The 53913-nt window shown below is 61.0% G+C and carries 63 protein-coding genes, 1 tRNA gene and 1 pseudogene (1 of these 65 only partly in view); 37 read left to right on the top strand and 28 right to left on the bottom strand.

Features of this window, described 5'->3' with window-relative positions; all coding sequences use genetic code 11:
• A protein-coding gene (locus FGW20_RS00315) for a hypothetical protein (protein WP_367617906.1) crosses the window boundary here: on the top strand, positions 1-426 show its 3' portion. The gene continues 18 nt to the left of window position 1, outside the view; only the last 426 of its 444 coding nucleotides appear in the window; its start codon lies beyond the left edge, outside the window; the stop codon is at positions 424-426.
• On the opposite strand, the gene proS is transcribed toward FGW20_RS00315, so the two are convergent.
• From proS to FGW20_RS00300, 3 genes are read right to left on the bottom strand one after another with little or no spacing between them, the layout of a single operon-like run.
• A complete protein-coding gene (gene proS / locus FGW20_RS00310; protein WP_301676116.1) occupies positions 427-1860 on the bottom strand; it encodes a proline--tRNA ligase in 1434 nt (477 codons plus the stop codon). It abuts the gene before it with no gap.
• A 35-nt stretch (positions 1861-1895) separates the two neighbouring features.
• Positions 1896-2462 carry a stage II sporulation protein M gene (locus FGW20_RS00305; protein WP_301676115.1) on the bottom strand — a complete coding sequence of 189 codons (567 nt, stop codon included), beginning with the start codon at positions 2460-2462 and terminating at the stop codon, positions 1896-1898.
• Entirely contained in the window at positions 2455-3300 is an 846-nt protein-coding gene (locus FGW20_RS00300; protein ID WP_301676114.1) for a DUF63 family protein, read from the bottom strand. Before FGW20_RS00300 ends, FGW20_RS00305 begins: the two co-directional genes overlap by 8 nt.
• An 11-nt stretch (positions 3301-3311) precedes the next feature.
• Here FGW20_RS00300 and FGW20_RS00295 point away from each other — a divergent pair, with 11 nt between their 5' ends.
• Positions 3312-4394: an NAD(P)-dependent glycerol-1-phosphate dehydrogenase gene (locus FGW20_RS00295; protein WP_301676113.1), complete on the top strand. Its 1083-nt coding sequence runs from the start codon at positions 3312-3314 to the stop codon at positions 4392-4394.
• 6 nt (positions 4395-4400) lie between these two features.
• Positions 4401-4853 carry a UPF0179 family protein gene (locus tag FGW20_RS00290; protein ID WP_301676112.1) on the top strand — a complete coding sequence of 151 codons (453 nt, stop codon included), beginning with the start codon at positions 4401-4403 and terminating at the stop codon, positions 4851-4853.
• Between the two features lie 273 nt (positions 4854-5126).
• Here FGW20_RS00290 and FGW20_RS00285 read toward each other — a convergent pair whose 3' ends face one another.
• The gene (locus FGW20_RS00285; protein ID WP_301676111.1) at positions 5127-5990 is read right to left on the bottom strand and encodes an ADP-ribosylglycohydrolase family protein; all 864 of its coding nucleotides are present in this window, start codon (positions 5988-5990) and stop codon (positions 5127-5129) included.
• 76 nt (positions 5991-6066) lie between these two features.
• On the opposite strand from FGW20_RS00285, the gene FGW20_RS00280 reads away from it, so the two are divergent.
• Genes FGW20_RS00280 through FGW20_RS00240 form a run of 9 tightly spaced genes read left to right on the top strand, consistent with a single transcriptional unit; the run spans position 6067 to position 11904 of the window.
• Positions 6067-6333, top strand: coding sequence for a UPF0058 family protein (locus FGW20_RS00280; protein WP_221057171.1), 267 nt, complete (start codon positions 6067-6069; stop codon positions 6331-6333).
• Positions 6334-6336: 3 nt separating this feature from the next.
• Positions 6337-7911, top strand: a complete 1575-nt coding sequence (locus FGW20_RS00275; RefSeq protein WP_301676110.1) for a tRNA uridine(34) 5-carboxymethylaminomethyl modification radical SAM/GNAT enzyme Elp3 — start codon at positions 6337-6339, stop codon at positions 7909-7911.
• Positions 7908-9023, top strand: a complete 1116-nt coding sequence (priS, locus tag FGW20_RS00270; protein WP_301676109.1) for a DNA primase catalytic subunit PriS — start codon at positions 7908-7910, stop codon at positions 9021-9023. The genes FGW20_RS00275 and priS overlap by 4 nt, the downstream gene beginning before the upstream one ends.
• Before the next feature lie 3 nt (positions 9024-9026).
• On the top strand, positions 9027-9704 hold the full coding sequence (locus FGW20_RS00265) for a hypothetical protein (protein WP_301676108.1): 678 nt from the start codon (positions 9027-9029) through the stop codon (positions 9702-9704).
• Between the two features lie 37 nt (positions 9705-9741).
• Positions 9742-10020 (top strand): 50S ribosomal protein L44e, encoded by a 279-nt coding sequence (locus FGW20_RS00260; protein WP_301676107.1) that lies wholly within the window; start codon positions 9742-9744, stop codon positions 10018-10020.
• A gap of 6 nt (positions 10021-10026) precedes the next feature.
• Entirely contained in the window at positions 10027-10215 is a 189-nt protein-coding gene (locus FGW20_RS00255; protein ID WP_048181895.1) for a 30S ribosomal protein S27e, read from the top strand.
• A gap of 7 nt (positions 10216-10222) precedes the next feature.
• Entirely contained in the window at positions 10223-11002 is a 780-nt protein-coding gene (locus FGW20_RS00250) for a translation initiation factor IF-2 subunit alpha (protein ID WP_301676106.1), read from the top strand.
• Positions 11003-11008: 6 nt separating this feature from the next.
• Entirely contained in the window at positions 11009-11176 is a 168-nt protein-coding gene (locus FGW20_RS00245) for an RNA-protein complex protein Nop10 (RefSeq protein WP_301676105.1), read from the top strand.
• The gene (locus FGW20_RS00240; RefSeq protein WP_301676104.1) at positions 11158-11904 is read left to right on the top strand and encodes a proteasome assembly chaperone family protein; all 747 of its coding nucleotides are present in this window, start codon (positions 11158-11160) and stop codon (positions 11902-11904) included. The genes FGW20_RS00245 and FGW20_RS00240 overlap by 19 nt, the downstream gene beginning before the upstream one ends.
• A gap of 118 nt (positions 11905-12022) precedes the next feature.
• Here FGW20_RS00240 and FGW20_RS00235 read toward each other — a convergent pair whose 3' ends face one another.
• Entirely contained in the window at positions 12023-13435 is a 1413-nt protein-coding gene (locus FGW20_RS00235) for an ATP-binding protein (RefSeq protein WP_301676103.1), read from the bottom strand.
• A 113-nt stretch (positions 13436-13548) separates the two neighbouring features.
• Here FGW20_RS00235 and FGW20_RS00230 point away from each other — a divergent pair, with 113 nt between their 5' ends.
• The gene (locus FGW20_RS00230) at positions 13549-14001 is read left to right on the top strand and encodes an RDD family protein (RefSeq protein WP_301676102.1); all 453 of its coding nucleotides are present in this window, start codon (positions 13549-13551) and stop codon (positions 13999-14001) included.
• Positions 14002-14021: 20 nt separating this feature from the next.
• On the opposite strand, the gene FGW20_RS00225 is transcribed toward FGW20_RS00230, so the two are convergent.
• Positions 14022-14435, bottom strand: coding sequence for a helix-turn-helix domain-containing protein (locus FGW20_RS00225; RefSeq protein ID WP_048112226.1), 414 nt, complete (start codon positions 14433-14435; stop codon positions 14022-14024).
• Positions 14436-14572: 137 nt separating this feature from the next.
• On the opposite strand from FGW20_RS00225, the gene groES reads away from it, so the two are divergent.
• Together groES and groL are read left to right on the top strand one after the other, a co-directional pair.
• The gene (gene groES / locus FGW20_RS00220; RefSeq protein ID WP_048112228.1) at positions 14573-14845 is read left to right on the top strand and encodes a co-chaperone GroES; all 273 of its coding nucleotides are present in this window, start codon (positions 14573-14575) and stop codon (positions 14843-14845) included.
• Positions 14846-14857: 12 nt separating this feature from the next.
• Complete coding sequence (gene groL, locus FGW20_RS00215) at positions 14858-16471, top strand: chaperonin GroEL (protein ID WP_301676101.1); 1614 nt, start codon at positions 14858-14860, stop codon at positions 16469-16471.
• Positions 16472-16556: 85 nt separating this feature from the next.
• Here the strand turns inward: groL and FGW20_RS00210 are convergent, their stop codons facing one another.
• Positions 16557-16979 carry a rhodanese-like domain-containing protein gene (locus tag FGW20_RS00210; protein ID WP_301676100.1) on the bottom strand — a complete coding sequence of 141 codons (423 nt, stop codon included), beginning with the start codon at positions 16977-16979 and terminating at the stop codon, positions 16557-16559.
• 63 nt (positions 16980-17042) lie between these two features.
• Positions 17043-17762, bottom strand: a complete 720-nt coding sequence (locus tag FGW20_RS00205; RefSeq protein WP_301676099.1) for an ATP-binding cassette domain-containing protein — start codon at positions 17760-17762, stop codon at positions 17043-17045.
• Between the two features lie 418 nt (positions 17763-18180).
• On the opposite strand from FGW20_RS00205, the gene FGW20_RS00200 reads away from it, so the two are divergent.
• On the top strand, positions 18181-18891 hold the full coding sequence (locus tag FGW20_RS00200; RefSeq protein WP_301676098.1) for a DUF1614 domain-containing protein: 711 nt from the start codon (positions 18181-18183) through the stop codon (positions 18889-18891).
• Positions 18892-19236: 345 nt separating this feature from the next.
• On the opposite strand, the gene asnB is transcribed toward FGW20_RS00200, so the two are convergent.
• Genes asnB through FGW20_RS00150 form a run of 10 tightly spaced genes read right to left on the bottom strand, consistent with a single transcriptional unit; the run spans position 19237 to position 29239 of the window.
• Positions 19237-21045 (bottom strand): asparagine synthase (glutamine-hydrolyzing), encoded by a 1809-nt coding sequence (gene asnB, locus FGW20_RS00195; RefSeq protein ID WP_301676097.1) that lies wholly within the window; start codon positions 21043-21045, stop codon positions 19237-19239.
• Positions 21046-21066: 21 nt separating this feature from the next.
• A complete protein-coding gene (locus FGW20_RS00190; protein ID WP_301676096.1) occupies positions 21067-21513 on the bottom strand; it encodes a carboxymuconolactone decarboxylase family protein in 447 nt (148 codons plus the stop codon).
• A 5-nt stretch (positions 21514-21518) separates the two neighbouring features.
• A complete protein-coding gene (locus FGW20_RS00185; RefSeq protein WP_301676095.1) occupies positions 21519-22460 on the bottom strand; it encodes a methanogenesis marker 7 protein in 942 nt (313 codons plus the stop codon).
• Positions 22457-23041 (bottom strand): methanogenesis marker 17 protein, encoded by a 585-nt coding sequence (locus FGW20_RS00180; protein ID WP_301676094.1) that lies wholly within the window; start codon positions 23039-23041, stop codon positions 22457-22459. The genes FGW20_RS00185 and FGW20_RS00180 overlap by 4 nt, the downstream gene beginning before the upstream one ends.
• Positions 23042-24280: a methanogenesis marker 15 protein gene (locus FGW20_RS00175; RefSeq protein ID WP_301676093.1), complete on the bottom strand. Its 1239-nt coding sequence runs from the start codon at positions 24278-24280 to the stop codon at positions 23042-23044. It abuts the gene before it with no gap.
• Complete coding sequence (locus tag FGW20_RS00170; protein ID WP_301676092.1) at positions 24277-24732, bottom strand: methanogenesis marker 5 protein; 456 nt, start codon at positions 24730-24732, stop codon at positions 24277-24279. Before FGW20_RS00170 ends, FGW20_RS00175 begins: the two co-directional genes overlap by 4 nt.
• Before the next feature lie 5 nt (positions 24733-24737).
• Positions 24738-25199, bottom strand: coding sequence for a methanogenesis marker 6 protein (locus FGW20_RS00165; RefSeq protein WP_301676091.1), 462 nt, complete (start codon positions 25197-25199; stop codon positions 24738-24740).
• The gene (gene mmp3, locus FGW20_RS00160; RefSeq protein ID WP_301676090.1) at positions 25199-26725 is read right to left on the bottom strand and encodes a methyl-coenzyme M reductase-associated protein Mmp3; all 1527 of its coding nucleotides are present in this window, start codon (positions 26723-26725) and stop codon (positions 25199-25201) included. Before mmp3 ends, FGW20_RS00165 begins: the two co-directional genes overlap by 1 nt.
• Positions 26726-26735: 10 nt before the next feature.
• Positions 26736-28349, bottom strand: a complete 1614-nt coding sequence (gene atwA / locus FGW20_RS00155) for a methyl coenzyme M reductase system, component A2 (protein WP_301676089.1) — start codon at positions 28347-28349, stop codon at positions 26736-26738.
• A 47-nt stretch (positions 28350-28396) separates the two neighbouring features.
• Positions 28397-29239 (bottom strand): HAD family hydrolase, encoded by an 843-nt coding sequence (locus tag FGW20_RS00150; protein ID WP_301676088.1) that lies wholly within the window; start codon positions 29237-29239, stop codon positions 28397-28399.
• 54 nt (positions 29240-29293) lie between these two features.
• On the opposite strand from FGW20_RS00150, the gene FGW20_RS00145 reads away from it, so the two are divergent.
• The 3 genes from FGW20_RS00145 to FGW20_RS00135 all read left to right on the top strand — a co-directional run bounded on the left by FGW20_RS00145 (position 29294) and on the right by FGW20_RS00135 (position 30842).
• Positions 29294-30223, top strand: a complete 930-nt coding sequence (locus tag FGW20_RS00145) for a ribose 1,5-bisphosphate isomerase (protein ID WP_301676087.1) — start codon at positions 29294-29296, stop codon at positions 30221-30223.
• Positions 30224-30339: 116 nt separating this feature from the next.
• Positions 30340-30573 carry a DUF7557 family protein gene (locus FGW20_RS00140; protein WP_301676085.1) on the top strand — a complete coding sequence of 78 codons (234 nt, stop codon included), beginning with the start codon at positions 30340-30342 and terminating at the stop codon, positions 30571-30573.
• Entirely contained in the window at positions 30570-30842 is a 273-nt protein-coding gene (locus FGW20_RS00135) for a type II toxin-antitoxin system RelE family toxin (RefSeq protein ID WP_301676084.1), read from the top strand. The genes FGW20_RS00140 and FGW20_RS00135 overlap by 4 nt, the downstream gene beginning before the upstream one ends.
• 371 nt (positions 30843-31213) lie before the next feature.
• Here FGW20_RS00135 and FGW20_RS00130 read toward each other — a convergent pair whose 3' ends face one another.
• Both FGW20_RS00130 and FGW20_RS00125 read right to left on the bottom strand, forming a co-directional pair.
• Positions 31214-31921, bottom strand: a complete 708-nt coding sequence (locus FGW20_RS00130) for a winged helix-turn-helix transcriptional regulator (protein ID WP_301676083.1) — start codon at positions 31919-31921, stop codon at positions 31214-31216.
• Positions 31922-31952: 31 nt separating this feature from the next.
• The gene (locus tag FGW20_RS00125; protein ID WP_301676082.1) at positions 31953-32447 is read right to left on the bottom strand and encodes a hypothetical protein; all 495 of its coding nucleotides are present in this window, start codon (positions 32445-32447) and stop codon (positions 31953-31955) included.
• A gap of 811 nt (positions 32448-33258) precedes the next feature.
• On the opposite strand from FGW20_RS00125, the gene FGW20_RS00120 reads away from it, so the two are divergent.
• The 4 genes from FGW20_RS00120 (at position 33259) to FGW20_RS00105 (ending at position 37230) form a co-directional block, all read left to right on the top strand.
• Positions 33259-33720: a hypothetical protein gene (locus FGW20_RS00120; protein ID WP_301676081.1), complete on the top strand. Its 462-nt coding sequence runs from the start codon at positions 33259-33261 to the stop codon at positions 33718-33720.
• Positions 33721-33732: 12 nt separating this feature from the next.
• Positions 33733-35286: a M28 family metallopeptidase gene (locus tag FGW20_RS00115; RefSeq protein WP_301676080.1), complete on the top strand. Its 1554-nt coding sequence runs from the start codon at positions 33733-33735 to the stop codon at positions 35284-35286.
• A 26-nt stretch (positions 35287-35312) separates the two neighbouring features.
• Complete coding sequence (locus FGW20_RS00110) at positions 35313-36377, top strand: ABC transporter permease (protein ID WP_048114887.1); 1065 nt, start codon at positions 35313-35315, stop codon at positions 36375-36377.
• Between the two features lie 340 nt (positions 36378-36717).
• Positions 36718-37230, top strand: coding sequence for a hypothetical protein (locus FGW20_RS00105; RefSeq protein WP_301676079.1), 513 nt, complete (start codon positions 36718-36720; stop codon positions 37228-37230).
• On the opposite strand, the gene FGW20_RS13310 is transcribed toward FGW20_RS00105, so the two are convergent.
• A complete protein-coding gene (locus tag FGW20_RS13310) occupies positions 37205-37618 on the bottom strand; it encodes an IS5 family transposase (RefSeq protein ID WP_367617909.1) in 414 nt (137 codons plus the stop codon). The two genes, FGW20_RS00105 and FGW20_RS13310, sit on opposite strands and share 26 nt — an antisense overlap.
• Positions 37619-37638: 20 nt before the next feature.
• On the bottom strand, positions 37639-37998 hold the full coding sequence (locus tag FGW20_RS00100; protein ID WP_301676078.1) for a transposase: 360 nt from the start codon (positions 37996-37998) through the stop codon (positions 37639-37641).
• 70 nt (positions 37999-38068) lie between these two features.
• Here FGW20_RS00100 and FGW20_RS00095 point away from each other — a divergent pair, with 70 nt between their 5' ends.
• A complete protein-coding gene (locus tag FGW20_RS00095; protein ID WP_301676077.1) occupies positions 38069-38596 on the top strand; it encodes a DUF4367 domain-containing protein in 528 nt (175 codons plus the stop codon).
• A 168-nt stretch (positions 38597-38764) separates the two neighbouring features.
• Positions 38765-39085: a hypothetical protein gene (locus FGW20_RS00090; protein WP_301676076.1), complete on the top strand. Its 321-nt coding sequence runs from the start codon at positions 38765-38767 to the stop codon at positions 39083-39085.
• A gap of 389 nt (positions 39086-39474) precedes the next feature.
• On the opposite strand, the gene FGW20_RS00085 is transcribed toward FGW20_RS00090, so the two are convergent.
• From FGW20_RS00085 to FGW20_RS00070, 4 genes are read right to left on the bottom strand one after another with little or no spacing between them, the layout of a single operon-like run.
• Positions 39475-40203, bottom strand: coding sequence for an MBL fold metallo-hydrolase (locus tag FGW20_RS00085; protein ID WP_301676075.1), 729 nt, complete (start codon positions 40201-40203; stop codon positions 39475-39477).
• Position 40204: 1 nt separating this feature from the next.
• Positions 40205-41491, bottom strand: a complete 1287-nt coding sequence (locus FGW20_RS00080) for an ATP-binding protein (protein WP_301676074.1) — start codon at positions 41489-41491, stop codon at positions 40205-40207.
• A gap of 44 nt (positions 41492-41535) precedes the next feature.
• Positions 41536-42417, bottom strand: a complete 882-nt coding sequence (gene map, locus FGW20_RS00075; protein WP_301676073.1) for a type II methionyl aminopeptidase — start codon at positions 42415-42417, stop codon at positions 41536-41538.
• Positions 42414-43544 (bottom strand): M24 family metallopeptidase, encoded by a 1131-nt coding sequence (locus tag FGW20_RS00070; RefSeq protein WP_301676072.1) that lies wholly within the window; start codon positions 43542-43544, stop codon positions 42414-42416. The genes map and FGW20_RS00070 overlap by 4 nt, the downstream gene beginning before the upstream one ends.
• A gap of 59 nt (positions 43545-43603) precedes the next feature.
• Between FGW20_RS00070 and FGW20_RS00065 the strand changes: the two genes are divergently transcribed.
• From FGW20_RS00065 to FGW20_RS00055, 3 genes are all read left to right on the top strand, one after another.
• Entirely contained in the window at positions 43604-43837 is a 234-nt protein-coding gene (locus tag FGW20_RS00065) for a hypothetical protein (protein WP_301676071.1), read from the top strand.
• A gap of 31 nt (positions 43838-43868) precedes the next feature.
• On the top strand, positions 43869-44168 hold the full coding sequence (locus FGW20_RS00060) for a hypothetical protein (protein ID WP_301676319.1): 300 nt from the start codon (positions 43869-43871) through the stop codon (positions 44166-44168).
• A 39-nt stretch (positions 44169-44207) separates the two neighbouring features.
• Positions 44208-44280, top strand: a tRNA-Asn gene (locus FGW20_RS00055).
• A 221-nt stretch (positions 44281-44501) separates the two neighbouring features.
• On the opposite strand, the gene FGW20_RS00050 is transcribed toward FGW20_RS00055, so the two are convergent.
• The gene (locus FGW20_RS00050) at positions 44502-44687 is read right to left on the bottom strand and encodes a hypothetical protein (protein ID WP_301676070.1); all 186 of its coding nucleotides are present in this window, start codon (positions 44685-44687) and stop codon (positions 44502-44504) included.
• A gap of 185 nt (positions 44688-44872) precedes the next feature.
• Positions 44873-47413, bottom strand: a complete 2541-nt coding sequence (locus tag FGW20_RS00045) for a PAS domain S-box protein (RefSeq protein WP_496197190.1) — start codon at positions 47411-47413, stop codon at positions 44873-44875.
• 491 nt (positions 47414-47904) lie between these two features.
• Here FGW20_RS00045 and kaiC point away from each other — a divergent pair, with 491 nt between their 5' ends.
• The 9 genes and pseudogenes from kaiC to FGW20_RS00005 all read left to right on the top strand — a co-directional run bounded on the left by kaiC (position 47905) and on the right by FGW20_RS00005 (position 53064).
• A complete protein-coding gene (gene kaiC, locus FGW20_RS00040) occupies positions 47905-49659 on the top strand; it encodes a circadian clock protein KaiC (RefSeq protein WP_301676069.1) in 1755 nt (584 codons plus the stop codon).
• On the top strand, positions 49656-49967 hold the full coding sequence (locus FGW20_RS00035; RefSeq protein ID WP_301676068.1) for a circadian clock KaiB family protein: 312 nt from the start codon (positions 49656-49658) through the stop codon (positions 49965-49967). The genes kaiC and FGW20_RS00035 overlap by 4 nt, the downstream gene beginning before the upstream one ends.
• A gap of 6 nt (positions 49968-49973) precedes the next feature.
• Positions 49974-50330 (top strand): circadian clock KaiB family protein, encoded by a 357-nt coding sequence (locus tag FGW20_RS00030; RefSeq protein ID WP_301676067.1) that lies wholly within the window; start codon positions 49974-49976, stop codon positions 50328-50330.
• 22 nt (positions 50331-50352) lie between these two features.
• Positions 50353-51597 (top strand): annotated as a pseudogene (locus FGW20_RS00025) (PAS domain-containing sensor histidine kinase); the annotation flags it as partial.
• A gap of 4 nt (positions 51598-51601) precedes the next feature.
• Positions 51602-51856 carry an epoxide hydrolase N-terminal domain-containing protein gene (locus FGW20_RS13305; protein ID WP_367617905.1) on the top strand — a complete coding sequence of 85 codons (255 nt, stop codon included), beginning with the start codon at positions 51602-51604 and terminating at the stop codon, positions 51854-51856.
• A gap of 40 nt (positions 51857-51896) precedes the next feature.
• Complete coding sequence (locus FGW20_RS00020; protein ID WP_301676065.1) at positions 51897-52043, top strand: hypothetical protein; 147 nt, start codon at positions 51897-51899, stop codon at positions 52041-52043.
• 55 nt (positions 52044-52098) lie between these two features.
• Positions 52099-52365 carry a hypothetical protein gene (locus FGW20_RS00015; protein WP_301676064.1) on the top strand — a complete coding sequence of 89 codons (267 nt, stop codon included), beginning with the start codon at positions 52099-52101 and terminating at the stop codon, positions 52363-52365.
• Complete coding sequence (locus FGW20_RS00010) at positions 52362-52505, top strand: hypothetical protein (RefSeq protein ID WP_301676063.1); 144 nt, start codon at positions 52362-52364, stop codon at positions 52503-52505. The genes FGW20_RS00015 and FGW20_RS00010 overlap by 4 nt, the downstream gene beginning before the upstream one ends.
• A 49-nt stretch (positions 52506-52554) precedes the next feature.
• Positions 52555-53064: a pyridoxamine 5'-phosphate oxidase family protein gene (locus FGW20_RS00005; protein ID WP_301676062.1), complete on the top strand. Its 510-nt coding sequence runs from the start codon at positions 52555-52557 to the stop codon at positions 53062-53064.
• Positions 53065-53913: the final 849 nt, after the last annotated feature.

The raw sequence follows: 53913 nt of genomic DNA, 5'->3' as shown, positions 1-53913 counted from the left end.
ACCTGCCCCAGCTGCCATGAAGAGGTCTACCTGGACGAACTCGTGGGTGGGCGCTGCCCCCTCTGCGGGTATTCCCTCGATGAAGACGACGGAACATGCAGCGAATATGAGGAGACTATAGAGCGCTCCGACCTCGGGTGGATGATCTTCCAATTTTATGTCTTCAAACGGTTCTGCAGCAAAGGAGCAAACCCGCTCCAGGTCATGCAGATCCTCTCGCGGTACGAGGAGCTCACCCAGTGCAATCCCGCCGACGCGGAGAAGATGCAGTTCTCTCTGGAAGTTCCGATGAACCGCTGGGAACGGCTTCTCCCGAAGAGATGCAAAACATGCGGGAGACTATTCTTCCTGGGCGGAAAAGCAACGATATCGGGAGACCTTGCGTCCCCCGAACACGTAAAAACGTATACCTGCCCGTCCTGCTGATCAGTAGGTCCGGGCAACCAGGGCGGATCTGCCTTCGCCGCCACAGACGACGCACGGCCCGTCCGAGACGGCGATCAGGTCCGATCGGATATCGGACCCGATGATGCTCGCATCCACCGCCGCCTCAATCTTTTCTGCGCACTCCTGTGACCCGCACCAGTGAACGACCGCAACCCCGCTCTTCACCGCTTCGGCGGTCTCCTCGAGCGTCGCGACAGCGGTTATCCGTGCGGCCATCGCCTGCCGCGCCGCCTGCGAGAGATCCTCCCCGAACGTACTAAGGACGGAGGTGATCCCTTCGACGACGCCCCGGCGGTCGAGCGTGGTCTTTTTGCCTGTCCGGGTTACGGCGACGACCGTATTCGCATCGACGTCCCGCGGCCCGACCTCGACCCGGAGCGGCACGCCGCGCATCTCCCAGTGGTAGTACTTCGCGCCCGGACGCATATCCCGCGCATCGAGTTTCACGGCGAACCCGGCGTCACGGAGCTCCGATTCAAGCGCCGTGGCCGACGCGAGCACCTCGTCACGTCGCTTCCCGACGATGATCGGCACGACGACGATCTCGATCGGCGCAACCGCCGGCGGCAGCACGAGCCCCTTATCGTCGCCGTGGACGCTGACGACGGCCGCAATCGACCGTTCGGAGATGCCGTAGCAGGTCTGGTAGCCATACTGCTGCTCGCCGTTCGCGTCCTCGTAGGTGATGGCATAGGTGCGGGAGAAGTGGTCGCCGAGCATGTGCACCGTTCCTATCTGGAGCGTTTTGCCATCAGGCATGATGGTGTCGACCGCGATGGTGTAGTCGGCGCCCGGGAACTTGTCCCAGTCCGGGCGGCGCGAGAGGATCACCGGGACGCGGAGCGTGTCGTAGAACTCCTTATAGAGGCCGAGCGCGACCTCAACCTGCGCCGCCGCCTCCTCCCACGACGCGTGCACGGTATGCGCCTCCTTAAACGACGTGATCTCCCGGAGACGGATGAGCGGGCGGGTATGTTTCGTCTCGTAGCGGAACGTATTGACGACCTGGTAGAGTTTCAAGGGCAGATCCGTATGCGACCGGATCCAGAGAGCGTACATCGGGTAGATGGCGGTCTCGCTCGTCGGCCTGAGGGCCAGCGGGACGTCGAGCTCGTTCCTGCCGCCGTGGGTGACCCAGTAGACCTCGTCCTCGAAACCCTTGATGTGCTCGGCCTCCTTCATGAACTCGGTCTTCGGGATGAGGAGCGGAAACATCGTCTCAGCGTGGTCGCGGTCCATCAGGTCCCGGAGTATCCCGTATGCACGCTTCCGGATGCCGAACCCGTGGGGATACCAGACGTACAGTCCCTTGACCGGGTAGCGGACGTCCATGATCTCGGCTCGCCAGAGAATCTCGTTATACCACTCAGAAAAACTCTCTTTCCGGGGAAGTGCTCCTGTATCTTCTTCCATCCGTCTCGTACCTCAAAAACTATCGATCTGCCTCGTTAAGCGATCATACTTAGGATTGCCGGCGTAATAAATGCCTCTACGACCGCGGCGACCGCGAGGAGCGGGACAACCACCCGGAGAAAGATCCGGGCGAGAGGCCCGGCTTCTGCGGCGGCATCTCCCGTGCCGTGCCATTCGTCGACGAGCTCCCGCCCGAGGAGGAGACCGAGCCCCCCAGCGATGAGGAAAGCGGGGATCTCGAAGATGCCGTGGGGGACGAGCGCCGTTGCAATGAAGAGCATGCCCTGCTGCTGCCGCATGAGTTCGGTCAACGCACCGATCAGGAGTCCGTTGACCGAGAGGATCAGCATCGTGACCAGGCCGAGCGAGGCCCCCCCGAGGAAGAGGAGGAGACAGGCGGCCAGGTTGTTCAGGAAGAGTTTGCCCGCAAGGACGGGCGGGGAGTCGGAGAGGAGCTGGCCCACCACCTGCTCGCTGAAGAGGGACATGGCCTGTGCTCCCAAACCCGGGTCGCGAGCCACGACAAAGACACCGATGCCGATCGAGACGGCGAAGAGGACGGCCGCGAAGACCGTGGACCTGGCGAGCGATGTCTCAGACATAGAGCACCATCCGTACCAGGCTCCGTATTCCCGGCGCCATGCCGACGACGATCATGGCGAGCAGGATGAGGTGCCAGAGGCCGGGGCTTCCTTCGCGCCGGTACATCTCGAGGACGTAGACGGCGGGGACGATCACCGCGAACTTCAGGAGGAACATCGAGAAGGCGGTTCCGGTCGCATCGATCAGGGCCGCACCCACGACGTGCTGTTCGACATAGCCGACGGGATGGATGTCGATCCCGTAACTCGTGGCGCTCGCGTCCAGCATGTGGCCAAAGATGAGGAGTTTGTAGAGCGTGTTCGAGGCGTAATCCCACTTCAGCACGTAAACGAGGAACGCCCAGAGGGCGAGCGACGAGACGGCCGTAAGGGCGAGGATGAGGCCGAAGACGTCGAGCGCGATCGTCGTCTCGGTGAGGCCGAACCAGGCGAGCGCTGAAGCGGCAACAATGCAGGCAACGACTCCTGCGCCCCCGTAGATACGGCTGTAGCGGGCGACGAGACCGGCGTTCTCCGCAAGTTTCCCGGCAAAGAGAGCGACACCTGCGATCGCAAAGATCGTGAAGAAGATCAGGGGCGTAATCAGGAGGAACCGGAAGTCGGAGGTGATCATCCCGGTATCCTCGACGACCCGGAGAAGCCCTCCCAGGACGACGAACGGTAGGGTGGCAATCACCAGATCGCCGTCGACGGCAATCCCGTATCGCCGGAGCCCCCGGTAGACAAGATAGACCGCTGCGATGAGGATCAGGGCATAGGTCAACGTATCGACGAGCGTATACGCCTCGCCGTAACGAATGGGATCTATGTAATATTTGTAGAGGAACTCCCTAATCATTGTTGATCTAAATGAGCGCAGACCGCATAAACCTACTCAGAACCAAGGTCTTCGACAAGTCGAAATGGATGCAGCTCCCCCGTGATGTCGTCATCGGTCACGATGTCATCGAGCAGATCCCGACTGTCTGCGAAGACCTTGCCCTCGGCGACTCTGTGCTCATCGTATCAGGAGACCGGACACGGGATGTCGCCGGGAAGAGGGTCGAGGCTCTCCTTTCCGGTTCCTACGAGATCGCGACGTTTGCTGCGGGCGAAGACGATCCTCTCGAGACGATCAGAAAAGCCGAAGAAGCGGTGGCAGAGGCCGGGTTCGTCATCGGCGTCGGCGGAGGCCGGGTCATCGACGTCGCGAAGATCGCCTCTTACAACACCGACCGCCACTTCATCAGCATCCCCACCGCCGCATCGCACGACGGGATCGTCTCATCGCGTGCCTCGGTGCCGACCGCCGACGGAAACGTCTCGCTCGCGGCCGAACCACCCATCGCCGTCGTCGCAGACACCGCCGTCATCGCGTCGGCGCCTCACCGGCTGCTGGCGTCCGGGTGTGCAGACATCATCGCAAACTACACCGCAATCCGCGACTGGGAACTCTCTCACCGTCTCCGGGGCGAGCCGCTCTCGGAGTACGCGCTGACGCTCTCCCGGATGACCGCTGAGATCCTTTTTAAGAACGCCGACCTCATCAAACCCCACTCCGAGGAGAGTGCCTGGCTCGTGACGAAAGCGCTGGTTTCTTCAGGCGTCGCGATGAGTATCGCGGGATCATCACGGCCCGGGAGCGGCGGCGAGCACAAGTTCTCCCACGCGCTGGAGATACTCGCACCGGGAAAGGGGCTCCACGGGGAGAAGTGCGGGATCGGGGCGATCATCACGATGTACCTCCACGGCGGGGACTGGGAGGGAATCCGTGACTCGCTCAAGAAGATCGGCGCACCGACAACCCCTGCCGGGATCGGGGTCGACGACGAGACGGCCGTTGCGGCGCTCCTCGCCGCGAGGACGATCCGGCCGGAACGGTTCACCATCCTGGATATGGGATTGACCGAGGAGTCGGCGCAGGACCTCGTGAAGATGCTCTACCGGGAGTGAGGCAAGATGGTGAAAGGGAAGACAAAGGTAACGCTGATTGGGGCGAAACTCGCAAAGCCGGGACTTGATTTCGTCTACGAAGGCAACTCGTGTCCGGAGTGCGAGAGCTGCAAGGTCCGCAAGGTCTGCCATAACCTGCAGCCGGGGAAGCGGTACCGTGTCGCCACCGTCCGTGCAAACACCCGGCACGACTGCCCGGTTCACCACGAAGCGGTGGTCGCGGTCGACGTCGTGGAAGCACCCATCGTCGCACTCATCAGCGCCGACATGGCGATAGCGAACTCGAGGATCAGCTACGAGTTCTCCTGCCCGAAAATCGAGTGCCGGAGTTACCGGCTCTGCCGTCCCGACGGGATCATCGAGGGGGCGAAGTACGTCGTCAGGGAGGTTCTCGGCAACGCCCCCGACATCTGCGAACGGGGCCGGGCACTGAAATTGGTGGAACTGCGGCCGGTGTGAGGCCGCTGCGGCGAGCCGTCCTCCTGCACAGCACTCTCACGAAAAGGGCGACCCTGCGCACCTGGCGGTGCTCATGCTCCTGCCATTCTGGCAGTCGCACTTCGCGGCTTCGCGCTCTTCGCGTGAGACTGTATTACTATCAACAATCAATATCGCACGCGAAGCCGCGAAGAACGCGAAGTTCGGCATAATTACCTGTAACTCTCCTTCGAAGCCTGATGGCTTCTCATGCTCGCTCCGCTTGCACCTCGCGTGAGGCCGTACCGCTATCCTTTATGGGCGGCTCATCGCCCAGAGCCGCCGGGCGAGGTCAAGGAGTTCCTCCCGGTCCTGGAGCGCGGCGAGCCACGATGGGGGGATCGCCTCGCATCCGTACCGTGCCCCGGCGAGCCCGCCGACGATCGCGCCGACGGTATCGGCATCGCCCCCGAGGTTGACCGCCGTGACCACCGCATCCCGAAAGGACGGGGCGTCCATGAAGACCCTGACGGCGCAGTGAGTGCAGAGGACGGCGTCGAGCGATGGTTCCGGCGGATGCGCCCGGTAATCCTCGAGGAGTCCACGGAGTTCGGGATCCTCGCAGGCGGCAAGCGCCCGGCCGAAAGCTACGAGAGCCTCTTCTCCCCGGCAGATCCCGCTGACCATCCGGTTGACGAACGCCGAGGCTTCACCAGCGACAGGATCGAAGTGCGTCACGCGGGATGCGGCGAGGCTCGCTTCGCGCACCACCGCGGGCGGGTAGAAGATCCCGACCGGGATACCGCGCATAACACTCCCGTTACTCCGGCTCCCGCCCCGCGCCTCGTGCGCCATCCTTGCGGCGACCGTGGGCGCGACGCCCGCCTCAACCTGATCGAGGACGGCCCGGGATGTCGGCCCGAAGAACTCCGGGTGAGCGCGATAGACCAGAACCAGGCGGCGAGCGAAGTCCGCCGGGTCGAACCCTCCGCACTCGAGAAGGGTCTCTGCCAGGGCTGACGCCTGGAGGGTGTCGTCGGTGTACTGGCCCGGGAGGACGTCGTGAATCCCGCCACCCCGCATCTCTGCTACGGCAATCGGAGGCGGCGGAAGGCCTTCCAGGGGCGCGCCCAGAGCATCGCCGATTGCAAGCCCTATGAACGCTCCGACTGCCCGCATCTTGTGCATACAAAAAGATCACCAACAAATTATATCTACCCGCGGACAGTAGTATTCTTCGAGGAAAGGTGATATCGTGCAAAAGGAAGAGCTGCTCCACTTACATATGCTATTAGTCCACATCAGGAAGTACTACGAAAGCACAACGGGGGAGGATGTCCCGACCGACCAGTACAACGCTCTCCACATCTCACCCGTCCATATCCACAAGAATAAGGTCACTCACAAAAAGGCTATTTTAACGCTCGGGAGCGAGATCATCCACCATATCCGGGCCAACCACAATCCTTACATCGAATATCACGCCGATTTTCAGTCCGAACGTATAGCAACCGAACACTAAGCGATGAACGATACCGATACTCTCCGGGAGATCATCTCCCGCATCCTTTCTACCGGGCCGGGCCCTGTCGACGTCCAGAAGATCAAACTCGAGGTCTGCCGTGAGCACGGTGCAAACATGCCCAAAAACTCCGCGGTCCTCGCCGCCGCCGACGACGATGAGCGCGAGCGGCTCCGCCCGCTCCTCCAGGTGAAACCCACGCGGACGATCTCTGGAGTGGCGCCCGTTGCGGTGATGACCTCACCCCACCCCTGTCCTCACGGCAAATGCCTCCCCTGCCCCGGCGGGCCGGAGCATCCCTTTGCATCCCCCCAGAGTTACACGGGCGAGGAGCCGGCGGCGCTCCGGGCGAGAGAGCACGCCTTCGATCCCTACGCCCAGGTGCAGGCCCGCCTCGGGCAGTTCGAGGCCCTCGGCCACCACGTCGACAAGGCGGAACTGATCGTGATGGGCGGGACGATGACCGCCCGCCCGATCGAGTACCAGGAGTGGTTCGTCGGGGCCGCCGTCCAGGCGATGAACGACTACCCGCGGCCCGGGATTTCGCAGGAGAGACCCGATATCGAAGCGATCTTTGCCGCAAACGAGTCGGCGAGGGTCCGGTGTGTCGCCGCCACCTTCGAGACGCGGCCGGACTGGTGCCGGGAGGAGCACATTAACCGGATGCTCTCGATGGGCGTGACCAAGGTGGAACTCGGCGTCCAGCACGTGGACGACCGGATCCTCGACTACAACCGCCGCGGCCACGCGGTTGCGGACTCGGTCGCGGCAAACTGCCTCCTCCGGGACGCCGGATTGAAGGTCGGGTTCCATATGATGCCGAACCTCCCCGGGGCGAGCATGGAGGACGACCAGCGGATGTTTCGGGAACTCTTCGCTGACCCGCGGTTCCGGCCGGACTTCCTGAAGATCTACCCGACCCTGGTGACGCCGGGCTCAGAAATCGAGGAACTCTGGGAACGCGGCGAGTATATGCCTTACACCGAGGAGGAACTGATCGATCTCGTCGCCTGCGCGAAGTCCCTCCTCCCGGAGTATGTCCGTCTCCAGCGGGTCCAGCGCGACATCCCGGCAAAACTGATCGTCGCGGGCTCGCGGCACAGCAACTTCCGCCAGCTTGCCGGGGCGCGTCTCCATGAGCAGGGCATCCGGTGCCGGTGCATCCGCTGCCGCGAGGTGGGGAGAGCGCCCGAACCGAAGGAGGTGACGATTTCGACCCTGGTTTACCAGGCGTGCGGCGGGGATGAGCGGTTCATCCAGGCGGGCTCCGAGGACGCCCTCATCGGATTCGCCCGGCTCCGATTCCCGCACAACCCCTTCCGCGACGAACTCGCGGACGCGGCGCTCCTGCGCGAGCTCCATGTCTACGGGAGCGTGGTGCCGATCAGCACCCCGGCATCCGCCGACGAGTGGCAGCACCGCAGTTTCGGTAGCGTTCTCCTCTCCGTGGCCGAAGAGGAGGCACGCGATCACGGCTACCGATGCCTTGCGGTGATGAGCGGTGTCGGGGTGCGGCCCTACTACAGGAAACAGGGATATGAACGAGTGGGCCCATATATGATCAAGACGTTCCCATGAAACCCGCGACACTCGAGTTTGTGAAGCAGAGGTTCGCCGAGTACTATCAGCGGCAGAATCTCACCATCCCGTCCTCCCTCGAGCAGCGCGAATGGGGTTTCATCTTCTTCGACGCCACGGGCGAAGTCCGGATGCGGCGGCATATGGCGTTTGCCGATCGGGAGGAACTCGGCGCATACGTGAAAAGCCTGGTTCCCGCCCACGTATACTACTCGACGGCCTACTACCAGACGCCGTCGGCGCCGACGATGAACGAGAAACACTGGGCCGGCGCCGACCTCATCTTCGATCTCGACGCCGACCACATCGTCCGCGGCCCCTACGCGATGATGCTCGCGCGGGTCAAGGAGGAGACCGAAAAACTGCTCGCGATGCTGACTGACGAACTCGGCTTCGCCAGGAGCCAGATCCGGATCGCCTTCTCCGGGGGGCGCGGTTACCACATCCACGTCACCGATATCACCGTCCGGGGATGGAGCAGCCAGGAGCGGCGCGAAATCGTCGATTACGTCTGCGGCATCGGGCTCGATCCAGCCACGATGCTCACGCCGGCGGGTGCGCCGACCGGGTGGCGGCAGCGCTACGTGGAGACGCTCCGTGCCCATCTCATGGGGATTGCGGCTCGCGAACCGGCGGAAGCAACGGCTTACCTCGGGGGGCTCGACGGGATCGGGAAGCGAACGGCCGCGGAGTTCCTCGCGAATATCGGTAGCCTCGCCGCCGGAGCCCCGGAGGATCTCCTCAAGAACCGGGTCGTCCGGGCGATCACGGCCGCGCCAGACTTCGAGGAGAGGCTCCGGGACGCGGGGGCGCGTGCGGATGAGCCGGTCACAACCGATATCAAGCGGCTGATCCGGACGCCGGGGTCGCTGCACGGCGGCAGCGGCATGCGGGTCGTGCCGCTCGAGATCCGGGATTTCGCGAACTTCGATCCGCTCGTGGACGCGGTGGTCTTCGGCGACCGCGACGTGCGCCTCGATCTGAAGGCAAACTTCACCACGTCCCTGCTCGGGAACACCTACTCGCTCAACGCCGGCATCCAGAACGTCCCCGAAGCGCTCGCGATCTTCCTCTGCTGCCGGGGCATGGCGGAGATAGCCGGGGGTGCATGAAGCATGACCGCCGATCTCCTGGAGAAACTCCGCCAGATGCTGCTTGACATGCAGCACTCGGGAAGGCTCTCGCACATCGAGCCCGGCCTCTACGACGATGCCCGGGCGTACATCGAGAAACGCAAGACGGATTACTACGATCTCAAAAATCCCCTGGAGAGCCGGGCGGGGAGCCTGCTCATCGAGGAGATCGGCAGCGTCAATGAGACCGTCCAGGAGATCTTCTCGGTCAGAACCCGGCAGATCCTCGACCTTGCGTTCCAGCAGATGGAGGGGCAGTACTTCGACAAGGATGAGGCCCGCAAGATGCTCCCGGAGGAGCGGGCGATGTACAAGCGGATCATCAGCGCCATCGAGGAGTGCCGGGAGGCACTCGTCCACGGCGAGCCCACCCCGTTCGGCGGCGACGGTGCGACCGCCGTAGAGCGGATCGACGAAGCCGACGAAGCCGACGAGGCCGACGGCACCCCGGAAACCCGGGAAACATCTGCGACTCCCGCTCCCCGTCCCATCCAGTCTCCCTACGCCCTCGTGCATATCCGCTCCGATGTGGAGTCGTTCATGGGGATGGACGGCAGGACGTACGTCTTGAAGATGGGGGATATCGTCACCCTGCCGGAAAACAATGCAGGCGTGCTCTGCGAACACGACATAGCCTTAAATATTAGGCTTAACAAGTAATATAGGTACTCGAATCTATTGAATAGAGGTTACTATCATGAAAATGCCGTCAAAATTCAAGACATACTGCCCGTTCTGCAGGAGCCACCAGGTTCATGAAGTCGTGAGGGTAAAGAAAGGCAAGGTGCGCCACTTCAACTGGATCGACCGCCAGAAGGCGCGCAGGAGCACGGTGGGCAACATGGGCAAATTCAACAAGGTGCCCGGTGGCGACAAGCCGACGAAGAAGATCAATGTCAGATACCGGTGCACGGTCTGCGGCAAGGCGCACCTCCGGCCGGGATTCCGGGTCGGTAAATTCGAGCTTACGGAGTGAGTTGGTATGGTCCGGGTAAACAGAGAGAACAGGAGCACGTTCCTCCGGGTAAAGTGTCCCGACTGCGAGAACGAGCAGGTAGTCTTTGAGAGAGCGAGTACCGTCGTGGAGTGCAACGTCTGCGGACGTATCCTTGCGGAACCCCACGGTGGGAAAGCTGATATAAAAGCTGAGATAATGGCAGTACTTGAGTGATAATTGCATGAATGAGAGAGAGTGGCCCGAGGAAGGAGAACTCGTTGTCTGCACGGTCGCGGACGTCAAGGACTTTGCGGCGTTCGTGACCCTGGACGAGTACAACGAGCGAAGAGGGCTCATACCGATATCCGAGATAGCGCGGGGCTGGATTAAGTACATCCGGGACTACGTACGAGAAGGACAGAAGGTCGTCTGCAAAGTCCTGAACGTGGACCCCGATCGCGGCCACATCGATCTCTCGTTAAAAGACGTAAACGAGCACCAGCGGCGCGAGAAGATTCACGAGTGGAAGAACGAGCAGAAAGCCGTCAAATGGATCGGGTTCGCCTCCGAAGCATCGGGAGCGGACAGGAAGGCCATCGAGGAGGCAATCTTGCGCGAATACGGTCAGCTGTACCCGGCTTTCGAGGATATCGTCACCACCGGCGGCGAAGCCGCGGATAAGCTGAACCTCGATGAAAAAGTCAAGACGGCGCTCATCACTGTCGCAAACGAGAACGTGAAGGTCTCGCGGGTGACGATCACCGGGCACCTCATCCTGACGTCGCCCCGGGCCGACGGCGTCAACGTGATCCGCCGGGCGCTCCGGAGCGCGCAGCCGAAGGTCGAGAACGTGGATATCGACCTGATCTATGTCGGAGCCCCGAAATACCGGATAAAAGTGACCGCGCCCGATTATAAGGAAGCCGAGAAGGCAATCGAGAAGGCGGCAAACGCAGCCGTCGGCGTGGTCGAGCGGGCCGGCGGATCCGGCAGGTTTATCCGAAAACAGAAGGCCGGATAGAACCATATGAGCAGCCGCATTCGCCGCTGTCCGCACGACCGGAGATATACGCTCTCGGATCTCTGCCCGGTCTGCGACCGGCCGTGCCGGCCGGCCCACCCGGCGCGTTTTTCCCCCCAGGATAGGTACGGTAGTTATAGGAGGGCCGTACGCAGATGGAACACGTCACAGTAACCTTTCTACGGGACGACAATATCGACGCCCCGATCTTGATCGAGGGGCTGCCCGGCATCGGACACGTCGGGAAACTCGTTGCCGACCACCTGATCTACGAACTCGGGGGCGAGAAGATAGGGGAGATCTCCTCACTCCACTTTCCGCCGCAGGTGGTCGTGGACGAGCAGGGCGTCACCCATCTCGTCAAAAACGAGATATACCGCTGCGAGAAGGACGGGAAGGCAGCCCTCTTTCTTGTGGGCGACTTCCAGAGCACCTCGGCCGAGGGGCATTACACCCTCACTGAGCGCTACCTCGATATCGCCGAAGACCTTGGCGTTGGGCGGATCTACGCTCTCGGCGGCTATGGTGTCGGCCACCTGGTCGAGAGCCCGAGGGTGCTCTCGGCAGTCAACATGGAGCATCTCCGGCCCGAGGTGGAGGCCGCGGGAGGCTCGTTTGAGAACGCCGGGAACAGCGGGATGATCGTGGGGGCCTCGGGCCTCCTGCTCGGCCTCGGCGAGGCGCGGGGCATCGAGGGGATCTGCCTGATGGGCGAGACGAGCGGCTACATCGTCGACCCGAAGAGTGCCGACAGCCTTCTTACGGTGCTCTCCCACCTGACCGGGATCGAGGTCGACCATACCTCGCTGCAGCAGCGTGCCGAGAATATGGAGCAGATCATAGCAAAGATCCAGGAAGCCGAAGAGGGAAAAGGTCGCGAAGAACTGAGTTATATTGGATAACGCCTTTTTTTGCGATAGATAGTCCCGGGAATCCGGTACATGCCCGGTCGATGCGAACAAAGCAATGCTCCGGTGCGCCTTCTCCACCCGGAGGATCCGGGTTCCGGATACAGCACGCCTATGCCGAGAAACCTCCTTTTCGGCAATCTGCAACAACCCTCGTTAGGTCGTCAAGGTCATAGCAGGAGACTCGATCGTCCTCCATCGGGCGGCGAGAGAATGTTCGTGCCACGATACAGAAATGCTCCTTGCGCCTGCCGTTCTGCCATGAGACATGGGGCGCTTTCGCCCGGAGCTCCTCGAGAACCCGATGGCCGTCCACACCGTCCTGCCATTTGCACTCGCAGAAGAGAATCTCTGGTTGGTCTTCGCGGAGGCAGATGATATCGATCTCCTCACCCCGGTGCCACCAACTCCCCAGCCGGGTATAGACAAAGGGCAGGGCACCGTGCTGGTTAAAGAGTTCAAAGAGATCTGCGACGATTGCCTCAAAGAGCCTGCCCACATACGCCGCGAACCGCGGTTTGACGTACTGATCCACGATCAGCCCGGCGTTGCCGCGCTCAAGCGATTCCAGGCAGGGGTTGGCGAATGAGAACCAGAAATTGAAGAGATTGTCAGAGAGGAAGTAGAGACCTTTCCTGCTCTTCTGCCCCTCGGTTACAGGTATACGCCGGTGTACCAGTTGCAGGTCGATCAGAACGGAGAGGTACTTATTCACGATGCTCTTGGAAAGGCCGGTATCATTGCAGATGAGGCCGATACGGTTGTTCCCCTCCGCAATGGAATAGAGGATGGAGAAGTAGTAACGGGGTTCGGCAAGTTCCGTCCTGAGAACGAACTCGACGTCCCGGAAGAGGAAAGAGTCCTCCCGCAGCAACTTTTCTTCCACGTTGGCCATGATGTCTTTATCCGGATCGGCGGTCATGATGTATGCAGGCGTCCCCCCGAAGACGGCATAGAACTCCACAGCCTTGCGCATATCCCCCAGGTAGTCGAGGACATGGATGAACCGGAGAGGGTGCAGGAGGATCTGGCCCGTTCTCCTGCCAAAAAGTGGGCTTCTGTAGTCCATCGTCGTCGACTCCATCATAGAGATGCTCGAGCCGGAGAGGAGGAGGAAGACCTGAGTCTCCTTGAGGTGTGTGTCCCAGTAATCCTGGATGATAGACGGAAGCGAGGGATCTTCTTTGACGAGGTACGGAAACTCGTCGATGGCAAGGACAAACCGGGAGCCGGATCGCTGCACAATGTACTCGAAGAAACTGTCCCAGTCTGAAAAACCGGTTCTTTTGAGGAAGGGATCCTCGAAATAATCCCCGAGGTCTCTTGAGAATTTCCGGAGTTGAAGGGTTTTCGACTCCTCACGGGCAAGCAGGTGGATCCCGTTCCCGAACTGGAGAAACTGGTCGATGAGATCACTCTTTCCGACGCGGCGTCTCCCGTAAAGCACAACGAACTCGGCTTTACCGCTCCGGTAGCGATCGGCAAGCGCCGATAACTCCCGATGCCGGTCGAGGAACACACTCATAAGTATTATACTTGAGAGTGTACTATATCACTGTTGTGGCCGGGGCATCCGGCCACCCCCCCCATCGGCCGACACGTAACCTTAAGCCCCGCCAGGGACGACAGATTATCGATATGGTCACCCTCTATCTCGCCAGGTGGGAGACCCGGTTCTGGGCCTGGCTCATCGACTTCATCCTGGTAGGGCTGCCCGTCTGGGCAATCTCCGACCGGCTGCCGCCCTCCTGGCAGTTCAGCATAGATCCCGGGCTCATCTCGATCAGCCTCACCTCGGTCGTCTTCTTCGTCTACTGGACGCTGTTTGAGGGATACCGCGGCCAGTCGATCGGCAAGATGGCGCTGAAGATCCGGGTCACCGGCCGCGCCGGAGAGGATATCGGGTTTTTTGCCGCAGCAATCGAGAGCATCGGCAAAGCATTTCTCCTCATCCCCGACTGCCTGATCGGGTGGCTCGCCATGCCGGGCTCGAAACAGCGGCTCTTCAACCGGATCTCGGGAACCGTCGTGATAGAGACCCGCGAAGCGGAAGGGCCGGAGGGCGTCACCTACGTGAAGCAGAAGGAGTGAGGGGAGCCCGCCCCCGCCTTTCACTCCTCGATGCCGAACGACCGGTCGAGCTCTGCAGCCGTGGCCTCGATATCGTCGAGAACCCGGAGCGCATCTTTGCGCAGTTCCTGCACCATCGACTGGAGGGAGTTGCCCCGGAGATGGATCTGCCGCTTGTGGCGGTACACGACACCGGCATCGACAAGGTTCCTGATGTGGTGGTTGATACGGGAACTGGAGACATCCAGGTCGCGCGAGATCCTCTCCACGGGCACGCCGTTCCCGGAGACCTGGTGCGAAAGAAGGACGACGAGAATCCGCTGGGCGACCTGATCGACGTCCCTTCCTTCTCCGATACCGAGGCTGTTGAAGAACCAGTCGAGATTCTCCTCCGCCCTTTTGCCTCTCGGCCTCTCGACCTGTCGAAAGACTATCTGCCTTGCCGTCGGTGTCATCGATTATTCATGCGTATGAGCCGATCAGGTATAAAGATATCCAATATATCGAAATCATTTCGATAATTTTGATAAGGTTTAAATATTTAGGATGCCTTACGATCTTGTTGCAAAAACTCTCTGAAGGTGATAGACTCATGGAGATTATCCCAATCGGAGAACGGGTTCTCATCAGACCCATACGAAGAGAAGAGGTTACGAAAAGCGGCATTTACATCCCCGAATCCGCACGGGAGGGCAGAAAGGAAGGATCCGTCGTTGCGGTAGGAGAGCGCGACGACGGCTCCAGTCTCCCCTTAAGCCCCGGGGACCGTGTTTTGTACGGAGGCTATACCTCGGATACGTTCGAGATCGACTCCGAGACGTACGTGTTCGTCCCATACAAGGACATCCTGGCAAAGATCAGGTAACAGAGGAAGCCCATGGTATCATCAAAACAGCTGATGTTCGACGAAGGCGCACGCAGATCGCTCCTTGCCGGCGTCAATAAGGTCGCCGACACTGTCAAGATAACGCTCGGCCCCAGAGGCAGGTACGTCGTGATCGACAGGTCGACAAGCCCCGTCGTGACGAACGACGGCGTGACGATTGCAAAAGAGATCTCGCTCCACGACAAGTTCGAGAACATCGGGGCGAAACTCGTCAAGGAGGTCGCCCAGAAGACCCAGGACAAGACCGGCGACGGGACGACAACCGCAACGCTTCTCGCTCAGGCCATCCTCGCCGAAGGTCTCAAGAACATCTCCTCCGGGGCGAACCCGAACGAAGTCAGGCGGGGCGTCGACGCCGCGGTTGCGGCCGCCGTGGAGTATATCCAATCAACGAGCGTCCCGGTCAGGGAGCGGGACAGGATCCTGCAGGTCGCCGCCATCTCGGCCAACAACGACGAAGAGATCGGTGAACTCATCGCCGACGCGATGGACAGGGTCGGCTACGGCGGGCTCATCACGGTCGAGGACGCAAAGAGCCTCGATACCGGCCTTGAGGTGGTCAAGGGGATGCAGTTCGACCGGGGCTACATCTCGCCCTACATGATCACGGACACCGAGAAGATGGTCTGCGAGCACGAAGACCCCTACATCCTGATCACCGACCGGAGGATCACCTCGCTCAAACAGATAGTTCCTATCCTTGAAGCGGCCGCACAGGAGGCGAGACCGCTCCTGATCATTGCCGAGGACGTCGAGGGCGAGGCGCAGGCAGCCCTCATCCTGAACATCATACGCGGCTCACTTAAGGTCTGTGCGGTCAAGGCACCCGGGTTCGGCGACGAACGCAAGGCAATCCTCGAGGACATCGCGATCCTCACGGGCGCGACGGTGATCTCGGAAGACCGCGGGATGAAACTGGAGAATGTCTCCAGGCAGGTCTTCGGCTCGGCCCACACCGTCAAGGTCAACGGAGAGAGCACCCTGATCGTCGGAGGAAAAGGCGACCGCAAGGCCCTTGAAGAGCGGATGCACCTGATCGAGTCCCAGATCAACATAGCGGACTCCGAGTGGAAGAAGGACGAACTCAGAAAGAGGCTCGGAAACCTCGGAGGCGGCGTCGCCGTCATCAAGGTCGGCGCGGCGACCGAGACGGAGTTAAAAGAGAAGAAGATGCGGATCGACGACGCCCTGAACGCCACCAAGGCGGCGGTCGAGGAAGGCGTGGTTTCCGGGGGCGGAGTCACCCTGTTCAGGGCGATCGAAACCCTGGATAAACTGCAGTTCGATGACGACCGGAAGGTGGGTGTCGCCATAGTCCGGCGGGCGCTGGAGGAGCCCATCCGTCAGATTGCAAAGAACGCCGGTGTCGAAGGCGCCGAGGTCGTCGCCACCGTAAAGAGGAGCGACGAGCCAGGGTTCGGCTACAACGCAAAGACCGGCACCTACGAGAACCTGATGGAGCACGGCGTCATCGATCCCGCAAAGGTGGTGCGGCTCGGGCTCCAGAACGCGGCGTCCATCGCAGGCATGATCCTCTCAACGGAGGTCGTCATCACCGACTTCGATGACGAGAAAGACACGAAGACTGCAGCCATCATCATCTGAGGGGGATCCGTTTCCCCCTTCTCCTCCACTCATCCGGGCTCGATGCAGCAACCGCGTCGAGCCCATCCATAAGGAACAATACGGTTTAACCAGCCACCGGGAGCCCGACCTCCTCCCAGGCGCTCATGCCGCCTTCGATCTCGTAGACCTCGCGGAATTCGGCATCGCGCATCAGCTCCCGGACACCGGCGCTTCGTACTCCCCGCTGGCAGTATATGAGGTAGGTCGCTTCCGGGTCGAGACCATCAAGGTGCTCTGAGAACTCCGCCGAGTTGATGTTGATCGCGCCCGGGATGTGTCCGGCAGCGAACTCGTCCGGTCTCCGGACATCGACGATGACAAAACCCGGATCGTCCCCTCGCTCTTCTATCAGGGCCGATGCTTCGTGCGGCGTGATCGTCCGGACGACCCCGTCATCGGGCGCCGGGCTGCCTTCGAGGCACCCGCTGGTAAGCACAAGCGCGACAACAAGCAGGAACGCGGGCAGGGGATGGAGACGAGCGGCCATGCATCCCTGTCATGGCCGCAACGATAAAGCGGTTTCGATCGCTCCGGTGCAAACGCCGGGCGCTCAGGTAGTGTTGTCGAACTCGAGCGGCGTATCATCGAGGGCCATTACTGCACGGAAGGTCTCCGGTGTGTCCAGGGCAACGACCTCGCCGTGATCCACCACCGCAACCCGGGTGCAGATTGCCTCCGCTTCTTCCACATCATGCGTCGTAAAGATGATCGTCGCCCTCCGCTCGCGGTTCAGCCGCCGGAGCAGGTCCCAGATCTCCCGGCGCCCGGCCTTGTCCAGCCCCGTCGTCGGTTCGGCGAGGAAGAGGACCGACGGATGCGTGAGAAATGCCCGGGCAATCTCCAACTGCTGCATCATGACGGGAGAGTAGGTCTCGACCGCTGCATCAGCGCTTCCGGCAACGCCGAAGAGGTCGATGGCCTCGGGGATCCTCCTTCTCCGGAGGTCGTCACCCAGACCGTGCAAACGGGCGTGGAAGTCCAGGTTCTCTCTGCCGGTCAGCGCTGGGTCGAGCACCGGCTCGGGGAGGACGATGCCCATGTTTCGGCGCACGTCTCCGAGGTTCCCGAGAATCGCGAGCGGTGAACGCTCTGCAAACCCGGGAACCGGAAAGAGCATCGTCATGAGGATGGCAAGCAGGGTCTGCCGGCCCTGACCGCAGGGGCAGAGAACACCACAAATCTCTCCGCTCTTCACGTCGAACGGGATCGGGCCCCTCGCCTGGAGCCGTTCCAGATGCCGGATAAGGTCTTCAACAGTAAAGGCAGTCATGCTCCTCTGCGCAGATGCAATCGGTCGGGTAGAACGGAGTTGTTCCCGGCCACACACCATCCCCGAAACGTGCACCGGATTCTCACCGATCGGAAGCCTCCTTAAGCAACGGTGTCCGGGAGTTGTTGTCCGGTGCCTGTTACTCGATTCGAGGAAGGAACTATTGGATTAACATTATTTTCGGTTGCCCATATATAAGAATATCTATTTAGAAATGAATATAATATCCCCAATTTAGGGTTTATTTTTCTATTGAATCCTCCTTTTGCGTTATCACCTGCGATATTCACCATTCACCAGATGATGATAGAGGCGGAGTGAGGCGGTGCCGACCAGTCCAGAGGACTGGCAGGTCGAAGCCGTACGGGAGCTGCTCTCCGTGAAACTATTTATGGCATGAACCCCGGTATACCCGGCTATGGAGACCCAACTGCCCGCGATCGCGATTCTCCCGGTTCCTTTCAGCCCGGAACAGATCCTCATTGCGTTAGCGGTTCTCATACCGGCCCTGGTCATATTCAACCTGCTCCTCATCAGCGAGGGGGTCTTCGAGTCGATCGGACTTCGGTTCTACCAGGCGATGCTGGTGACCGCAGGGGCGCTGCTCGGGAGCCTGATCGATATCCCGCTTCTCCCGGTAGGCGAGAGCGTCATCGCGGTCAACGTGGGCGGGGCTGTCATCCCCCTCTTTGTGACACTCGAGATGGTCGGACGGCGCCGGGTCTCGTGGTCAAAGTCCCTCGCCGCTGTTGCCATGGTGTCGCTCGTCGCCTACGCTTTTGCAACACCTGTCCCCGGCCTCGGGATCACGATGCCGATCTACGTCGCACCCCTCGCCGGTGCCGTGGCAGGGCTCTTTCTCGCGCGCGGCTGCCGCACCGCTCCCGGCCTCGCCTACGCCGGGGGCACCATGGGCACCCTCCTCGGGGCCGATATCCTCAACCTTGTAAACCCCGACGTGTTTTCAGCGCTTACTGAAAGCGGGTCGACTGTCCTCTCCATCGGAGGTGCGGGGATCTTCGACGGTATCTTCATCACCGGCGTCCTCTCGGTCCTGCTCGCGGCGTATGCGGGGAGGGGGCTGCGGGAGAAGGGGGGCGTCTGCCCGCAGGAGGGAGGGGAGGGGTGATGCGAGGAGAGGGTACGGGTCGTTAACAGATACACCGACTTCGTGGCTTCACGTGAGGCTGCACGACTACTCTCTACCACTGTCATCTCACGCGAAGACGCGAAGAACGCGAAAGGGACTATCAATACCTGCCTAGACTTCGCGGCTTCGCGGCTTCGCGGCTTCGCGTGAGGCACCATGTATCATCTGGCCCTTCAGTGCGTCGCAAGTCGCACCTGGCGGTGCTCAAGCTCCTGCCCTTCGGCCAGTCGCACTACGCTCCCGCCCGTCGCAAGTCAAAAACGCTTCGCGTTTTCTCCCGCTCCGGTTTTTCGAACCCTGATGGCTTCTCAAACCGTCGCGTTCTCAAACCGTCGCGAATCCCTGCAGCCACATCTCCGCGCAGGCTATCCGCCAGAACTCGGTAGAATAAGGGCTTTTCCCCTCAAGGAACGCCCGGTAGTTTTCGAGCACCCGCTCCGCGTCCCAGTAGGGCCGTTCTGTGAATTCAGGCGTCGAGAAAAGTTCGAGGATATGCGGTGCAAGTTCACCCTTCATCCAGACCTCCTCGGGGGTGACGAAACCCATCTTGTCCATTCTGCACCGGACGGCGTCGGGGACCAGCCCCCGGATCGCCCGCCGGAGGACGTATTTCGTGACGCCGCCGCGGATCTTCTGGTCGAGCGGGAGCCCTGCGAGATGCTCCACCAGCCGGTAATCGAGGAACGGAACCCGTGCCTCGATCGAGAAGGCCATCGAGTTCCGGTCTTCCCAGTGCAGCAGGAGAGGGAGGTTCGACGCCGTGACCTCCCGTTTCAGCACCTCCTCAAGCGACCCTGCATACCGGAGGACTTCCGGCGGGGATCCCCGGAGGAGTTCCCGGCGCTCCGACCGGACCCGTGACTGGCGAGCCGCCCAAGAGATGAACGACCCGTGAAGCCTCGCACTTCCGATTCCCTCCCGGAGCGCCGCGAGGACGTCTCCGTGCCGGAGGAGCCCCCTGATATAAGGGGCCTGGTAGGCGATGTAGCCGCCGAGTTGCTCGTCGGCGCCCTGCCCGTCGAGGACCACCTTCACCTCGCCCTGTGCGAGCCGCATCACGCAGTACTGGGCGTATATCGAGAGCGAAGCAAACGGCTCATCCTGCATGTAGAGCAGCCGTTCAATATCCTCCCAGAGTCCGTCCGTGCCCGGCGTAGTCCGGCGGCCCGCAACGTTTGTCACCGCGACCACTGTATCGATATACCGGCTCTCATCGAACCGGAGGTCGTCAAAACAGACCGAAAACGTCTTCTGCCGCTCGCCGACACTCTCCGGCCTCTCCGCCTGCAGGAGCTCATTGATCAGGGCGGTGACCGTCGAGGAGTCGATGCCGCCCGAGAGGCAGGTCCCGACCGGGACGTCGCTTCGGAGCCGGAGCCGGACGGCGTCGGTCAGGAGGGCGCGGACGCTTCGCGCGGCGGCTTCGTCATCGACCCCGCCCAGGGCGCCGCTCATCGCGAAGTCCCAGTAGCGTTCCGGCTCCCCGACGCCGTCTGCGGAGACGACGAGTGCATGGGCCGGCGGGAGTTGGAAGACGCCGTCGTACATCGTCTCGGCGGTGTGATCCGCAACCCCCCACGCAAGGAACGTCGAGAGCATCCGGTCGTTCGGCCGCCGGCCGACCCCGGGATGCACCCGGAGCGCCTTGATCTCCGAGGCGAAGATGAACGAATCCCCGGCCAGAGTGTAGTAGAACGGCTTGACGCCCAGACGGTCCCGGGCGCAGAAGAGCTCGCGGCGGCGCCCGTCCCAGAGGGCGAACGCCCACATCCCGTTGAACCGGGCAAGGCAGTTCCTCCCCCACTCCTCGTAGGCGTGCAGGATCACCTCCGTATCGGTCGCAGAAGCGAAACGGTGGCCGGCGGCCACGAGTTCCTCCCGGATCTCACGAAAATTGTAGATCTCGCCGTTGAAGACGATCTGAAGCGTCCCGTCCTCGTTTCCCATCGGCTGGCGGCCCTCGTCGGAGAGATCGATGATCGCGAGGCGGCGATGGGCAAGGCCGACCGGCCCGGAGAAGAACGATCCTTCGCCGTCGGGCCCGCGGTGAGCCAGCCGCTCCCCCATCGTCCCAACGAGAGCCGCATCGGCTTCCTCCCCGTTCAGGACAAACTGTCCGGCAATACCGCACATACTTCGGAGACCAGAAACAGGTTATTTGTCTGAACAGGTCTTATCCAGGCCCGTGCCGTTGATGTCGCAGGAGGGACAGGGGGCCGAACCGTTCACCACCCGGTATGCATCCGCAAGGACCGCGGAGTTCGCGAGCATCCCCGCGATCAGGATCACCTCAAGGATCTCAGCCCGGGTTGCACCTTTCGCCATCGCGGACTGCATGTGATACTCGACACAGTGACTGCACTTGAGCGCGGCGCCTACCGCGAGGCTGATGAGCTCGATCATCTTCGGCTCGAGCTGGCTGGTCTCGACGACGGCGCCCTTGTAAAGGAGGTGTGAGATGAGGATCTCGGGACGTTCCGCCATCCGTTCAAAGATCAGGGGGACCCTGCCGTACTCGTTCTCGATCTCCCGGAGGAGATCCTCCGCAAAGACGTCCGAACCCCGCTCCATAACCTTCGTGAGTACTTTCTCGAAATCCATCGCATCTACACCAGTATTCTCGTTTCCGAAAAAGGTTTAATCCGGATCAATATGTAGTTGCGCATTCGCGACGGCGTGACGTCGGCGATATCGCCGACCGTCACCCCTTCGGCGACCTCGAGCGACCGCACGGTATCGGCGTACGAGTCGTAGGGGAGCTTCACCCGGAGCCCCTCCATCTGGGCGGTCACCGGCGTTGGGTGCGTGAGCATGCTGACCTCGTGGATCTGCTCTTCGATGATCGTCATCAGGCGGGGCGGGAAGACGGAGAGCGGGTCTTTTGCGAGAGCATCACGTCGCGCATCCAGGACACGGGAGACCTCGTCCACCAGTTCGTCGAGTTTTGCGAGTTCCTCGGGGCGTTTAAACCGGTGCATGATCCTGCCGACCCCCCCTACGTATCCCTCGACGGGCGGATCGATCACCCGCATCAGGGCCTCCCGGTCGGGCGCGCCGGTCACCACGATCGGCACGTGAATCTCCCGACGGAGCACCGGGAACTTCTGCTGGATACACTCCTCAAAGTTGCCGAGCGCGTAGACGGCGAGATCGTGCTCGTTGATGACGTCCCGCTCCTCGTCGTTGAGGTTCGCAATCCGTTTCCCGAATCCCCTCGCAAGCCCGACCATATTGGTCTTCGCGCCCGACCGCCTGAGGTACTCGGCGACATCGCAGGAGATGTGGGGAAGGTGATGGATCTCCAGGCTCGGGCTCACGACGGCGATCTCGGTCCCGACGAGAGGGGCCTCGGTCACCTCGCCGGCGAGCGGTTTTGCGATCCGGCGTATCATCTCGATATCGTCCCGCGGCACGAACGACTGGAGCACGACGTCCTGGGCCATGACGTGCTTCTGGACAATGTAGCCCCCGAGGTCGTCGATCAGGTCCATGATCTCGTCGTGCCGGTAGACGCCTCCCTTGTAGGTCACCGGCACCAGTGTCGTCATAGCGTCACCCCCATCTTCTCAAAAAGCGGCACGACCGCCGTCTCCACGATGTCGGTCGGCAGGGTATCCTCGCTCGCCACGTAGTAAAACTTCCCTTCCCGGATGTACTGGCGGCGAACCTTGAACCCCTCGGGAGCGATGTACTGGAGCGCGTAGATGACGTCCTTGTAGAGGGTCTCGCTCGGGTCGGCCACCACCAGCCGGTCAAGGTCCTCGTCCCCGGCCACCCCTGCCGGAAGGACGACCGTAAACCGGTCGGGCTGGTCAACGTGCTCCTTGCCGTAGATCGCCCAGAGTATCTGGAGGAGCGGCGCAAGGTAGGTCTCGTCTCCGATATCGAGGACGATCTCGTTCTCACCGCGGTTGACGTTTGCAAAGTCGGCAATGCGGATTGCGCGCGGCATATGGCGCAGGAGTCCGACAGCGACGAAGATTGGCACCTTCGGGTCAACATAGATATGCAGCCGGTCGATCACCTTGATGAGATCGAGATCCTGGAGGACGTCGCCCACGATCCGCTCGTAGGCCTCCCTCCCGACCTCGTCCGGTGACTCGACCACGAAGTAGTTCAACGGGGGCATCTACTCTCCCTTGACGAATCCGGACGCGAGCAGGGCGGACCCAACCGCGCCGATGTACTGCGAGTGGGGCGGAACGACGACCTCCGTCTGCAGGAGCTGGCCCATCGCGTGGACCAACCCCTCGATCAGCGAGGTGCCGCCGACCATGATCACCGGCTCCTTGATATCGATCTCCTGCAGCTGCTGCTCGAAGACCTGTTCGGCGACGCTGTGACAGGCCGCGGCCGCCACGTCCTCGCGCGAACTCCCGGCGGCGAGCGCGTTCACCAGGCTCTGCGTCCCGAAGACGATGCAGTAACTGTTCATCGGGACGTTCACGCCCATGCCCTTCATGGCGAGGGGGCCGAGTTCGGTGATGTCCACACCGAGCCGCTTTGCGGTCATCTCCAGGAACCGGCCGCTCGCCCCGGCGCAGATCCCGCCCATCGTGAAGGTTCCAGGGATGCCGTCGATGACGCTGATCGCCTTGTTGTCCATCCCACCGATATCGATGACGGTCGCCGAGCCCCGCTGGTGGTCGGCAAGATAGACGGCGCCCTTCGAGTTCACCGTCAGTTCTTCCTGGACGAGGTCGGCCTCGAGATGCTTACCGATCAGGAACCGGCCGTATCCAGTAGTGCCGATCGCCTGGATGTCCTCGCGGGTAAGACCCGCCATCTCGAGCGCGTCCGCGATGGCGCTCTCGGCGCTCTTGATCACCTCGGTCGTCGGGTGCCACCCGGTGCCGACAATCTCGTTGTCCTTCATCACGACGGCCTTCGTCGTGCTCGAGCCCGAGTCGACGCCCATCGTGATCCCGGTCTGCTCCTCACGGGCAAGAAGCGCTCTCCGGCGGGCGATGGTGGTCAGGGCCTCCATCCGGGTGAGGAGGGTTCCGGAGGTCGTTCGCTCGGTGAAAGAGTAACTCACCACCGGCAGCCGGGAGTTCTCGTGGATGTAGCGCCGGAGTTCGTTTCGGACAATCGCCGCCTCGGCACACCTGAAGCAGGTGCCGATGAAGACCCCATCCGCATCCACCTTCCCCTCGACGAGGGCCATAGCCCGGGCGATCATCAGTTTCAGGTCGGCGCTCCGGACGTCGAGGCCGAACGCGTCGACACCCCGTTCGACGTCGGCGAGCGCGATGTCGGGGAAGAAGACCTCCGCGTCCACCGCCTCGGCGGCATCGTAGATCTCTTTCTGGACGCCGCTGTACTCCGGGCCGCAGGAGAGCTGTGCGATCCGTACCTTCCGGCTCATGCCCCGCCCTCCTCTTTCGGAAGACCATCGAGGAACTTCTTGACGGCGGCGACAAACTGCACGCCTTCCTCCTCGTCAGAAGGATACTTCAGTTCCAGGATCGGGATACCGCTCTGGCGCAGGGAGAAGATGATCAACTCGTCGGTGCGGGCGCAGCCCATGCACCCAAACGCAAGGTCGGCATCCGTGACGATGATCGCGGCCTCGGCCTCCTCGATGAGGGGACCGTAGATTGCCATCCGCCCCCTGACACCGGACGGCACCTCGACGGCCGCGTACTTCAGGCCGCGTTTGGGTTCTTCAGGAGTGATCTGCAGGGGCGGGGAGTCTACCCCGGCGGTCTGTATCCTCTCCCGGATACCGAGGGCTGCACCGAGCGGTTTATGACCAAACCGGGCCACCAGGTCGGAGAGGATGAGGCTCGTTGCAGGGTAGATAAACACCTTTGCCATTGTATTCAGGACTCCTCTGTATCTATCAGTTCTTGTAGTCGCTTGATATCAAGTAACGGTCGCTTCTCGCGTGCGGGCGGTGCCGGTTCCGCCTCGCCTTCTTCACGCCTGTCGAGTTCTTCGAGCCCGCGGGTGATATAGCGCAGAAGACGGAACTCTCGTTCATGACCGAGATAACCCGGCCTCGCTCCACCGAGATTCGCCCGGCACCGTCTCGGATCACCGGGAGGGAAACCCCGATCCTTGATGAAGATGTGGGTCGGGTCGAACGAACGGATCTCCTCGACGAGACGGTCGACGGAATCCGGTTCGCCCGTCACCTGCAGCCCGAAGCACGTCTCCTTGATGAGGACGCCCTCGGAGGCCTCGTAAGCCCTGAGCGCGAGCTCGCCGGGGGTCATGGAGGGAGACTCGACGAAGACGTATTTGGTCACCGTGCCCACGTAATCCGGAGTATATTCGGCCATCACTTCACCTCCTTCACGTATACCGTCGCTCCCTCGCGCATCCCGGCAAGGTTCCCCGCATCGAGCACCTTCCCGATGACGTTCGTGCCGGTGAGCGGCTCGGACGTCGGGCCGAACTCGGCGTTCGGCGTGGTCCGAATGCCGACCATGCCCGCGCCCCGCCGGGAGTCGTTCGTCATCGCAAGGGTGTAGGCCGGCACCTCGCCCTCGGGAGTGTTCTCCGGGATGATCCCGACACCTTTGCCGATCTTGGGCTTGAAGAGGAAGACGTCCTCGAAGACGAAGACGAGCGGCATCTTCCCGACGCTATGGCGCTTGAGCCCGGTCACCTCACGGAAGATCGTGACCGACCGGGGCGCGGCCGCCTCATCGAGGGTTATGGTGACGACGTGGTCGGCAGGCACCGTCTCGACCCGGACATCGCCGCCGGCCAGCACCTCGAGCGTCGTTGCCGGGGTCTGGCCGACCACGATGCGGTCGCCTTCGGTCTCGTCAGCGGTGAGGGAGACGCCACGGCGGGCGGCGACCGCTTCCGCCTCGGCAAGCGAAAAACCAACAAGATCGAACTGCTCCGGTTCCGCACGGATGGCGAGGAGGTCGCCCTCTCCGGCAAACCTGACGAGTTCGATGCCGTGGACGACCTTCCCGACGACAGTGTGCGCCGGGCTTGCCGAGACGCCCTGCGTGTAGATGTAAACTCCTCCCGAGGATTTCCCGGCGGTTCTGACCGTAACAGTGCCTTCAAGCCTCGGGCCGGTGAACTCCGCCGGAACCCGCGTCGGAACCAGATGCGTGTCGGCGACGTGGGTGCTGCTCGAACGGCCTGTCCTGAATCTGCCATCCTGCACGGAGAGAAGGAAGTGCTCGACACTCCGGGCGGTGCCGGTGTCGATCTCGTCTTCCCCGAAACCCTGCACCTCCGCTTCCACGTAAGAGATGATCTGCATCCCGTCTTCGAGCGGGAAGTCGGCATCGCGGGTGACGACAACGTTTGAGCGATCGACACGCCGGAACACCCGCTCGACCCCGGTGATCTGGTCGCCGTCGGCGAGCCGGTCGAGCAGCCCGCGGCCGGTGACGACGTTGCCGATGACGCCGCCGTCCGCCGGGGCGCCGTAATCGGCGATATGCCCCATGCGTGCGAAGATCAGGTAGGACTGGGAGGGGTCGTAACCCCCGCACCCGAGGATCACGTCACCACGCTCGTACCGGCCCGGATGGCGTGCCGGGCGGACGTCGGACGCGAACGGGCCGAAGGCGGCGGCGTAACGATCCTGCCAGTGCAGGCGGAGCCGCTCTGCAAGCTCCGGACGAAGGAGACGGGAGACTGCCGCGGTCTTTGCCACCTCGACGACCAGATCCCCCGCCGGAGTGTCGAACCTGACCTCCTGCGACTCGGCTTCGTCCTCAACGAGCGCCGGACGGATGACGGCAACACTACACCGTTCATCCCGTCCCGGAAGGAGATCCCCGAGCCGGGAACCCGCCGGAACCAAAACGCATTTACCGTCCAGGTGGATCTCCATTACGTGCACCTCAGGGGGCTCCGCTGCCCCCCATCACCGTTCGTTCGTCCTCGGTGAGATGAGCGAGCACCTCCTCCGTCGGTCCCATCTGGATGATCTTGCCTCCCCGCATGAGGGCGACACGATCACAGATATCTTTCACAAACTCCATATCGTGCGAAACCACGATAAATGTCTCGTCCATCTCTTCGCGGGCATGGAGGATCGAATGCTTCACGTCGATCTTCGTGATCGGATCCATGGTGCCGGTCGGCTCGTCGAGGACGACGAGCCGGGGTTCGCGGATGAGCACCTGGGCAAGGGCCACCCGGTGCTTCTCGCCTTCAGAGAGTTGGCTTGGATAGCGATCCAGGATCTCCTTGCTCTTCTCGGGGGTGAACCCGGCCATCCCGAGTGTGATGATTGCCTTCCTCATCGCAAGCTCTTTCGGGAACTCAAGGCCGATGGCGTCGGTGAGGTTGTCGAGCACCGTCCGGTGCGGGTAGAGGTCGTACTCCTGGTGGAGGAGCCCGATGTAGCCCTTCGCCCTGCCGCGGTTCTCGATACCGGGTTTCGTCATGTCGATCCAGTCGTCGCCGATCCGGACATTCATCTCGCCGCTGGTGGGCTCGAGGATCCCGGATATGATCCGGGAGAGGGTCGTCTTGCCCGCTCCGCTCTTGCCGATGATCCCGAAGATCTCTTTTTCGCCGACGTCGAACGAGACGGTGTTGACCGCCCGGACGACGCCCCGGTCGACCGAGAGGTAGCGCTTGACCACGTCCCGGGCGACCAGGATCTTCTCGCCGACGTCCCCGGCCTCGTGCTTCTCAACGTCGCTGTAGTTCTCCATGAACTTGTTGATGACTTCTTCGGGGCCCCCAATCACCTTGATTTCCCCGTTCTCAAGGAGGATTGCCCGATCGGTTACGTCTTCGATAACGTCAGAGAAGTGGGAAGTGACGACCATGCCCATATCGTTTGTCCGCGCGCTCTCGATGAGCATCCGGTGGACGAGCGTGGCGGTCTCCGGATCGAGCGTCCCGGTCGGTTCGTCTGCAAAGAGCAGGAACGGATTCTTTGCGAGCTGCCGGGCGAGCACCACCCGCTGCTTCTCGCCGCCGGAGAGGTCGCGTGCGATGTGCATCATCCGGTGGGAGAGCCTGACCTGGTCGATGAGGTCGGCGGCCCTGTTGACGGCCTTCTCGCTCGGGTAGCCGACGTCGTCGAGCGCCCGCAGGACGTTCTCAATCACCCGGTCGTCACCGTAGAGTGCGAACGTCCGCTGGAACATGATGGCGGTTCTTCGCATGACTCGCCGTTTCATCATTGCGCTCTCGTCGGCCCAGAGGTCGATATCCGTCGGTTCGAGCTCGCCGCCACAGACAGGGCACGATTTTCCCGCCTCGCTCGGGACACCGATGTACTCGCATTTGCTGCAGGTAACGACGTGATAAATGATTGCGCCTCGCGTCGGAGGCTGGTCGACACCTCGCATAAGGTGCATGAGAACGGTCTTGCCGGCACCGCTTCTGCCGATAATACCGACAGTCTCTCCCTCCGCCACCTCGAAATTGATATCTTTAAGCACGGTAGTCCCGTTGAACTCCATGCAGAGGTCCTTCACCGTAATAAGTGGGGTCATCTTGAGATCCTCGTTAAACTGATCTTCTTTTGGTATCATATTAGGCTTTATATTGTTGCACTTTTCCCGGTCGCCGCGGTATCCGCAAGGAGTTCCGCCACAATACCGGGCACCTCGCTGACATTGTGGATAACCCGATCCACGCTCGCATAAAGGACGGGCGGTTTCCGATCCGACTGCTGTTCGGTGAGCACCGCGAGGTCTGCCTTCCTAAAGGCGTTCAGGTCGTTGATAGCATCTCCCACCATAACAACGTTATCATATTGCTCTTTGAGGGCCTCGACAATCCGTGCCTTCATCGAGGGGGTTGCGACACCGTAGACCCTTTCCCGTGGGATTCCGAGGTAATCGCCCATCCGTTCGAGCTTTGTGACGCGGTCACCGGATGCTATGTATGCGGGAACGCCCATTCGGTGCAACTCGGTGATGGCCTCTTTCGCACCCGCGAACGGTCTTCCGCCGGTCGTCACCGTGAACTCGATGCCCGGGAGATCCAGGTTCAGGATCACGCCGCTGTTCATGGTGACGATCGACTCTTTCTTGCAGCAACCCCATACCTGCCGGATGCATGCCTGCAGATCGCCGATGCAAGCATTTTCATCGTTGTAGAGGAGATCCCCGACCGCTTCGGCGGGGATGACCCGGCGGGAACAGGCCACCCCGAACCCGATCGATTTCTCAAGGAAGAACTCGGAGAGGGACTGATCCTCCGGCGCCTCCATGACGTCCCGGGAATGGAGGTGGAGGACAACGAGCACCCGTGCATCCGACCCGAAGGTGAGGGTCGTGGTCTCGACCTCGGTCAGCATCTCGTCGCGGAGGATGTCGCGTGCTACGCGGTAAGTCCGCAGGAGTGTGCCCGCACTATCAAAAACAACGGCTACCGACATATTTTCACGTCAATAAATCTATGTAGTCTCTTGTCCTCTCTTCAATGAGGACGTATGTTACTGAGTGAGACGGCAGCAAGCATAAAGAGTATGGAGATCCGGGGCGCCGGCAGAATCGCCCGGGCGGCGGTAGAGGCACTGGCTGATTATGCCGGAAACCTCGATGTTTCCGACCCTGAAACCTTCAAACAGGAGATGCAAAAGGCGGCCGATATCCTCACCGCGACCCGGCCGACCGCCGTCTCGCTCCCGAACGCTGTGCGCTCCGTGATGAGGCCGCTCGACTCGTTCAATTCGGTGGAGGCCGCGCGGGACGCGGTTCTTGCCCGGGCGGCGGAGTTCATCGATCACTCGGAGCACGCGGTCGAGTGGATAGCGAAGATCGGGGCACGCCACATCTCCGACGGCGACGTCCTCCTGACCCACTGCAACTCCGAGGCGGCGCTCGGGTGCATCCTGGAGGCCCACCGGCAGGGGAAGGAGCTTGAGGTCTACGCGACGGAGGTGCGGCCCCGGGGCCAGGGGCTCATCACCATCAGGACCTTGAACGACGCCGGTATCCGGACGAACTACATCGTCGACTCGGCGGTCCGCTACTTCATCAACGACGTCGACCTGGTCGTCGTCGGCGCCGACGCGATCGCGGTGAACGGCGCGGTGGTGAACAAGATCGGAACCGCCCAGATTGCTCACGCCGCACACGAGGCCCGGACGAATGTCATCGTCGCGGCCGAGACCTACAAGTTTGCTCCGCGGACGATCCTGGGTGAACTGATCGAGATCGAGGAGCGGGATACGGCCGAGGTGCTCCCCCGCGAGGTGGCGGAGAAGCTCCCGTTCGTGCGGGTCAGGAACCCGGCCTTCGACGTGACGCCTGCCGAGTACGTCGACCTGATCGTCACCGAGCAGGGGGCGATCCCGCCGGGGCTGGCGTTCACGGTGATCCGGGACTATCTCGGGTGGAAGATCGAGGAACTGCGGTGAAGGGGCCATCCCCTGGCAACGATCTCCGATACCCTGAACACCTCCGCAGGAAACCACACAACACACCCGACACATCCATGCAAACCTTCATCAGGTAAACCTGAGTATACCTCAGTATGACGAGCACCACCATCAAGATCGACGTAGAACTCAGGGACCGGCTCAACGCCCTGAAAGTCCATCCCCGGGAGTCATACAACGAGGTGATCGAGCGCCTGGCCGAGATGGTAATCGACGAAGAGCCGCTCAGCGAAGAGACGATCCAGAGAATCGAGGAATCGCTTGAGGATCTCAGGGCCGGAAGAGTCTACACCTTAGAGGAGGTCATGGCGGAGCTGAAGGAGGAATGACCTACCGTGTGGTCATCACAGCAGCGGCCCGTCATGATCTCAGGAACATTCCACGCCCCGTAGCAGTCAAGATAGGCGAAGAAATTGCATCGCTCGCCGGCGAGACCAACCCGAAAAAGTATCTCAAACGATTGAAGGGAGCGAGCAACCCCCCGTTCCACTCGCTCCGGATCGGGGACTACCGGGCGATTCTCTCGATCATAGATGATCTCCTGGTGATCCATGTCATCGCAGTCGGGCATCGGAGCAGGGTGTATCGGAGGTTCTGAGCGAGCTTTGATTACCACGCCGCGGGAGCCGAAACACGACGCCAATCGAGGTCCCCGGCCCCCGCGGGATACCGCAGGGGGTATCACCGATGGAGAGTCCGTTGCCCATCTTTATACCGTTTCTGTGTCAATCATCGATACGTCGGGGCATCCAAGGGCTTCAGATCGGGAGGAGAGAGAATGTTTACCAGTATCGGATCCTGATGTGCCGGCGCCTCCTTGGAGACGGGGGCAGGCAGAACCGCGCATTTGACATTTGTCCGACCCTGCCGTCATCACAGATCCATCCGCATGAAACGGGCGTATGTTGCTCCGAAGAAGACCGCCGGAAACGCAAGCATTGGCAACGATTGGCTGCCAGATGAGAGCGATCAGGCCACCATATCAGTGAGGGCATAACACACCACCCGACCATCGCGATTCGCTTCAACGAGTCCGTCTGCGGCGAGCCGCCGCAGGTGCCAGGCGGCTGTGGAGCGCGAGATGCCGACGATCTCGGCTATCTCTGACTGCGTGATGCCGGGTTTTTCAAGGAGAAGAGCAAAGATCTGCCGACGCGTACCATTTCGGAGGTGCAGGCATACGACCTTCTCGGCCGTATCATAGTCGCCGTTCCGAAAACAGCCCACCCTGCCGTCTCGATACAGGGCACTGACCAGACCGGCCTCCCGGAGACGGGAGAGGTGGTAACGGGTGGTTCCCCTGTTGATCCCGGTGATACGGGCGATCTCCGCGGGCGCGATCCCCGGGTGATCCCGGATGCAGGCATAGATCCGGGACCGTTTCTTGTTGTCCGGGGGGCAGCGTGAGGTCCGGTAGCCGAGGTACGCCGTGACGCCGGTAGAATAGACGAGTTCAAAGGGCATCGCGAGGAGCGGGCAGTGGAGGAGGAGGAAGATGGTGAGCAACTCCATCGGCGGGTAGGACCAGAGCGGCATGAAGAACTCGTCGTCGACGTTTATCCCATCAGTGGGGAGTTCAGCGGGACCTGGCTCGACGATGATCTTTGCCGTCGCAGGACTCCAGAGGAGGAGCAGGGCCAGGGACAGGACAATGAACAGGTCAGCCGCTCTGTGCACGGTCCGGCCCCCTACAGTGCCTCTACATCCATCAGTAGTAATAGATAACATTCAGCGTATAATCCGTTCCCTCCTCCGGAACGTCTTCCCCGAAGATCAGGAACTTCCACGTGCCGGACGGCAGGTAATCGGATCCCGAGAGGGCGAGAGAGATCTTTTCGTCCATCCTTCCGTCGACACCGTCACGGTACGGGCCGAGCACGCTGCTGCCCGGCGGGGTTATGGTCAGGGCAAGAGAATCGGTTCCGGAATGCTGGTGGCCGCTCCAGTCAAGGTTGACCACAATGGTTCTCACGCCCGACGGCACCGACTTCCAGATGGTCTGGTACTCGCCCGGGTGTATCGTGCCGCCGACCGACCGGATGAGCTCCACCCTGTCGCTCACATCGTCGGCGGGCGCTACCGCAATCCCGCCGGCGGTCTTGCAGGGCAGGGCTGCAGCGCCGGAGACGAGGAAGAGGGAGGTAAGCAGCGCAGCAACAAGGATTTTTCCAACAACCTGTGCACTGCACTTCGTTACATTCATGATACCACTATGCTCTATGTCCAGATCCCTGACCTTAAATTTTCTGTGTCGAGCGTCGAATAGTCAGCGGGAAGTCCGCATCACCATTTTCATCGAATAAGCCTCTGATACCTGCAATACGGACGGCATGGAGACTTTCCAGTGGAAGTTATCCCCTGGCGCAATCCTGGAGGCCGGAATGAGGTTCAGGATCAATAACGGAGAATCTCCCCGGAATGGCAGAACCAGGCAGGTTCATAGGCGCCCCTGGAGAACCCGACCTGCGACAAGGGGATTGTGCGCGCCTATCAAGGAGGCCGCAACCCCTGATATCGGTCCGAGCCACCGAGTCGATATACTACACCTAGATCGTCTTCCATCCCCATGACCCGAACCACGACGACGCGCACGCGCACCGGGATACGGCCAGAAGACCCACAATATTACAGATTTTACGCATCAGCGGAACGTATGCGGATTTCAGTTCTACATATGCACCACGCTCACGAGAAAGAGATTCGGATCGATTTCTACCGAAAACACCCCATACCGGTCATGAATCGGGGCGAACATTGTAAACTGGGAGGAATCAGCGGGTCAAGGCCGCGATGACAATTCGATGGTGAGCACAGAAACGTTAAGGGGAGCAACGCTGAAGTCTCGATCGGCGATACCGCCTGCAGTATCCTACGGGGGCCGGGGACCTTGATCGACATCGTGTCCCGGCTCCCACAGCGTGCCCGGAGGGCAATGGGGTTGTTGGCTTACATTGGGGATAGCCATTGCGGTTCCGTGGCCTCCCGGGTGCACATGAAAAAAAGGTGAGAAGAACATGAAACAGAACAAAATCTTTGGAGCGTGCGCTGCTGCCGTCGTCGGCCTGCTCTTGGTCTGCATGGCAGTGGTGCCAGTCAGCGCGGAGAACGGAATTTGTGCCGTGGGGGTTCCCGGGGGCTCACTCCTGATCGATGAGACCAAGGGTGTCGATTGCACCGCGTCGGCAGGCAGCTACATCGGTCCCTATGTTCCGGGGGTAACCTACCAGATCGTAGCGAACTGCAAATATTTCGACACCAACGATGTAATTGGAGGAACGGCTGAGTTCAGGCTGAAAGGGTCGGACGGCACGGAGGATACAAAGATCATAAATGACATCCTGGTCATGGACAACAGCTGGGAAGGGACGTTGTCGGTGCTCTTCACACCCGACAGTCCCGGTGCGTACCATTGGGATATCACGTGCATTAGAGGCTCTGAGAGTGCCACATCACGCGGAGACCTCATCCTGTCGTGAGGGCTATCTCCCATGTCAGCAGATCCTTCCTCTCCCCAATTTTTTGGTCTATCCGTCGTCGGAGCCCCGATCATCGCAGCTCTGGTCCTCGTCGTCGCGGCGATACCCGTCCCGGCCTGTGCCGCTGACGTGGATTCATTAGCCGGGGCCATTGGAGTGCTCACCGACTACCGGCGGGTCCCCGGGCTCGACGACGGATCGGCTGCCGACTACATCGCCGGGAGACTGGAGGAGTGCGGGTATGACATGCAGCAGGAAGTCTTTGCCGTCGAGACAGATATGGGACCGACCGCGACCCGGAACGTCGTCGGTATCAAGGAGGGTTTTGGGCAGGGGGCTGTCGTCGTATGCGCGCACTACGACGTCCCCGACCCCAACTGTCCCGGAGCAGACGATAACGCCGCCGGGGTAGCCGTGATGTTAGAGGTTGCACGGGCGCTCCAGACGGAGCCCCTGAACCGGTCGGTCTACTTCATCGCCTTCTCCGGCGAGGAGATCGGACTTTGGGGGAGTGCCGACTGGCTGGAACGCCACGCAGACCTTGCCGGGGAAATCGTCGCGGCCGTCAACCTCGACTGCGTGGCACGCGGCGACGAACTCTACGTCGAGACCCTCCCCCAATACCGCTGGATACTTGACACCGTCCCCGAATCCCCGACGATCAACCCTCAGATCGGATCGGGTCTTGGAGGCGACCACTGGCGTTTCTGGGAGCGCCATGTCCCCGCCGTCCTGATAAGCGACAACAGCGGCTACACTTTGCGGCATACCCCGGACGACACGCCTGAGGCCCTGAACCTCTCGCTGGCGACGTCCTGCACTGAAGCGGTGACCGGCATGGTCCGGACCCTTGCCTCCGCGGGCGATGCGACCCCCCCGATGGTGGAGGGGTCGGTCGAGGAGGACGGGACGATCCGGTACACCATTTCCGAACCTTCGATCACACAACTCATCATCGACGGGACGGACTTCGGTGTCCTGGCATCAGGGCAGGTCACTCTCCCCGCAGGCCCCCATACTGTCCGGGTCGTCGCCTACGATGCTGACGGGAACCGGGGCGCTCTGGACCTGAAGGCCGATGTCCCGGATACCGACCGCGACGCTCCGGGGTCCGGCCATCAGCCCGGGGGCATCAGCATCCCCTGGAAGCGGACTGAAGAAGATCTCAAGAAGTATGGCATGCAGCACTACGGCACGCCGTTTGTTGCTCTCTCCTACGACCGTCCGGGAGCGGAAGAGACCGGGACCCGCATCGACGGCTACGTGGACGGCATCCGGATTGCCGGGCTTGAGGAGGGGCATGTCGTCGTCCACGCCCCGGGCAGCCACCGATATGAGGTGGTTGCGGCCGCCGCCGGGACCGTGGTCGGGTACGACGAGACCACGTATATCGTCGAACGCATGCATGACGGTCCCCAGGCTTACTACATCAAGGACAGTTTTGTGCAGGAAGTGGCGATCCGCGAGGACGCGCTCCCCCTGGCCCCGGTTGCGTGCGCCGTCGCCGCCTCGCTCCTCGTCGTCGGGTACCTCTTCTCGCGGAGCGTCGGCTCACGGAGGCGATGATCAACCATATAAGACAGAGATAATCTATGACAGCAGAACGAGTCTTAACCGTGGCCCAAAAAGAGTTCACCGACCTCTTTACGAGCCGGCGGTTTCTCCTGATCTTTGTCCTGTATCTTATCATTGCCATGGTCGGCACAGGTCAGGGGCTCGAGCGCTACGACTATGCGCTGACCTCGTACAACGACGCGCTGCAGGCGGTTGACGAGTACCGGGATCTGCAGAACCTTGGGGCCTGGTGGCTTGAGATGCCTGAGCGGCCCTCGGTTCTGCTCATCTTCGATTCCATGGCCGGCACCACAGTGACGCTCGGAGCACTGCTCGCGATCGCGGCCGGGTTTGATCTGGTCACCCGCGAGAAGGAGTCCCGGTCGCTCAAAACCCTCCTTGCGCACCCGGTCTACCGCGACGAAGTCATCGTCGGCAAGGCGCTCGGGGGCGCCGCCACCCTGGGAGTCGTCGTGGGGCTTGCCCTTGCCGCCATCACCGGCCTTCTCCTCATCCTCTCGATCGTCCCAACGGCAGCCGAGGCTGTTAGCATTCTGCTCTTCGGGGTAGTCTCACTTCTCTTCCTGGTCGCCTGGTTTACCGTTGCTCTCGCGTTCTCGACGGTCACACAGGAGAGCGGGAACGCGTTGGTCTTCACTCTGGTGATCTTTTTCGTTGTTTCGTCGCTCCTCCCGGTGCTCGGGGCGATGGTTGGAGGGCTCGTCGCAGGCCCGCCGCCGCAACGTCCCGAGCAACCCGAAGTTATCCCCGTGGAGATGTATGTCTCCACCTCTGCTGGTGAATCGTTCGTCCAACGTGACGATTCCGGGCAGCAGGCTTCTGTATGGAGTGAAGCGCTGAGAGACTACCAGGAGGATCTGGCGGCGTATACCGCGAAGAAGAGACTCATCACCAACGTTGTCACGCTCCTCTCGCCGCAGAAGAGTTACCAGGACCTGACCGATTTCATCTCTGCGCCGGGAGAGGAATCATTCCTGGAACCCCTTGGCAGTGTCTGGGCAGGTATCACGGGGTTGATCGTCTTCCCGGCGGTCTTCTTCGTCGCCGCATACACCCGTTTCATGCAGATGGACATCCGGTGACGGCCGGGCGGTCAACCCGCCCGGAATGCGCCCGCTCCGCCTGTCGCCGGCATCCGGGGCGAGTGACGGAGTATCTGCAGAACGGGTCATATTCCCTGTTCGGAGCCTTCGAGTGCCCGGACGTGTCGATGATTGGCACAGAAAAGGTATTAAGAGAAACAACAAAGCCTCAATCGATGATACCGCCTGCGGTATCCCGCGGAGGCCGGTGCCCTCGATTGGCGTCGTGTCCCGGTTCCCACAGCGTGCCCGGAGGGCAATAGGGCTGTTGGTCGCCACCAGGGATATTCATTGCGGCTCTGTGGCCTCACGGGACACACATGAACGGAGGTTTGAAATCATGAAACCAAAATTCCTTTCCGGAATCGGCGCCCTGTTTGCGGCGCTGTTAATCGCTGGCACGCTCTTCGTGCCGGTGATGAGTGCAACCGAGAGCAACCAGGAAGACACCTGTCCGTCCGGAGGCGATCCGGTAGACAGAGATGTAGTATTAGAGCGAAGCCCTCATCTCTTTGATGATGCAGGAAATCGATTAAGTGACAAAGAAATCTCTCAAATGATTGAAAAAATGCCGAAAGTGACCTATCTTGACGGCATGAATGAAAGTAGGAGCAAGGAACTCTCCGAAGGGCTTACTCGGTTACATAAATACCGTTCCGTTAGAGTTGGCGACAGCCTGGAGGCCTCGCCACAATCAACTTCATTACAGGCAGATTCAGGAATTAGAATCAATGAACACCACTATCAGGGGATCAACGGGTATAATCATCCTGGGAATTTGGAAGTATCGTCCAGTGGAACAGCGTTACATTACCTAACATCTGAGGTCATCCCAATACTCCCCCGAACATGACGCTGCATGCCAGGTGAATCAGTCCCATGAATGAGTGCTCATACCGCTCGTACCGTGGAACAATCTTCTTAAACGCCTCAATCCAACTGAAGAACCGCTCTACCGCACTGCGCTTCTTGTAGAGTTCTGGATCAAACCAGAATGGCCTCCCTCGTTTCGGCTGTTCCCGGGATCTCCGGTTGACCGGAATGTTGCTCTTGATTCCCCGATTTCGGTTGTACTGGCGAATCTCCTGGGCATCGTAGGCCGCATCTGCAGAGATGATTACAGGACGAACCGGCGCCTCCGGAATCTCAAACGCTTCGAGGGTTGGCTCGTAGAGCCGTGAATCATGGACATTTGCCGGTGCAACCGTGCAGGCAAGGGGAAGACCGTTCCGATCGACCAGAGCACTCAGTTTATTCCCGTTTACCTTTTTATAGCCATCATAGCCGGTTGATCCCCTTTTTTAGCCTGGATATCCATGGTATCGGTCGCACAATGCGAGAGATCGATTTTCTTGATCTCATACCCGGATCGGAGCAGGTCGAGGAAGATCGCCTGATACACCCCTTTCTCGCAGAGTTCGAGGTGGTATCGGTGAACCGTCGATTTTGTACCGTATTTCGCCGGGACATCGAGCCAGGAGCATCCGGTGGTCAGAACGTACAGGATACCGTTGAACAGCCTGCGGGGGTCACACCGCGGTCGGCCAATGTGCGGCTTCGTTGGCGGGAGGTATTTCTGAACAATCTCCCAGAGATCATCGTCAATTTCCCGGAATGCCATGATTTCCGATTTTATCTGATAAGACTTATAATTATAGGATCACCTCCTAGTAACCTTTGTACTACTGGTTGTGGGACTGACTGCTGCAGGATGCCTCGATTACGGCGAAGAGGCTTCAAAACCCGATTCCGACAGCAACGGAACTACTATCGGCCCTACGACCGATCCAACCGCTCCGCCACTTGCGATAACGCCCGTCATCGTGTATACGCTAAAAGAGACACACGAAAAGTTTGGTACGGATCTCCCGGTACCATCGTATCTGCCGGACGGCTACTCTTTTTCGTATGCATTACAGTATGGCGAACCGGACAACCGAATCTCCTTGATCTACGCGAAAGGGGAGGATGAACTTCGTATTACACAGGTGCCCGTCCCGGGCAACCCCTGCCCCGGACAGAAAAACACAGGTTCTGTTGGAGTGACGATCGACGGGACAAACGGAACGTTTACTCCCGGAGACAGGGAAAATGTGCTTCGCTGGAATGACGCCCACTATGCATACTGCCTTTCCGGCACACAGGAAGTGGATGAGATGGTGGCGATTGCAGCATCGGTGAAGGAGCATGCCGGGGGCGGCATCGTCGCTCCTAGTTAGAAGAGCCGGTTTTGAGTCGGTGTTTGTCCCATAAACGGTTTATCTCAAAACTGACCAGTGAACATTTGTAGGTGCCGCAGGCGGCGCCTGCAACGATGCAGAGGTCCACCCGGCCAGTAGCGAATCGGATGGGTGAACGTCCCGCGCGCCCGGAGGCAAAGGGAGCGCATGTTCTTCCCGTACTTGAAGGTATACCTCTCCGGCCTCCGGAACACTATCGGAGGAAAGCAAATGAATGGAAAAATTGGAATGCGGGCATTCTCCGTGCTCCTGGCACTGCTACTGGTGAGTGTGATGATGGTGCCTGTTGTAAGTGCAGGTGAAAACCGAACAACTTCCCTTGTAGAGGGGCCAGAGCCTTCAAGATACGCCGTCACCCCTGACTATATCACTGACGACATTAAAATTGCAGATCCCCTTGATGAATCAGAGTTGATCACTCTGATTTTTTCCGAATCGTGGATACTAAAGAATAACCGGGGGAACTAAGGTCTCGTACAGGGAGAGCAAGGCGCTCCACGATGCTTACGGTCCGCGGGGGGAGAGGGGACTGTACCCGCTCATGGAGTGCGAAGATGCGTATTACGTAGTGGTGACGACGTGGCCGTGAAGGGGGCTTCTTCGTGCGGCTCCACCCCGGCGGCCGTTGGAGCCGGTCGCTACGGATCCGTGGCCTCCCGGACATGTGTGAAAGGAGGATTTGAGCCATGAAACAGAACAAAATCTTCAGAATATCGTTGCCGGCGTCATCGGCCTGCTCCCGGTCTCTATGGTGATGACGCCGGTACCCGCTGAGAATAATCCAACCCACGCCATACCTGTCGACGCGGCCTGACACGTGTCACGCGCGTCGATGCGGGCTTGACCCTCCCGCCGGCTCACTCCCAGCAGAACGTCTCCATATCGTACCCGGCGTGCGGCATCCCCGGCGGGACCAGGTGGCTCATGTGGACGCACCGGTAGTCCCTCGCACCGACGTCGCGGGCGAACCGGACGGCCTCGGCGTAGTTCATGTGCTTGGTGATATTGTAGCCCTCGGGAGCGATGGCGTCGACGAAGAGGAGATCGATACCGGTATTTTCGAGGAGATCCCTGCTCCTCTTCGGGATATCCTCCCGCGTGTCTGCGGTGTAGGCGACCGTCACGTCGTCGTGTTCCAGGAGGAGCCCGCAGGTGTAGACCGGCGGGTGGTTCACCTCAAAAAACGTGAACGTCACGCCGAAGAGGTCGAACGGCTCGTAGACGGGGACCGGGTGCTTCTCGAACGGCAGGAAGTGGAGGTAGCCCGAGCAGTAGTCCATCACCGGCGGCGCCGCGTAGGCCGGCGGCACCTTCTGCACCCGGTAGAACTCCCCGAACCCGATGAAGTGGTCGTAGTGGCCGTGCGACCAGAGGACGCCGTCGATGTGGGGGGAGCAGGCCCGGAGGAGCTGCTGCCGGAGGTCCGGGGACGACTCGATGAGGATGTGCTTGCCCTCAATCTCGACGAGGAGGGACATCCGGAGCCGTGACCGCCCCGCCGCGACCATCGCACGGCAGTTCTCGCAGTCGCATCCAATCTTCGGCGTCCCGATGGCGTCCCCGGTCCCGAGCAGCGTGATCTGCATATCAGCGCCCTGTCCGGATGACGTTGCGCTCTTCGACCCTGAGGAGTCCCTGCTCGATGTCCGCCGAGTCGACCCGGTGCCGGTCTTCCATCAGCGCCGACATCACCGCCTCTTTCATCATCATCCGCAGATCGGAGCCCGAGAACCCCTCCGTCCTGGCGGCGAGGTCTGCGAAGTCGCAGTCGCACTCGATCGTGGCGGCGACCTTCTCGAGGATCGCCTGCCGCATCGCCTGATCGGGGAGCGGGAACTCCACGACCTCATCGAACCGCCGCCAGGCCGCTTCGTCGAGGATACGGGGGTGGTTCGTCGCCCCGATGAGGAGGACGCCGTTCTTGACGAAACTGATCTGGTCGATGTTTTTTAAGAGCATGTTCACCGCGCGCTTCATCGCGCCGTGGTCATCGCTGACCCGGGTCTTCGCGACGAAGTCGAACTCGTCGATGAAGAGGATGCAGGGGGTGAGTTTCTTCGCGAGGTCGAAGATCCGGTCGATGTTCTTCGATGTCTCGCCCAGGTACTGGGAGGTGACCATCGCGAGACGGACCTCGAGCACCGGCATGTGGAGTGCCCGCGACATCGCGAGCGCGAGCGAGGTCTTCCCGGTTCCGGGCGGGCCGACGAAGAGGAGCCTGCCGAACTCGTAGATGCCGTGCCGTTTTAAGAAGTCGCGGTGCTCGAGGGCGACACCGATCTTCTTGATCGTCTCCTCCTGGCGCAGGGTGCAGACCAGCTTCGCAAGCGAGAACTCGACCTCGTCCGGCGCGCTGATGATGATGAGGTCGCGCGCTTCCCGCATCTCCTCGCTCTCCCCGATGATCCGGGAAATCCTCGCCTCCAGGTACTCCTTCGTATCCTCGAACCGGCGATTTTTCACCCGGACGTCGCGATACCTTACTCCGATGCCGTCTTTCCCATCAAAGAAGTACGCGAGAACGGGGTTCTCTCCGACCCGATCTTCTCCGCCCTTCTTGATGAACCAGCCCGCCGCCGTATCGAGCGAAGGGAGGTTCAGCCGCTGCCCGAACTCGTCGTACCCGACGAACGGATTTGCGCGAACAGCCTGGCAGACGGCGTCCGGGGTGCCGAGCACCTTCTTGATCGCTCCCTCGCTCACGATCAGGGGCCGTTTCACCTCGGAATTTCCACCGCTCCCGGCACCGAAGAACTCCCGGGAGCGCGGGTTAAGGTCGTTAATATCGAGTTCCTCGTTCCGGTTGAATATCTCCGCGGTAAGCAGGAGTTCCATGACGGCGAGGACGTCACGTGTACCAGTGTCGCCGGTCATATCTATGAGCAGACATATTTGTGCGCGGCATCAATAAGCGTAGCTCACCGGGTGGTGACTTCGCACCCATCCTCGGTGACGATCATGGTGTGTTCGGTCTGCGAGACGAACGAACCCGGAACATCGTGCAGCATCGGGAAGGGATGGAGGATCCCGTTCCGCACAAGGGTGGATAACCCGATCTCGACCTTGTCCCCCGGAACCCAGCGGCGGGAGAACGGGAGCCCCCGGCGCGGCCGGGCGGTCTCGAGGATCCGCTTTGCCGACGGGAGGCGTGCGGGCCGGGCTGCGATCTGTTTGTAGATCTCCACGCGCGTCGCCTCGGTGACCTTCCCCGACCCCGTTGTCGCGAAGGGCTCGATTGCAAAGGCCATCCCCTCCTCGAGGACAGTGCCGCCGTTCATCGCGATATTCGGGATCATGGGCTTACCGTGGAGGTCGTAGCGGTCGAGGCCGTGTCCGGTGAGGTTTGCAACCGGTTTGTAGCCGTGCTCCTCGATCGTCGCCTGGATGATCGTCCCGAGCTCCCCGGTGACGACGCCCGGGCGGACGGCCCCGATCGCCGCCTCGAGGGCAGCCCGGGACGCCTCGACGAGCGCCCCGTGGTCGCCGAGGTCGACGGTCACGGCGGTGTCGGCGATGTAGCCGTCGACGTGTATCCCGAGATCGACCTTGATGAGGTCGCCGCGGGAAAACGTCCGCTCGTCGCCGGGCATGGCGGTATCGTGCGCCGCGGCCTCGTTGAAGGAGACGTTTAAGGGGAAGGCAAGAAGCGCTCCCTCCTCGACCACCATGTTCTCCGTCTCTTCGACCATCTCAAGGAGGGGAGCCCCCTCCTTCACGAGCCCTGCACCACGGCGGAGCACCTTCCTTGCCAGCGCCCCTGCTTCCCGGTAGGCGTCGTAAACTTCGTCATCCATCCTCATAGCGTGAGCTCCTCTCTGTATTGGGTGAACCGGTCAAACCCGGTCTCTGTCACTGCGCCCATGTCCTCCAGGCGGACACCGCCGGTTCCGGGGTAGTAGAGCCCCGGTTCGATCGTGACGACGTTTCCGGGGACGAGTTCCCCGCCGTTGGGTCCGAGCGACGGCTCTTCGTGCACTTCGAGCCCGACACCGTGGCCGAGGCTGTGGGTGAACCCCTGCGTGTTGCTCTCGTAGCCGCGGTCGCGGAAGAACTCGACCGTCGCGCGGTAGAGGTCGGCGCCGACGGCACCGGCACGGAGCATCGATGCGGCGTGAGCTTTTGCGTCCCTGACGGCTTCGTACATCTCCCGGATTGCGGGAGAAGGCTCGCCTTTCACGACCGTCCGGGTCATGTCGGCGTGGTAGCCGGTCAGCTCGTCCTGCGGGAAGATATCGATAAGAATGGGCTCGTTCTCCCGGAGCGGTCCCACGCCGGGACTGTGCGGGAGGGCGGTGTCAAGACCGCAGGAGACGATGGTGTCAATCCCGCGGGATCCGTGGGCGAGGAGGAAGGCGTGCATCTCAGCGCGGACGGCCTCAGAGGTGAGGGGAGCGCCGTCCCGGTGGAGGACGCCCCCTTTCGGGACGGACGACCGGATGAGCGCGATCCCGCGCTCCATCGCGGCCTCAGTAGCCCGCTGGACCGAACGTATCCACTCGATCTCCTCCGGCGTCTTGACCACCCGCATCGCCTCGACCGCTCCCCGCTCGTCAAGCACGACCGGCTGGAACGATTCGAGTTCTCTCGCGAGGGCGAGCGGGAAGTTCGCGGGGACGAGGACGGGGCCGCCGGCGAGGCCGGCGATCATATGGGCGGTCGCACGCCAGCGCGGTTCTCCGGCCTTGATGTAATCGAGGTAGCCTGCGTGGGCGCGGGTGACGACCGCCGCCGTCGATTCGCGGACGGCACGTTCGTGCTCCATCTGCGGGACGACGATCATCCCGCGCTCGCCCGGCTTCTGGACGTAGACCACGGGGTCAGTGGTGCGGAACCGGGTCAGGTAGCGCACGTTGGCATCTATAGACGAGCCGTAGGCCGCGTATGCCGCTAAATCTGCATCCCGGATAGCCGAATCCAGTCCATTCATTCTACTACCTCTCCCGTTGAAACCACAAGTACTTTTACCCGCGCGTTCAAGTATGAATAATGGATGAGGCAACCAAGCAGGTCTTCAAGGCAAAGTTCATCATGCTGACGGTTATGCTCAACGTCATCGTCCTCTGCTTCGCCATGGGTGTCTTCGTCCTCTTCCGGTTTGCGCCCGAAGGGACATTCGGCCTTGCGATCGGTCTTCTCCTCCTCACGGTAGGGGCGGTCTTCTCCGTATCGTTCCGGAAGCAGTACGCCCGGGCGAAGGTCTGGCTGCACGAACAACCATAATAGTGGCGTGGACATCCGCGCAGGCAAACCCATGCTGGCAAAGATCAAATCCGAGATTGAACTCGTCTCAAGGCACCTGGAGGTGATCCGGACGGTCGTGGAGCACCAGCCCATCGGCATCATGAAACTTGCCGACATCCTGGATCTCCCCTACCACCGGGTCCGCTACTCGCTGCGGATCCTGGAGCAGGAGGGATACATCCGCGCCTCGCCGGCCGGCGCGGTGGCAACACCCCTTGCGGACGACCTTCTTTCCACCCTGGACATCGAGGTCGACGAACTGATCGATCTTCTTCGGGTTATCCGGAAGGAGAATTCCCGTAACGTTTAATACGATTCAGTCAAGACATTATAGAGCACTTGTTGCAGTGCCGCCATAACTCAGTTGGTAGAGTGGCTGGCTGTTAACCAGCATGTCACAGGTTCGAGTCCTGTTGGCGGCGTACCCACTTTTATCCTTGTTGTTTCCTGAGCCCTCATCATCTCTCGCAAAGACAGTAAGGGATTGTTGACCCATTCGAGATACACCACGACGGGCATACCGTTCTTCTGCACGCACCAAAGATTCGGGCTGGAAAACCGTACGTTACCGCACCAGAGTCTCCACTCTTCGGCGGTGAACGCCACTTTGCACCGCTACAAACAACCTCACAGCGAGGAAAAACTACTTACTCCAGGGCGATTGGCCCGAGACCAGGAACCTCTCCGGCCGGCTTCCGGCCTCCCCGGCGTCCTGCTTCGCCGCCGCTTCCAGGCACTCCGCGCTGCAGTATGGTACGCTTTCGCCTGCGGTTCGCTCCTTTATCGGGAACTCCCGTCCGCAGTATCCGCAATAGGCTAATTCAGGCATTCGAACTCACCTGAGATAATAGAAGGCGCATCAGAGGATAAACCTTTCCTCAGGATCCAGGTAATCGCCTTGCAGTGACCCAGAACAGTCCATTCAGCGAACCGATGAGATAAATCCGGCGGTTAGTCGCGTGTACGGGGGTGGCGCCTATTTTTACCGGCAGCGACAGGTGGTGCCAGGGAAACCTACGTGGCCAACTTCAGCGTAAACCGGAACGCCGCCCCCTCCCCCGGCCGGCCGGGCACCCGGTCTTCGACCCGGGCTTCCCCGCCGTAGCGCTCCACCAGCGTCCGGACGATGAAAAGCCCAAGCCCCTCGCCGCTTCCCCGTCCCATACCCCGCTCGAACCGGCGGAAGAGTTTCACCTTCACCTCGTCCGGCACGCCCGGGCCGGTGTCCTCGACCGAGACCAGTATCTCCCCGCCCTGCACCTCTGCCCGGACGGTGATCTTGACGTCGGGACCGCCGAACTTCACGGCGTTGCCGATCAGGTTGATAAAGACGGTCGGGAGGAGGCCGTCCGCCAGCACCTCGATCTGCGGGTCAAGGTAGTCGATCAATGCTTCGGGGAACCTGCCGATCTCGTTTCGGATAACTGCGTCGAGGTTCACCGGCACAAGGCCGCTCTCTTCTTCGCGTATCCGCCTGACGGTGGCGACGTTCCTGAGTATCTCGTTGCTTCGCTCGATGCTGGCGTGCAGCTTCTCCGCATAGGTCTTCAGGTCGCCGTCGGCAAGCTCGGCCAGGAGGTCGGCATACATGCCTGAGACGTTGTTCGCGTTCCTGACGTCGTGCGTCATGATGTCGATGTACATGTGCGCCTCGTCGCGTGCTGCTTCCACCTCCGCGCTCTTCTGGATGAGTTCTTCGGTGCGGCGGACAAGCGCTTCTTCCGTCCGCTTGCGCTCGGTGATATCCGATGTAGCCAACAGCATACGCCAGTCTGAAAACGGAAGCGGTACCGTACTCACGTCCGTCCAGATAGTGTTGCCGTCTTCCTTTACGATGTCCATCTCGACATTTCGGATCGCGGTCTGCTCCGTAATTGCACGGCTGCTGGGGAATTCTGCCACAGGCATCTCGGTTCCGTCAGTCCAGATGTATCGACGATTCTCGTAGGCTCCGCGCAGGAGGTCATCTCGCGGCAGGTCGAGGATATCTCCCAGGGCCGGGTTAACGTCCAGTATCTTCCTGTTTTCGTCGAGGACCGAGATCCCGACAGGGAGGAGCTGAAAGAGGGTCTGGAGTTTCTCCTCGCTCTCCCGCAGGGCTTCCTCGGCCCGCTTGCGGTCGATGAAATCGGCGGCCTGGCGCGCCAGCAGGTCGATGGGGCGCAGCTCGTTCGCGGTGGGCTCGTGCGGCCGGCGCCAGTGCGTGGAGAGCATGCCGAGCAGGGCGCCGGCACGCGAGTAGAGCGGCGTGGTCTGCACGGCACGGATACCTGTCTGGAGGTATGTCTCCCGATCGGCGCTGCCGGCCATGAACTCGCAGTCCAGGATGTCCGGGACGATGACGCGCTGCCCGGTGAGCAGGGCTTTACCGCAGGTACTCTCCGAATCCGGGCGCACCCATTCCCAGAACCGGGCGGCTTCTTCGGTAAACCCACGGTAACCCAGGAGCCGGAGTTCCCCCGTGGTTCCGCGTTCCGCATAAAGCATCTGGATACTCGCGAAATCGGCGTCGAGGATCGTCATCGCGGTATCGAGGATCTCTTCGTAAAGCGCCTCGACCCTGTTGGCCTGGATCATCTGCGTGCTGACCTGCTGGAGGCGCCGGGTGGCGTCCAGCTCCGTCGCGAGGGACCGTTCGCTCTGCCGTAACGCGTCCTCGACCTTTTTGCGCTGGGAGATATCTCTTCCGTATACGTTCACGTAGTGGCGATCCCTTAACGGAACAAACGCGAGAAGGTAGGTCTCTGCACCGATGCGGTGCTCCACCTCCTGCCGGACACCGGACGCCAGCGCCGTTTCTGCTATCTCGGCGATATCCGCAGGGGCATCCGTGCCGGGGCCGGTGAACGCCTCTGCAAATGTTGCCCGGGCTGCACTGTTGGCATAGATGATGGTGCGCCCGTTCTCAAGCCGCAGGGTTGGATTGGGATTTTCGGCAGGGAACCGGGCGATGGACTGGAGTTCTTCCTCCGCCCGCTTGCGCTCTACGATCTCGCTCTGGAGCCGGGTATTGGCGTGTTCGAGTTCGGCGGTCCGCTCCTCCACCCGCTCCTCGAGCTCGTCGTGCGCTCTTTGCAACGTCTCCTCCGCCTGCTTGCGTTCGGTCAGGTCCGTGGCAACCAGGGAGAATACGTGCACTCCGTCCATGGAGAGCGGTTTTAAGGAGAGGTGTACCGGAACCCGGCTGCCGTCCTGCGCCTGCAGCGTGCTCTCGCCCGCACTGCCGGACGAATTCGCCTCCACCATCCTCCGAAATCCCGCCGTTTCGGTAGAATCGATGAAGGCGTGGATCGACTCCCCCATCAGCCTCTCGAGGGGCGTGTTCAGCAGTTGTGCCAGGCTGCGGTTACCATAGAGGATGATGCCGTCGACGGAAACGAGCGCCGCTCCTTCCTGCATCTGCTCGATAAGGACACGGTAAGGATGCTCGACGGTCTTTAAGGTGTAGACCTTCTCTCCTTCGTCCGTGGAGACCAGGAAGGCATCGACCTCTCCCCGCCGGATCGCCGAGAGCGCCTCTTCCGCCTCCGAAAACCCCCCGTAGAGCTCCTCCAGTACGCGGAGGAGCTCCTTCTCCCGCGGCAGACGGGGAATGTTCGTATCAGGCAGATACTCCGGACTCTGAGTCGTGTGTCACCCCCAAAGAACGCTTATTGTCTCTTTTAGATCATCGAAAAGATTGAATTGGTCTCTTTACCGATTTCCCTGAAACATGAATTAATTTTTCATTATTTCAATCTTTCAGTAACCGGGCGGGCCGCTATAACCTGCCTCGATGATTCATCGCCGGGATGTTTCGACTGTTCTACGCGGCGATCCCCGGTGTAAACCGGAACGGCGCCGAAGGGGCCTGAGTCGGCGTAAAAGAAATGCATGCGTGAAACGGCCACGCCCCGGCAGGAAGATCGTTCATACCCGGATCGGGATGCCCCACCGCCCCCGGGAGAGAGGTAACGGCGCATGGAGAGAAGCCCGTCACGTCTTCCCCACCGGTACAAACATTTTAACAATCCTGAAGTTCAACAGACATTTTACTGCTGATATATATGTACGACACAGAACAATCCCCGGGACCGGCACGTATCGAGTTGCCGAAAAGCCCGACGGGTATTCAGGGCCTCGACGAGATCACCCTGGGCGGTCTGCCGGGAGGGCGCACGACCCTCGTCGTCGGGAGGGCGGGGTCCGGCAAAACCCTGCTCGGCATGGAGTTTTTGGTACACGGGGCGCTGGAGTTCGGGGAGCCCGGTGTCTTCGTCTCCTTTGAGGAGACACCCGGGGATCTCGTTGAGAACGTCGCATCGCTCGGCTATGACTTAAACGATCTCTGCGAGAGGAACCTGCTCGCGATCGACCACGTGGAGGTATCGAGAAGCGACATCATCGAGACCGGGGAGTTCGATCTCGAAGGGCTCTTCATCCGGCTCGGCTACGCCATCGACTCCATCGGCGCAAAAAGGATCGTCCTCGACACCATCGAGTCGCTCTTCTCCGGCCTCACGAACACCGGCATCCTCCGTGCCGAACTCCGGCGGCTCTTCTTCTGGCTGAAGGACAGAGGCGTTACCGCCGTCGTCACCGGGGAGAGCGGTGAGGCGACCATGACCCGGCACGGCCTCGAGGAGTACATCTCGGACTGCGTGATCCTCCTCGACCACCGGGTGGACGACGAGATCTCCACGCGCCGCCTGCGGGTGGTGAAGTACCGCGGTTCGGTCCACGGCACCAACGAGTATCCCTTCCTGATCGACGAGACCGGGATCTCGGTGCTGCCCATCACCTCCACCGGTCTTTCGCATACCGTCAGCAGCGAACGCATCTCAAGCGGCGTCGAGCGTCTCGATGCCATGCTCGACGGGGAGGGCTTCTACCGCGGCAGCACGATCATGGTCGCGGGGACGCCCGGCACCGGAAAGACCAGTTTCGGCGCGAGCTTCGTGAATGCCGCCTCCCTCCGCGGGGAGAAATGCCTTTATTTCTCCTTCGAGGAGTCCTCGGATCAGATCGTGCGCAACATGCAATCGATCGGCATCGACCTTGCGCCTCACATCGAGAGCGGGCTCCTCGAGATCCACTCCTCCCGGCCGACGATGTACGGCCTTGAGATGCACCTCGTGATGCTCCTCAAGCAGATCCGGGAGAGGCAGCCCGGGGTTGTGGTGATCGATCCCCTGACCGATCTCATCGCGATCGGTTCCACAAAAGACGTCAAGGTCATGCTCACGCGCCTGATCGACTACTTAAAGACGAACCGGATCACCGCGCTCTTCACCCACCTGATCCACACGCGGGAGGAGATGGCTCCCTCGGACCTTGCCGTCTCCTCGCTCATCGACACCCTGATCCAGCTGCAGGACATCGAGTCTGCCGGGGAGCGCAACCGCGGACTCTACGTGCTGAAGTCGCGGGGGATGGGGCATTCCAACCAGATCCGCGAATACCGGATCACCGCAAGCGGCATTCAGCTCATCGACGTCTATGTCGGGCCTGCCGGGATGTTCATGGGAACCGCCCGGCTCATGCAGGAGGCGAAGGAGCGTGCGGAGGCCCAGGCCAGGGACGAGGAGATCGCGGCCCGGCAGCGTGAACTGGAGCTGGAAAGGAACGCCTTAGAAGCCCGGATCGCCGCCCTCCAGAATGAGTTCGCCTCACGGGAGGAGGAGTCGCAGAGGATGATCGAAGCGGAGAGCCGCCGGCAGAAGATGATTGATGCAGGCACCCGCGCGATCGAGAGGCTTCGGAAAGCCGATGATGATAAAAAGGTTCAGGCAACAAGAGGGGAGACCGGGGTGGAGCGATGACCGATGCACAGAAGACAACCGGCGAAAACGGGGAAAAGTGGATCTTACGCCTCTACGTCGCCGGCCAGACACCGAAGTCGCTCGCCGCATTCGCGAACCTGAAACGGATCTGCGAGGAGCATCTGGCCGGAAGATATGAGATCGAGGTGATCGATCTCCTCGAGCACCCCCAGCTCGCCAGGGGCGACCAGATCTTTGCCGTCCCCACGCTTGTCCGGAAACTACCTCCGCCGCTCCGAAAGATCATCGGGGACCTCTCGAACACGGAGAAGGTCCTCGTCGGCCTGGACGTGCAGCCGAGGAGGTGATGCGGTATGGCGAACAGAGAGAACAGGAATACAAAGGACCGGGATTCGACCGCGGATGCGTTCGAGCTGGCGCTGGAGGAGACGGATGCCCGTTATGTCCTGCGGCTCTACGTCACGGGAATGACGCCCCGGTCGCAGAAGGCAATCGAGAGCATCAAGGAGATCAGCGAGGAGCACCTCGCGGGGCGCTACGACCTCGAGGTAATCGACATCTACCAGCAGCCCGAACGGGCACAGGAAGCCCAGGTCGTCGCGACCCCCACGCTCATCAAGCAGTTGCCTCTGCCTCTCCGGAAGCTGATCGGGGATATGTCGGATAAAGACCGCGTTCTGGTCGGGCTTGGAGTCCAGAAAAAGGAGTAACCGGTCCATCGGGTAAGAGACGATGCGGGGTTTAGACCAGCCGTCCGATACGAGCACTCCTCATCTGCCGCAGGAAAAAGAGCTCCTCCGTGTACTGGAGGAGCTCTACGGGGGCTTTTCGGAGGCGGAAGAGACGCTTTCGGCGATCCGGAAAGGGGAGGTCGACGCCTTCCTGGTCTCCACGGATGACGGGGAGAAGATCTACACCTTAAAGACCGCCGAACATCCTTACCGTGTCCTCATCGAGCAGATGCGGGAAGGAGCGGCGCTCGTTTCCGACGACGGCACCATCCTCTACAGCAACGCGAGCTTCGCCCGGCTGCTCGCTATGCCGCTCGGGAAGGTGATGGCCGAGTCGATTCATACCTTCATCGATTCTACCGAAACGGCGGGATTTCGGAGGATGGTGGAGGCGAATCCATCCGGCTGCGCGGGGGAGAGCATGCTGCAAGCGCAGGATGGCCGCCGGGTGCCGGTGTACCTCTCATTGAAGCCACTCTCCATGGACGGGATACAGGTCTTCTCCCTGGTTGCCCTGGACCTGACCGAACGCAAACAGGCCGAAGAGGCGATGCGCAAAGCCTACGATGAACTCGAGGACCGGGTCAAGGGGCGGACCGCCGAACTGGCCGAGTCCAATTCCCGGCTTGTGGGCCTCAACAGGGAACTGCAGACGCTCACCGCCGACCTCATCCGGCAGGCCCGGAACCTCAAAGAGGCACGGAACGAGGCGAACCTGTATCTCGACATCCTGACCCACGATATCGGGAACACCGAGAACGTCGCGAACCTCTATGCCGACCTGCTCCTCGGCACGCTCTCGGGGGATGCACGGACATACGTGGAGAAACTCAAGCGCAGCATCGACAAAAGCATCGAGATCCTCGGGACTGTCTCCGCCATCCGCCGAATTCACTCCGGAACACCGGAACTGAGCCCGGTGGATCTCGATGCGATCATCAGAGAGGAGATCGGCCACTATCCAGAAGAGAACATCAGGTACACGGGTTCGACGTATCTGGTCCAGGTTGACGACCTCCTCCCGGAAGTGATCAGGAACCTGATCGGCAACGCCGTGAAGCACGGCGGTCCCGATGTCGAGATCACCATCCGGGCGGAAGATGCGGGGGGGTTCGTCCGGGTCTCGGTCGAGGATACCGGACCAGGTGTGCCTGAGGACCAGAAGGAGGAGATCTTCCACCGCTACGAACAGAAGAAGCGGGGCGTCGGGGAAGGGCTCGGGCTGAGACTACGGGACAAACCTCGGTTACATGGAGGAACTGGTGGATTACTGGCCGAACCGGTTCGACTGGCGGGCACAGGAAGCGGAGCTGAACCGATTCTGCCACTACACCGCCGACGTCGACAGGCTGGGCATCCACTTCATCCACGAGCGCGGAACCGGCCCGGACCCGCTCCCGATCATCCTCACGCACGGGTGGCCGGACACCTTCTACCGTTACGCTAAGATCATCCCCCTGCTCACCGACCCGGAGGGAGGCAATCCTGAAAGGAAACGTTCGTAACCCCTGAAGTCGAGCTCCATACATCGATGGGGCGATCGAGATGCCGAGGCTGGTACTGATCGATACGGCGACGGGAACGCGGGTCCGGCACCGCATCAGGAGCTGGAAACAGGCCTTAAAGCAGCAGGAGTGGTACGAGACGAAACTCGGACGGCGGGTGCGGATCGAGAAGATCTTCGAACGGTAACGCTGCTCCGGGCGCCGGGAAAGAATGATAGTCGCGCCGGACGTACCTGGCAATCATGCACGGCGATGCGGCAGAACCGGTCTCGCTTGCGGCCGCTATGGAGGCGGCAGAGGTCTCCCACCGGGAGAAGAAGAAAAACCCGGCGATAGCGGCAGGACTTTCGCTCCTCTTCAACGGTCTCGGCCAGGCCTACAACGGGCAGTTCGCACGGGGCGTCCTGGTGCTGCTCGGAAGCCTCCTCAGCCTCTTTCTCATGATCGTTCCGGGGGTGGCGATCTGGGCCTGGGGCGGCTACGACGCCTACCGGACGGCAAAAGGATGAACGAAGGGCTCGTCCCCTACCGGGAGACGAACGCGCTTGCGATCGTCGCGTTCGTGGCCGTCTGGGCGGTGACGATCTTCTCGCTCTCGGCGGCTTCGGCGATGCTGCTCGTTGCGATGGGGCAGCAGGGGACGCTGTAGGCGGGACATGCGGAAGGCTGATGGGGTTTTGCGCCCCATACCTGCTGCAATGAGACGGCAAGACAAGGAAATCGCCGATTCAACGCTGCTTCCCGCGGTTCTCGAGGATGCGTTCGTCTGCAGGATCGGGCTTGCCGACGGGGACTGGCCCTACCTGGTGCCGATGAACTTCGCGTACGCCGATGGACACGTCTACCTGCATTCCGCAGGTGAGGGGAAGAAGATCGAGATCCTGAAGCGGAACAACCGGGTCTGTTTTGAGGCCGAGACCGGCCTGGCGCTTGTGCGTGCAGAGAGAGCCTGCGATTTCGGAACGCGGTACGTCTCCATCATCGGCACCGGCATCGCGTCGTTCGTGACGGACCTTGCAGAGAAAAGCCGGGCCCTCGACCTCCTCATGGAGAAGTATGCCGGAGGCGGATCGTGGTTGTACCCGCCGGCGGCGCTCCGTGCGGTGACCGTGATTCGCATCGACGTCGAGACGCTGACCGGGAAAGCATCCGGCTATACCGAAGAGGAGGTGCGCCGCCTTCTCACCGGGGAACCGGAGGGTTCGTGAACCCGGGGGTGCACGGCGTGTTATTCCTGAGGAAAGAGTGATGCCTGCTCAAACGGGCCGGATTGCAGACACCGGTTTGCTACCGTTACGATTGCACAATGTTTATCTTACGGGGGTGAAGGGGGCGGAGCGGGAAGACCCCACCCTTCCGGGTGGGGATGGAAGCGGAGCCGCCCTTCCTGAAATACGTTTCGAGACGATAGTTTTTTCTTCTCATTTCTGCTAGTAGGGAATATCTGTGTTGCGAGAACCAGGCAACCGGAATGTACAATTTGCTGTAGGGCAGGGACTGCCCAAACAGAATAATCAACGCCTGTGGAGATCGCGTAAGCCCTTTTCGAGGCAAGTTCGATGAAGCAGGAAGCCGCGCCCTTCAGGGGGGTAGTTCACATCCCCCGCATACATACCATGCATCCAGTGAGTAAGTCCTTCCCGAAACGGATGAGGCTACCTTGAGGTAGGTGGGACAAAGTAGGGAAGGGTTCACCGTTCTATTTCTGGCGACCGCAATTGTTGTTGAAGTCGTCCCAAAAGTGCCACATGGTTGAAGATTCACTGGGTTCAGAATGCAATTACGAGCGCTCATAACAAATTGAACGCTTTCCTGTATCAAATTGCTGAAACGGCTTCCCATTGGCTATCGCCACGCGGGGGAGGGACCGGGAGGGGGTGTCCCCCTCCCGGCAGAGGCGTTTTGGGATGGCCTCGTTTTGGGTTTGACTGAGGTGATCCTATAATTATAAGTCCCCTCGGATAAAACTGGGGATCATGGCATTCCGGGAAATTGACGATGATCTCTGGGAGATTGTTCAGAAATACCTCCCCCCAACAAAGCCGCACATCGGTCGA

The sequence above is a fragment of the Methanoculleus methanifontis genome (assembly GCF_030464365.1).
GTDB classification, from domain to species: domain Archaea; phylum Halobacteriota; class Methanomicrobia; order Methanomicrobiales; family Methanoculleaceae; genus Methanoculleus; species Methanoculleus methanifontis.
Note: the sequence above shows the minus strand (reverse complement) of the source record. Positions and strands in the feature narration are given on the sequence as shown.

Coding starts and splice junctions, on each gene's coding strand:
- groES (WP_048112228.1), top strand. CDS start 14,573: ATGGAGATTATCCCAATCGGAGAACGGGTTCTCATCAGACCCATACGA.
- FGW20_RS00090 (WP_301676076.1), top strand. CDS start 38,765: ATGTTCTTCCCGTACTTGAAGGTATACCTCTCCGGCCTCCGGAACACT.
- FGW20_RS00295 (WP_301676113.1), top strand. CDS start 3,312: ATGAGCGCAGACCGCATAAACCTACTCAGAACCAAGGTCTTCGACAAG.
- FGW20_RS00050 (WP_301676070.1), bottom strand. CDS start 44,687: ATGCCTGAATTAGCCTATTGCGGATACTGCGGACGGGAGTTCCCGATA.
- FGW20_RS00085 (WP_301676075.1), bottom strand. CDS start 40,203: ATGCAGATCACGCTGCTCGGGACCGGGGACGCCATCGGGACGCCGAAG.
- FGW20_RS00100 (WP_301676078.1), bottom strand. CDS start 37,998: ATGGCATTCCGGGAAATTGACGATGATCTCTGGGAGATTGTTCAGAAA.
- FGW20_RS00030 (WP_301676067.1), top strand. CDS start 49,974: ATGGCGAACAGAGAGAACAGGAATACAAAGGACCGGGATTCGACCGCG.
- FGW20_RS00135 (WP_301676084.1), top strand. CDS start 30,570: ATGACCTACCGTGTGGTCATCACAGCAGCGGCCCGTCATGATCTCAGG.
- FGW20_RS00205 (WP_301676099.1), bottom strand. CDS start 17,762: ATGACTGCCTTTACTGTTGAAGACCTTATCCGGCATCTGGAACGGCTC.
- FGW20_RS00115 (WP_301676080.1), top strand. CDS start 33,733: ATGTCAGCAGATCCTTCCTCTCCCCAATTTTTTGGTCTATCCGTCGTC.
- FGW20_RS00140 (WP_301676085.1), top strand. CDS start 30,340: ATGACGAGCACCACCATCAAGATCGACGTAGAACTCAGGGACCGGCTC.
- FGW20_RS00290 (WP_301676112.1), top strand. CDS start 4,401: ATGGTGAAAGGGAAGACAAAGGTAACGCTGATTGGGGCGAAACTCGCA.
- kaiC (WP_301676069.1), top strand. CDS start 47,905: ATGTACGACACAGAACAATCCCCGGGACCGGCACGTATCGAGTTGCCG.
- FGW20_RS00245 (WP_301676105.1), top strand. CDS start 11,009: ATGAGCAGCCGCATTCGCCGCTGTCCGCACGACCGGAGATATACGCTC.
- FGW20_RS00145 (WP_301676087.1), top strand. CDS start 29,294: ATGTTACTGAGTGAGACGGCAGCAAGCATAAAGAGTATGGAGATCCGG.
- FGW20_RS00080 (WP_301676074.1), bottom strand. CDS start 41,491: ATGACCGGCGACACTGGTACACGTGACGTCCTCGCCGTCATGGAACTC.
- FGW20_RS00230 (WP_301676102.1), top strand. CDS start 13,549: ATGGTCACCCTCTATCTCGCCAGGTGGGAGACCCGGTTCTGGGCCTGG.
- FGW20_RS00110 (WP_048114887.1), top strand. CDS start 35,313: ATGACAGCAGAACGAGTCTTAACCGTGGCCCAAAAAGAGTTCACCGAC.
- FGW20_RS00235 (WP_301676103.1), bottom strand. CDS start 13,435: ATGAGTGTGTTCCTCGACCGGCATCGGGAGTTATCGGCGCTTGCCGAT.
- FGW20_RS00305 (WP_301676115.1), bottom strand. CDS start 2,462: ATGTCTGAGACATCGCTCGCCAGGTCCACGGTCTTCGCGGCCGTCCTC.
- FGW20_RS00105 (WP_301676079.1), top strand. CDS start 36,718: ATGAAACCAAAATTCCTTTCCGGAATCGGCGCCCTGTTTGCGGCGCTG.
- FGW20_RS00250 (WP_301676106.1), top strand. CDS start 10,223: ATGAATGAGAGAGAGTGGCCCGAGGAAGGAGAACTCGTTGTCTGCACG.
- FGW20_RS00260 (WP_301676107.1), top strand. CDS start 9,742: ATGAAAATGCCGTCAAAATTCAAGACATACTGCCCGTTCTGCAGGAGC.
- FGW20_RS00065 (WP_301676071.1), top strand. CDS start 43,604: ATGGATGAGGCAACCAAGCAGGTCTTCAAGGCAAAGTTCATCATGCTG.
- FGW20_RS00210 (WP_301676100.1), bottom strand. CDS start 16,979: ATGGCCGCTCGTCTCCATCCCCTGCCCGCGTTCCTGCTTGTTGTCGCG.
- FGW20_RS13305 (WP_367617905.1), top strand. CDS start 51,602: ATGGAGGAACTGGTGGATTACTGGCCGAACCGGTTCGACTGGCGGGCA.
- FGW20_RS00185 (WP_301676095.1), bottom strand. CDS start 22,460: ATGACGACACTGGTGCCGGTGACCTACAAGGGAGGCGTCTACCGGCAC.
- FGW20_RS00020 (WP_301676065.1), top strand. CDS start 51,897: ATGCCGAGGCTGGTACTGATCGATACGGCGACGGGAACGCGGGTCCGG.
- FGW20_RS00240 (WP_301676104.1), top strand. CDS start 11,158: ATGGAACACGTCACAGTAACCTTTCTACGGGACGACAATATCGACGCC.
- FGW20_RS00285 (WP_301676111.1), bottom strand. CDS start 5,990: ATGCGGGCAGTCGGAGCGTTCATAGGGCTTGCAATCGGCGATGCTCTG.
- FGW20_RS00070 (WP_301676072.1), bottom strand. CDS start 43,544: ATGAATGGACTGGATTCGGCTATCCGGGATGCAGATTTAGCGGCATAC.
- groL (WP_301676101.1), top strand. CDS start 14,858: ATGGTATCATCAAAACAGCTGATGTTCGACGAAGGCGCACGCAGATCG.
- map (WP_301676073.1), bottom strand. CDS start 42,417: ATGAGGATGGATGACGAAGTTTACGACGCCTACCGGGAAGCAGGGGCG.
- FGW20_RS00035 (WP_301676068.1), top strand. CDS start 49,656: ATGACCGATGCACAGAAGACAACCGGCGAAAACGGGGAAAAGTGGATC.
- priS (WP_301676109.1), top strand. CDS start 7,908: ATGAAACCCGCGACACTCGAGTTTGTGAAGCAGAGGTTCGCCGAGTAC.
- FGW20_RS00190 (WP_301676096.1), bottom strand. CDS start 21,513: ATGGATTTCGAGAAAGTACTCACGAAGGTTATGGAGCGGGGTTCGGAC.
- FGW20_RS00165 (WP_301676091.1), bottom strand. CDS start 25,199: ATGGCCGAATATACTCCGGATTACGTGGGCACGGTGACCAAATACGTC.
- FGW20_RS00150 (WP_301676088.1), bottom strand. CDS start 29,239: ATGTCGGTAGCCGTTGTTTTTGATAGTGCGGGCACACTCCTGCGGACT.
- FGW20_RS00010 (WP_301676063.1), top strand. CDS start 52,362: ATGAACGAAGGGCTCGTCCCCTACCGGGAGACGAACGCGCTTGCGATC.
- FGW20_RS00175 (WP_301676093.1), bottom strand. CDS start 24,280: ATGAGCCGGAAGGTACGGATCGCACAGCTCTCCTGCGGCCCGGAGTAC.
- FGW20_RS00265 (WP_301676108.1), top strand. CDS start 9,027: ATGACCGCCGATCTCCTGGAGAAACTCCGCCAGATGCTGCTTGACATG.
- FGW20_RS00275 (WP_301676110.1), top strand. CDS start 6,337: ATGAACGATACCGATACTCTCCGGGAGATCATCTCCCGCATCCTTTCT.
- proS (WP_301676116.1), bottom strand. CDS start 1,860: ATGGAAGAAGATACAGGAGCACTTCCCCGGAAAGAGAGTTTTTCTGAG.
- FGW20_RS00060 (WP_301676319.1), top strand. CDS start 43,869: ATGCTGGCAAAGATCAAATCCGAGATTGAACTCGTCTCAAGGCACCTG.
- FGW20_RS00005 (WP_301676062.1), top strand. CDS start 52,555: ATGAGACGGCAAGACAAGGAAATCGCCGATTCAACGCTGCTTCCCGCG.
- FGW20_RS00180 (WP_301676094.1), bottom strand. CDS start 23,041: ATGCCCCCGTTGAACTACTTCGTGGTCGAGTCACCGGACGAGGTCGGG.
- FGW20_RS00125 (WP_301676082.1), bottom strand. CDS start 32,447: ATGAATGTAACGAAGTGCAGTGCACAGGTTGTTGGAAAAATCCTTGTT.
- FGW20_RS00255 (WP_048181895.1), top strand. CDS start 10,027: ATGGTCCGGGTAAACAGAGAGAACAGGAGCACGTTCCTCCGGGTAAAG.
- FGW20_RS00200 (WP_301676098.1), top strand. CDS start 18,181: ATGGAGACCCAACTGCCCGCGATCGCGATTCTCCCGGTTCCTTTCAGC.
- FGW20_RS00015 (WP_301676064.1), top strand. CDS start 52,099: ATGCACGGCGATGCGGCAGAACCGGTCTCGCTTGCGGCCGCTATGGAG.
- mmp3 (WP_301676090.1), bottom strand. CDS start 26,725: ATGGAGATCCACCTGGACGGTAAATGCGTTTTGGTTCCGGCGGGTTCC.
- asnB (WP_301676097.1), bottom strand. CDS start 21,045: ATGTGCGGTATTGCCGGACAGTTTGTCCTGAACGGGGAGGAAGCCGAT.
- FGW20_RS00300 (WP_301676114.1), bottom strand. CDS start 3,300: ATGATTAGGGAGTTCCTCTACAAATATTACATAGATCCCATTCGTTAC.
- FGW20_RS00225 (WP_048112226.1), bottom strand. CDS start 14,435: ATGACACCGACGGCAAGGCAGATAGTCTTTCGACAGGTCGAGAGGCCG.
- atwA (WP_301676089.1), bottom strand. CDS start 28,349: ATGACCCCACTTATTACGGTGAAGGACCTCTGCATGGAGTTCAACGGG.
- FGW20_RS00170 (WP_301676092.1), bottom strand. CDS start 24,732: ATGGCAAAGGTGTTTATCTACCCTGCAACGAGCCTCATCCTCTCCGAC.
- FGW20_RS00120 (WP_301676081.1), top strand. CDS start 33,259: ATGAAACAGAACAAAATCTTTGGAGCGTGCGCTGCTGCCGTCGTCGGC.